The sequence below is a fragment of the Sphingopyxis sp. genome (assembly GCF_016463645.1).
Taxonomy (GTDB): Bacteria; Pseudomonadota; Alphaproteobacteria; order Sphingomonadales; family Sphingomonadaceae; genus Sphingopyxis.
In genome coordinates this window covers 1-47,447 of sequence record NZ_JAEMQX010000019.1, presented here as the reverse complement: position 1 = coordinate 47,447, position 47,447 = coordinate 1, and the positions used below count along the sequence as shown (strand labels likewise).

29 protein-coding genes are annotated in these 47,447 nt (G+C 64.7%); 14 read left to right on the top strand and 15 right to left on the bottom strand.

Going from position 1 to position 47,447, the window contains the following annotated elements:
* The 6 genes from JHC57_RS06720 to JHC57_RS06695 all read right to left on the bottom strand — a co-directional run.
* Positions 1-859, bottom strand: an 859-nt coding sequence (locus JHC57_RS06720) for a hypothetical protein (RefSeq protein WP_294029235.1), incomplete at its 3' end; no start/stop codon positions are given.
* A 50-nt stretch (positions 860-909) separates the two neighbouring features.
* Positions 910-1,668, bottom strand: coding sequence for a hypothetical protein (locus JHC57_RS06715; RefSeq protein ID WP_294029234.1), 759 nt, complete (start codon positions 1,666-1,668; stop codon positions 910-912).
* 9 nt (positions 1,669-1,677) lie between these two features.
* A complete protein-coding gene (locus JHC57_RS06710) occupies positions 1,678-2,100 on the bottom strand; it encodes a hypothetical protein (protein WP_294029233.1) in 423 nt (140 codons plus the stop codon).
* Positions 2,101-2,180: 80 nt separating this feature from the next.
* Positions 2,181-2,903, bottom strand: coding sequence for a hypothetical protein (locus tag JHC57_RS06705; protein ID WP_294029232.1), 723 nt, complete (start codon positions 2,901-2,903; stop codon positions 2,181-2,183).
* Positions 2,903-3,823: a hypothetical protein gene (locus JHC57_RS06700; RefSeq protein ID WP_294029231.1), complete on the bottom strand. Its 921-nt coding sequence runs from the start codon at positions 3,821-3,823 to the stop codon at positions 2,903-2,905. Before JHC57_RS06700 ends, JHC57_RS06705 begins: the two co-directional genes overlap by 1 nt.
* A 4-nt stretch (positions 3,824-3,827) precedes the next feature.
* Entirely contained in the window at positions 3,828-4,577 is a 750-nt protein-coding gene (locus JHC57_RS06695) for a hypothetical protein (protein WP_294029230.1), read from the bottom strand.
* 186 nt (positions 4,578-4,763) lie between these two features.
* Between JHC57_RS06695 and JHC57_RS06690 the strand changes: the two genes are divergently transcribed.
* Positions 4,764-7,484 carry a winged helix-turn-helix domain-containing protein gene (locus tag JHC57_RS06690; protein ID WP_294029229.1) on the top strand — a complete coding sequence of 907 codons (2,721 nt, stop codon included), beginning with the start codon at positions 4,764-4,766 and terminating at the stop codon, positions 7,482-7,484.
* Positions 7,485-7,523: 39 nt separating this feature from the next.
* Here the strand turns inward: JHC57_RS06690 and JHC57_RS06685 are convergent, their stop codons facing one another.
* The 6 genes from JHC57_RS06685 to JHC57_RS06660 all read right to left on the bottom strand — a co-directional run bounded on the left by JHC57_RS06685 (position 7,524) and on the right by JHC57_RS06660 (position 24,990).
* The gene (locus JHC57_RS06685) at positions 7,524-8,873 is read right to left on the bottom strand and encodes an alpha/beta hydrolase (RefSeq protein WP_294029228.1); all 1,350 of its coding nucleotides are present in this window, start codon (positions 8,871-8,873) and stop codon (positions 7,524-7,526) included.
* A 394-nt stretch (positions 8,874-9,267) separates the two neighbouring features.
* Positions 9,268-10,950, bottom strand: coding sequence for a hypothetical protein (locus JHC57_RS06680; protein ID WP_294029227.1), 1,683 nt, complete (start codon positions 10,948-10,950; stop codon positions 9,268-9,270).
* Positions 10,947-15,443 carry a hypothetical protein gene (locus tag JHC57_RS06675; protein WP_294029226.1) on the bottom strand — a complete coding sequence of 1,499 codons (4,497 nt, stop codon included), beginning with the start codon at positions 15,441-15,443 and terminating at the stop codon, positions 10,947-10,949. Before JHC57_RS06675 ends, JHC57_RS06680 begins: the two co-directional genes overlap by 4 nt.
* A 1-nt stretch (position 15,444) precedes the next feature.
* A complete protein-coding gene (locus JHC57_RS06670; RefSeq protein WP_294029225.1) occupies positions 15,445-18,672 on the bottom strand; it encodes a hypothetical protein in 3,228 nt (1,075 codons plus the stop codon).
* Positions 18,669-21,608, bottom strand: a complete 2,940-nt coding sequence (locus JHC57_RS06665; RefSeq protein WP_294029224.1) for a DUF6603 domain-containing protein — start codon at positions 21,606-21,608, stop codon at positions 18,669-18,671. The genes JHC57_RS06670 and JHC57_RS06665 overlap by 4 nt, the downstream gene beginning before the upstream one ends.
* Before the next feature lie 340 nt (positions 21,609-21,948).
* The gene (locus JHC57_RS06660; RefSeq protein WP_294029223.1) at positions 21,949-24,990 is read right to left on the bottom strand and encodes a TonB-dependent receptor; all 3,042 of its coding nucleotides are present in this window, start codon (positions 24,988-24,990) and stop codon (positions 21,949-21,951) included.
* A 177-nt stretch (positions 24,991-25,167) separates the two neighbouring features.
* Here JHC57_RS06660 and JHC57_RS06655 point away from each other — a divergent pair, with 177 nt between their 5' ends.
* From JHC57_RS06655 to JHC57_RS06615, 9 genes are all read left to right on the top strand, one after another.
* Positions 25,168-27,351 (top strand): chondroitinase-B domain-containing protein, encoded by a 2,184-nt coding sequence (locus JHC57_RS06655; protein ID WP_294029236.1) that lies wholly within the window; start codon positions 25,168-25,170, stop codon positions 27,349-27,351.
* Positions 27,348-29,510: a heparinase II/III family protein gene (locus tag JHC57_RS06650; protein ID WP_294029222.1), complete on the top strand. Its 2,163-nt coding sequence runs from the start codon at positions 27,348-27,350 to the stop codon at positions 29,508-29,510. Before JHC57_RS06655 ends, JHC57_RS06650 begins: the two co-directional genes overlap by 4 nt.
* A complete protein-coding gene (locus tag JHC57_RS06645) occupies positions 29,507-30,790 on the top strand; it encodes an MFS transporter (RefSeq protein ID WP_294029221.1) in 1,284 nt (427 codons plus the stop codon). The genes JHC57_RS06650 and JHC57_RS06645 overlap by 4 nt, the downstream gene beginning before the upstream one ends.
* A 13-nt stretch (positions 30,791-30,803) precedes the next feature.
* Positions 30,804-31,556, top strand: a complete 753-nt coding sequence (locus JHC57_RS06640; protein WP_294029220.1) for an SDR family oxidoreductase — start codon at positions 30,804-30,806, stop codon at positions 31,554-31,556.
* The gene (locus tag JHC57_RS06635; RefSeq protein ID WP_294029219.1) at positions 31,556-32,395 is read left to right on the top strand and encodes a rhamnogalacturonan acetylesterase; all 840 of its coding nucleotides are present in this window, start codon (positions 31,556-31,558) and stop codon (positions 32,393-32,395) included. Before JHC57_RS06640 ends, JHC57_RS06635 begins: the two co-directional genes overlap by 1 nt.
* Positions 32,396-32,508: 113 nt before the next feature.
* Entirely contained in the window at positions 32,509-35,379 is a 2,871-nt protein-coding gene (locus JHC57_RS06630; RefSeq protein ID WP_294029218.1) for a TonB-dependent receptor, read from the top strand.
* 82 nt (positions 35,380-35,461) lie between these two features.
* Positions 35,462-36,208: an FCD domain-containing protein gene (locus JHC57_RS06625; protein WP_294029217.1), complete on the top strand. Its 747-nt coding sequence runs from the start codon at positions 35,462-35,464 to the stop codon at positions 36,206-36,208.
* The gene (locus tag JHC57_RS06620) at positions 36,208-37,005 is read left to right on the top strand and encodes a 2-keto-4-pentenoate hydratase (protein ID WP_294029216.1); all 798 of its coding nucleotides are present in this window, start codon (positions 36,208-36,210) and stop codon (positions 37,003-37,005) included. The genes JHC57_RS06625 and JHC57_RS06620 overlap by 1 nt, the downstream gene beginning before the upstream one ends.
* Positions 37,002-38,021, top strand: coding sequence for a sugar kinase (locus JHC57_RS06615; protein ID WP_294029215.1), 1,020 nt, complete (start codon positions 37,002-37,004; stop codon positions 38,019-38,021). Before JHC57_RS06620 ends, JHC57_RS06615 begins: the two co-directional genes overlap by 4 nt.
* A 33-nt stretch (positions 38,022-38,054) precedes the next feature.
* Here JHC57_RS06615 and JHC57_RS06610 read toward each other — a convergent pair whose 3' ends face one another.
* A complete protein-coding gene (locus tag JHC57_RS06610; protein ID WP_294029214.1) occupies positions 38,055-38,810 on the bottom strand; it encodes an AraC family transcriptional regulator in 756 nt (251 codons plus the stop codon).
* A 278-nt stretch (positions 38,811-39,088) separates the two neighbouring features.
* Between JHC57_RS06610 and paoA the strand changes: the two genes are divergently transcribed.
* The 3 genes from paoA to paoC are packed head-to-tail and all read left to right on the top strand — an operon-like array spanning position 39,089 to position 42,886.
* The gene (gene paoA, locus JHC57_RS06605) at positions 39,089-39,730 is read left to right on the top strand and encodes an aldehyde dehydrogenase iron-sulfur subunit PaoA (RefSeq protein ID WP_294029213.1); all 642 of its coding nucleotides are present in this window, start codon (positions 39,089-39,091) and stop codon (positions 39,728-39,730) included.
* Entirely contained in the window at positions 39,727-40,677 is a 951-nt protein-coding gene (locus JHC57_RS06600) for a xanthine dehydrogenase family protein subunit M (RefSeq protein WP_294029212.1), read from the top strand. Before paoA ends, JHC57_RS06600 begins: the two co-directional genes overlap by 4 nt.
* Positions 40,678-40,681: 4 nt before the next feature.
* Positions 40,682-42,886, top strand: coding sequence for an aldehyde oxidoreductase molybdenum-binding subunit PaoC (gene paoC, locus JHC57_RS06595; RefSeq protein WP_294029211.1), 2,205 nt, complete (start codon positions 40,682-40,684; stop codon positions 42,884-42,886).
* Positions 42,887-42,902: 16 nt separating this feature from the next.
* Here the strand turns inward: paoC and JHC57_RS06590 are convergent, their stop codons facing one another.
* Positions 42,903-43,475, bottom strand: coding sequence for a nucleotidyltransferase family protein (locus JHC57_RS06590; RefSeq protein ID WP_294029210.1), 573 nt, complete (start codon positions 43,473-43,475; stop codon positions 42,903-42,905).
* Between the two features lie 27 nt (positions 43,476-43,502).
* On the opposite strand from JHC57_RS06590, the gene JHC57_RS06585 reads away from it, so the two are divergent.
* Positions 43,503-44,492, top strand: a complete 990-nt coding sequence (locus JHC57_RS06585) for an XdhC family protein (protein WP_294029209.1) — start codon at positions 43,503-43,505, stop codon at positions 44,490-44,492.
* Positions 44,493-44,811: 319 nt separating this feature from the next.
* Here the strand turns inward: JHC57_RS06585 and JHC57_RS06580 are convergent, their stop codons facing one another.
* The gene (locus JHC57_RS06580; RefSeq protein ID WP_294029208.1) at positions 44,812-47,145 is read right to left on the bottom strand and encodes an EAL domain-containing protein; all 2,334 of its coding nucleotides are present in this window, start codon (positions 47,143-47,145) and stop codon (positions 44,812-44,814) included.
* Between the last annotated feature and the right edge of the window lie 302 nt (positions 47,146-47,447).

The window sequence follows — 47,447 nt, the reverse complement described above, 5'->3', positions numbered from 1 at the left end:
AGGCTTCGCGGATGGTCTTGCTCGAACCGGCCAGCGATATGTGTTCCTTCCCCGCCACTCCGAAATCGACCGTGATGGCATTGCCATGGAACAGGGACTGAATGACAGCGGAGCTCGCAGGGCCTGTCCAGACATCGGTCTGCGCGACATGACCGAGCACCAGTTGCGGTTGTCCGCCATCATCGTTGCGGAAGGTCGCCGTCAATTGGCTCCCGCGTGCTTTGGCCGCGAGTTGGGTATAGAAGGTAGCGCTGCCATCCGCCTCGCACACGAGTCCGATCATTTTCGTCAAGCCGCTCCCTGAAAAGATTGCGGCTTTGCCCGAAGAGACCGGTTGTACCTCCCACGGTAATGCCGGTGCAGACGGGGCTGAAGGTGCGGCAGGCGCCGGGGTGGAAATTGCGAGGGTCGGTGCGAACTGACGGACCGCCTTCTGCATCTTCGGCGAGAGGGCAGCGAAATCGCATCGCGCGAGCGTGTCGTCGAGCACCTCGAAGCTTTCGCGCGACGGCGCACCCACCCGCCAGATGGCCCGGTCGCCCCCCAGAGACTTGATACGGAAATAGCCAAGGCCTCCGGCATCGGGAAAAGTCAGGTCGGTGAACCCATCCTTGAGGACCCTGGTCCTGACGATTCGTTCCATCTCGCCAAGCGGGCCCAGACTACCCCCTTCGCCATAATAATATATCTGGCCCCACCGCGTACCGTCATAGGCGTTGCCGCTGGTCGCAGTCCCGCACCCATCGGTAGAGAGAATCCAGAACCCCTTGGCGATCGGCATGGCGATTCCGGGTTGAGCTGCTGCTGAAGCACTGCCCGCCATCGCCGTAATGGCCAGAAAGAGGCCAGGTGAACGCATTTCATTCCCCTTCATTTTTTCGAAAGGACGAAAGCAAGCCGAAGGCGGCTCTAAAAGGCCGATCCCGTCCGGGCCAGTTCGGCAAGTTTCTGCTTCACATAGGCGGGTTCCGGCGAACGAATGACCGTGCCGTCAGCAAACAGGGCTGTGGGTTTCGATGCGCCGAACATGCCATTGAGAGTAACAAAATAGCGGCTGTCGTACCGGCATCCGCTTTTCGCCCGCGGTGGAAGGGTTCCAGTGGTAATTGCTTGCTTCCACGACGCGGAACGATCGGGGCTGCACCAGATGTCGGGAAGATAGCGTTTGTTCGCCGTCCCGATGGTGCTCGGGATGATCGCATAGCGTGTGCCGGCCGCACCGAGTGCCGCCTCCAGCTTCCTAGAATAAGGACAATCATAGGCTGAGAGTAGCAGCATGCGCAGCGGACCCGTGCCGCCTTGCTGGATCAGATCGCCGTATCGGATATCGCTGCGCCATCGCAGTATCAGGGCGCCCCATTCGGATGCGGAGAGCGCGGAGCCGTCTTCACCGCGCTGCGCCCCGAGCTTGCCGTTGTTGAAGCTGTATTCGCCGCCGCGGGTGACGAGGATCGGCGCGGTTTCACGCGGTGAATAGGGGATCGTGCGCTGGATTTCGTACAGGCCCGGGAACGGCGTTGCGGCGAACCGCTCGGCATACAGGCGCTTGAGCTCTTCTATGTCGGCCTGGATCGTCGCGGCGCTTTCCGGTGGCTGCGCGGCAACTGACGCAGAAATGAAGGAAGCGATGGGCAGGCAGGCGAGCGAGAGGGTTGCGATGATGCGCATATCGGGATCCTATTTGTACCGGAAGGCGGGAGGGCAGGCGGGATAGTGGCGCTTGCTGTTGCGCACAGGCTGAAATCCCGGGACGCACCGGTTCATGTCGGGCGAAATCGCGGCGTTGAATCGTCGGTCCGACTGAAATACCCAGAAGTTCAGGAAGCGATCCTTGGGCGGATTGAAGAAGATATAATTGCGAATTGTCTTGGCGTCGCCATAGCTTTGCCCCGGCTCCAAAACGATCCCGCCATTCTCGCCCACGCGCTGCGCGTAATCCGCGGTCTGGCTGTCGATCATGACGCTGACTTCGCGGCCGCATTTGTTGACCAGCCGGAAATAGACGAGTTGCCTCCCGGGGGTGCTGGTCGAGGGTTTGGCCAGCGTTTGATAGCTCCACTCGACGCACCCTTTCGCGCTGCCTCCGCTTTCGACGGTCATCGCCGTTCCCGCTTGCTGCGCCATTGCAGGGGAGGCAAGGTACGCCCCCAGCATAGCCAGCGCCATGATCGCTGCACGGCTCACGGCGTCACCGTGACGGTTTCGCGATCAATGCGGCTATATTCGGAGGGTTCGATATCGAACCCGACAATCTCGCCCTCGATCGTGCCGCCGTTGCCGCTGGGTCGCGAAGCGACGAGGCGGACACGGATGGCGAGGCCGAGATTGCCGAGCCAGCTGTCGGCCCCCAGCGCCGCAGCCTTGTCCGCGGTCATCTTCCAAACGCGAGCCTTGCCCGCGTTACGAAATTTGAGCGCGATCTGCATCGATCCGTCGCGGAACGGAAAAAAAGCTTCGGGCGCGAATGCGCCGAGCGGGATGCCCCCGAGCGACGCGTCGAAAGCCTGCGGATCGGCCCGCGTACGCAGCGTTACGCAGCGGATGTCCTTCACCGCATTCCATTGGGCATCGACTTGGGCATTGGCGCGTTTCCAAGCCTCCTCGGCGCCCAGCGAGCGGTCGATTCCGGCCAAGGCTTCGTCCGCCCATTTCTCGCGTGGCGGGGCGAGCCCGGCCATCGCATAATAAACGATGGCCCAATCGCGGTCGACGAGACTGTCGGTGTAGCTGTCGCATTTCGCGGGTGGCGGAGCGGCGGGCGGTGCCGCCGCCTGCGTCGGTGAGGTAGCGGTTTCGACCGCGGCGTTCGCGACATTGCCGTCCGCTGCCTGCTGGTCGCTGCAGCCCGTGAGTGAAAGCGCGAGTGATACGCTCAACGCGACGTGCCAGTTGGCGCGGGCCATCAGAATTTTCCTCCCTCGTTGGCACCGGCACCCGCCGCCTGCGCCGCGCGATAGGCGTCGCGTTCTGCAGGGAAGCGATTGACTTCATAATCATAGTAGCGGGCGGCATCGATCATTGCGACGCGGACGGCCTGCGCAAGCTGAGGATTTCCATAGGCGGGCTCGATCTGCGCCACGATGGTCAGGCCGCAGTCGGAGCGCCAGTTCATCTGGGTGCCGTAGATTGAAATTCCCGCGCTACACTCGCGAAGCTTGTCGCGGTCGAATTCCGGAAGTGGCTTGCCCTCGGGGCCGAGAAGCCAGAAGAACTGGCCGCGGTCGCCGACCATGGCGGGCTTGCCATATTTCTTCTCGAGCGCGGCCTGCTGCGAAGCGATGGTCGGCTCGCCATCCTTGGCGAAGGGTTGCACCAACCAGAGTGCATAGAGCTTCTCCTGCCCGGGCATGCCGTCGGCATAGAGGCTCCATTCCGCATCGACCTGATCGAGCCGATTTCGCGGATTATAGTTGAGGACGTCTGTCGAACCCCACCGGGCCTGATGGCGCCCGGTCGCAACCCTGGCGAAGCTCCGGATCTTGAGGCCAGCCTCGTCACGTGACAATCGGGGGCCGTCGCCTTCGAGCAGGATGCTGTCGGCTTCTTCGCCCTCGGGACACTGGACAAAACGGATCGCAGTGTCGAGCGGGACGCCGAGGCGAAGCCCTCTCAGATCGTCGACGGGGGCGCCTTCGGGCCGGGGTGGCATCGCGATGCCGCGGCAGTCGACTTCGACCTTCTTGCCAAAATAGGTCATCGCGCCCGACGGGCCTTCACCTGCTGCAAGGTCACGGGTCTCGGAGGGCTTGTCTTCCGCCGTTCCACTGCAGCCGACGAGCATGAGAAGGGCTGCGCCGGCCAATGATGTCGCGCCATATTTCATCGTCTCAATCCTTCGCGAGCGGGTTACGGATTTTGCCTAGACCGGCGGCGATCAGCGCGGCGCCGGTCAGGAAAAGCAGCCAGGTGCCGATCCCGAGACCGATGCCTGAGGCCATCCGTTCACGGGCGAAATCGGGCACCATCGACAGGATGGCAGAGCGGAGCATGATCACGAGTAGGGCGGCGAGGATTGACGCCGCGCCGGTCGCCAGCATGGGCAGGCGCTCGGCTCTGCCCGACCAAGCCGACCATATCAGCCAGAGCGCCCCAAACGGCGCGGCGAAGCGGAGGAAGAGCAGGGTCTGGAGCGTGTCGAAGCCCGATTTGCCGCCGCCCAGCATCTCCTGCGCCGCCGCGACCCGACCAAGGTCGTCCATCGCATTGCCCAACCCGATCAGCGTCGCGCTCTGGACCGGTGAGGCGAGAGCGGGAAGGAAGCAGGCGAGAAGGAGGACTAGGGCGAGAGGAACCGCGAGAGATGAGGTGAACAGGGAAGCAATCCGGGTGCCCTGCTCCGATTCCGCAAGACCGCCAAGGTCGGCCCCGATCGCCCCAAGCGCCGCGAGCGCGGTCCCGGTTACCGGATAGATCTCACGCGCTGCGCCGCCTTCGCTTTCGAAATCCACCGTCATGCCTAGCGCAGGGGTTTTTTCGCCACGCCAGTCGATCCGTTCGAACCTGTGACGCGTGCCGTCTTCGGCGGTTATGGCACCGCTGCCGGCGGTTTCGTCGAACCCCAGAATCTTGCCCTTCATATGCCTACTCCCCCCGGAAGACCGGCTACGACATGTGGGTGACATCCCGACAGACCGCGCCCGTTTTCCATAAAGCGGAGGCGCCGCTAATGCCGTGCCTCCCGAGCCAAAGGGCTATTCCCGAGCTTCCTCAAAGTCTTGAACCTGCTCTAAAGAATTTCTAAAGCTGGCAGGCAGGGGGGTAAAATGACGCAATCTGGCTCGTCTCGCCGCCGGCGGAGGCTCTGGAAATTCTCGGGCGCGGAGTTCGACGAGGCCAGCTGGGCGCTGCGCGTCGAGGGACAGGCGGTGACGCTTGAGGGTAAGCCGCTCGAGGTTCTCCACGAACTGCTGTTGCGCGCGGGCGAGGTCGTCACCAAGGACGAAATTCTCGACGCGGTGTGGCCTGGCGTGACGGTCGTCGAAGGGTCGCTGCCGACCGCCATCTCCAAATTGCGCAAGGCCCTCGGCTCCAGGCGAGAGCAGATCATCGAGACAATCCCGCGCGTCGGCTACAAGATTGCCAGTCCGGTCGCGATCGAGAGTATCGAAGCCCCGCTCGCCCCGCGGTTCGCATTCCACGCGGGCGATACGGTGCCGGGGCGCAAGCAGTGGCAACTCGTGGAACCCCTTGGCGACAGCGGTGCCGAGGATGTGTGGCTGGCCCGCCACGACAAGACCGGCGAAGAGCGGGTCTTCAAATTCGCCGACGCGCCGGACCGGCTGCGAGGACTCAAGCGCGAGGCGGCGCTGACGCGTCTTCTCTTCGCGGGCCTTGGCAAAGCCGCTCCGCTTCCGCCTCTCCTCGAATGGAATTTCGAGGCTTCGCCCTTCTTTCTCGAATATGGCTATGGCGGCCGCGATCTGACCGCATGGGGGGCAGGGCATGGCGGGCTTGCTCGGGTCCCGCTGGAGAAGCGCCTCGCGGTGGCTGCGATGATCGCGCGGGCGGTGGCGCGCATGCATGATCTTGGCGTTCTTCACAAGGATCTGAAGCCCGCCAACATCCTTCTTGCCACCGAGGACGGAACCGACACGGTCCGGCTCGCCGACTTCGGCAGCGGCCGTCTGCTCGACGATACTGTGCTCGCAAACTTCCAGATCACTGACCCGGGATCGCTCGATCCGGACCTCGCGCGCGACGAACCGCGATCGGGCACGCTCGCATATCGCGCGCCTGAACTGGTCGGCGACGCTGTGCCGACGGTGAAGAGCGACATCTACGCGCTCGGCATGATCCTCTACCAGCTGGCGGTCGGAGATTTTTCCGCTTCGCTGGCGCCGGGCTGGGAAAGCCGCATCGCCGATCGGGTCCTGCGCGGCGACATATTGACGGCGGCTGAAGGCGATCCCGCGGCGAGGCTTGCCAGTGCGAGTCTGCTCGCCGAACGGCTGGAGACGCTGGAAAGGCGCCGGGACGAGGCCCGGGACGAAGCCGAGCGTGCGGTTGCCCGGGAAGCAGCCAGACGGGAAGAGGAAAGGCGATCGGCGAGGCGCCCTTGGATCCGGCTGGCCTTTGCAAGCCTGCTGGCGGGGTTTGTCGCCTCGACCCTGTTCGGGCTCTATGCATGGCATCAGCGCAGCTTGGCCTTTGCCGCGCGCGATCAGGCCGAAACCAGTTACGCCTTTATCGCCGAAGAGGTGCTTTCGAGTCCCGATCCGGCCAAGTCGGGCGCCGAGGAAACGGTGCTTGACGCGGTGAAGAGGGCGAGTGCGAGCATCGATACGCGGTACGTCAAATCGCCCGCGACCGCGGCCCGGCTTCATCTCGCGGTCGCGCGGGCCTTTCATCAACGCAGCGACTTCGACACCGCACGCGCCGAATATGCGCGGGCGACCATGTTGTTCGAGAAGGCTGGCGAGGCCGACAGCGAGGATGCCGTTCTCGGGCGCCTTGGCAGCGTCCATCTCGATGCCACCTCTGGCCAGCCCGAACGCCTCGAGGCGGCCGGTGCCGCGCTTGCAAGGGAAATCGCCAGGCTCGGCGAGCGGACGAAGGAGGGGCGGATCGGCTTTGCCCTCGCGCAGTCGGAAGGCGCCTATGCCTATATGGCCGATATCGAACGGGCCGAGCAGGCATTTCGCCGTGCCGTCGCGATCGCTTCGGCACCGGACTCGCGTGTTCAGCCCACACAATTGCTGAAGGCCCGCTCGTCGCTGCTGTTGACGATGCTGCGGCTCGGGCAGATCGAGAAAGCCGAGCCGATGGCGCGCGCGATCGTCGCCGATTCAACGCGCATAAGGGGGGCGTCGAGTCCCGATACACTGGTGACCCGACAACATTGGGTCAATGCACTGTCGATGCTCGGGGAGCACGAGCGCAGCCTCCGCGAAAGCGGTCCGCTTCTTGCCGCAATGCAAAAGCGTTTCGGCCGCGACCACCGCTTTACCCTCGCTCTTCATTCGGCGCGGTTCGAAAGTCTAGCGGCGCTTGGCCGATACGACGAAGCGGCCTCGGAGGCGAAGAGGGTCTGGGACGGGGCGGCAATGCAAGCTGGCCCCCTCTCGCATCAGGCGATCGTAGGACAGAATGATTATGCGTCGGCGCTTTGCCAGACTGCGCGCCGACGCGAGGCGCTAGGGGTCCTCGAAGACGCCGCGGCAAAGAGCATAAGCGCATTCGGCAGCGATTATGCGCTGACCCATACGGTTCGATACTATCTCGGGGAATGTTTGCTCGCCAATCGCCGCTTCGCGGATGCCGATGCGGTATACTCCTCCATAGATTCGACCAAGGTCGCCGAACTTACCGGTCGGCCGACCTTTGCGGCGACGCTCACGGCAGCGCGTGCGGAGGCGGTACTCGGGCTGGGTGACCGTCAGAAAGGCCAGATGCTACTGAGCGCCGCCAGCAAGTTGGCCGACGGTTCGAACGATCCGGAACTGCGGCAACGGTTGGAGCGGCTCCGGAAATCGCCGACCGGCTGAGCTTCACGATCCCGGCGCTACTGCCGACGCTATCGGCCGCTACTTCGTGCCTATCGCGCGCGAGATCCTCGCATCACCATAGCTTGGTCCTACGTCGCCGGCTTTGATGAAATCGCGCATCATCGCGAAATATCCGCTTGCATAGCGCGTCGACACACGGCTGCCGTCGTCGGCGGTTTCGAACAGGGTGATGCCATGTTCGGCCGCTGGATAGATCGCGAGGGTGAAGGGTTTGCCAGTGTCGATCAGCATGCCGAGCCGGCGGCTCGTCTCCTTTGCGGGAGCCTGATAGTCGCGGCCGCCCAGAATCCACAGCTGCGGCGTCTTGTTCGCGGTCAGGGTCGGCATCGGATCGTAGCGGAAGGGCGTCCCCCAGTCATATTTCGGCGCCTCCGCACGCATCGCGGCTTCATCATGCGGCAGCAGCAGCCAAGTAATATGTCCGTGAACATCCTTGTACCAGCTCTCGCCGCGATATTTGGCGCGCACCGCGTCGAATCCGGCGTAGCCATTCTTGAAATTGCTGGCGAAGATTTCGCCCGCGGCGCGCGCAATCTCCTGCGCCTTCGCGACGATTTCGGGTGGATAGCCCTTGTCGGTCAGTTCCATCTCCATCTGCTGGAGGTCCTCGTCGAGGATACTGACCGCGAGACCGAAGCTCACGATCACGAAGTCGGCGGGCGCGCGATTGGCGGCTAGCGGTGCAACCCAGCCGCCTTGGCTGGCCCCCTGATAACCGATGCGCGCAACGCGTTTCCCTGCAAGTTTGCGAGCGGTCATCATCGCGGCGGTCGCATCGTCGGCGAGCAGGTCGAAATCCTGCGTATATGTGCCGCCGGAGGTGCCGGTGCCACGCTTGTCATAAACGAAAACGCCGATCCCGACTGCGGGGAACAGTCGCTGCAGGAAGTTGAAGCGCAGCGCCGCATCGCGCTCGGCGCCATGGACCAACACGACGACGGGCACCTTGTTCTTGCCCTTCGGCATCACGAGCCGCCCCTTGAGCGGCACGCCGTCACGGCCCGTGAAATCGCTATCGGTGACGTCGAACGACAGGCGCTGGCCTTTCGACCCTTCAAAGCGGATATGATCTTCGCCGCATGCGCCGAAATCGACCGTGATCTCGTCGGGACGGCCGGTCCAGCCATAAAGGCTCTGCCATTGGCCATCCCCGTCCCGCTTGAGTTCGCCGGCCGCGCCGTCGAAGCTGCGCCAGCGCAGCCGGTCCCCCTCAAACGGCGCAATATCTATGGTGCGACCGTCGTCCAGCTTATAGCTGCCTACATGGCATTCGATATTGTCTGCGGCATACGCTGGATCGGTTGCTGCGACGAGGGCGAGCAAGGTCGCGAACGGGCCGAGCACAGATGAAAGGCGAGAGTTCGGCATAGCGGTTCCTGTCCTTTTGCTTCGGTCGGTGCGCGACCGACAGAATGTGTATTAATATAGTAACACACTATGGATTGGCAAGGCCGGACATTGCGGTTCGCATCTTGGCGCAAGATTGCGAAAGACGCCTGGATCATCCTGAGGGAAAGCGTCGCGAGGCTGCGCGGCAACGGCGCGCCCGCTAACAACGCAGATCCGGGAATCCCTTTTGTTTTCAGCGCTCGGCCCAACCATTGCCAGTCGGGTGGCATTTGTGTTGGCGCGCTGCGCGACCTCGACAGCCGGCGGGATCACTCGGATGCGCCGCCAAGGGCCGAGCGGCCTTTGTGCTTCGGTCCCATCAGCCCGACCGCTATCGGCCGATTTCGACAAAGGAAATCCGCGGGGATATGCCTCAAGCGTGTGCGTCATCAAATTTCAGGCCGCTCGATCCCTCGCCGAAACCGCTCTCGATCCGTCTCGCGATCCAGCGAATACGGTTTCCCTTCGCATCGCGTGTCAGGCTTGGCACACGCATCACTTTCAAACCGGCGCGCGGCAATTCCTCGTCCATCAGGTCAAACGGGGTTGCGGCGAGAATGCGTCCTTTTGCCTGCTCCGTACCCGTCATCGTTCCTTTGCGCAGCTTGAAGCCCCCGCGGCCGGTGGTGGGGACGGGGACGAGCGGAATCCAGTTGTCGGGTACGCCGGTCATCAGCCGGTAAGTCAGATCGGCAACTTCGGTTCCCTCTGCCCGTTCGGGTCCGGTCAGCGCGCGGCTCATGCGAAGGCGCGGATCGCCGCCCGCGTCGGGCACGACGCGCTCGACTGCCCACCCCATATTAGCCATCTCGTCGCGCAGGAAATTGACCTGTTCCACCGGACGTCCTTCGTGGACGTCGAGCGAGGCCGGCGGAACAAGCAAGCCGTCGAGGGCGTCGTCGCCGCGGCTATTGCGAAACAGGCGGAAGCGTGTGTCGCCCGCGCCATCGGCGCTGCGTGTCAGGGACTCGGTCTCGCCAAAGCTGTCGCGAAGCGTCACTGAACCGAGCTCGGTGAATGCACCTGCGGGTATGTCGAGCGGTGTGAGAAACCAGTCGCACCCATAGACCATCGCGAATTCGATCAGGCACAGCCGCGCGAGATCGTTGGGCTGGACTTCCATCGCGCCGAAATTCGCTGCGCTGTCCTCGAACTGCCACAGGCGATCGGCAGGCATGCCGCTGTAGCGAAGCGGGCTGGCGAACGAGGTGAGGTCGATCTCCTCATCGCTTTCCGCGGCTTCGCCGGGCAGCGCGATGGGCGTCCCGCTCGCGTCGAAACTGTACCAGTCGATTGCGCCTCCTTCGTGCATCGGTGCTTCGAAACTGGCCTGTGCGTCGCCCGATCCGGCGCGGATCGCGAAGCGATATTCAAGATGCTGGGGCAGCCAGCTTTCCGACGTCGCAAGCGGCGATATCTGGGTGCGATACCAGTCAAGCCAAGCGGCGGCGGCATCACGTACGGCGGCCGGCGCGCCGCCGAGCCAAGGTGTATCGTTCGCCTCGATCGCAGCGGCGATCGCTTCGCCGTCGGGGTTGCGCGCGGCGATGAGACGCGTTGCGGCGCCGATTTCGGTTGCGGGAAGGGTGAAGGGATAGGTCGCGCGCAGCACGGGGCCAATATCGAGTCCGACCTCGGCAAGCATTGCGACTAACAGGCCTGCAGCCTCCGCGCGTGCGCGAAGAGCAGGAGCGGCTTCGCGCGGCTCGCGCTCGACCGCTTGGTCGAGCAATGCGCCCGGAGCGAGCGGTACGGCCGAACCGGCGCCCGAGGGTTTCCACGCCGACACGCGTTTTGCTCTCGCCTTGACCTGGACGGTCAGCGGTGTTCCGGCATCTTCGCCCGAAAATTCAGCGAATTGCCACTGGCGTCCGAGCATCCATAGCGGATCGTGGACCGCCATTTCGAGCCCGGGGGCAGGATCGCCGCTGATCGACTGCGGTTCGAGCCGCGTCAGCGCGGGCGGCACCAGATAGATGCCGATGTTTATTCCCTCGCGCGCGACCTCGGCGAGGTTCCCGATCAGCGGAATATGCTTGGTGTCGACGATGCTCATACCGTCTGCCTTCCCAGATAGGGCATAACGCTGATCGCGGTGGTATCGGTGAGGAGCTCTTTGTAATCGAGTATCTTTTCACCCTGAAGCGACCAGCTTTGCGTGTAGATTGCCGGCAGGATCTGTGCTGCGACCGCCGTATGTTCGAGCCGCACGGTACGAAGCTTCGCGAGTTCGATCGTATCGTCGAGCACCGCCTCGATTCGTGCACTGCTCCACGGCTTCTTATCGGGCGGCACCGGCAGCAGCAGCGCCTGCGGCGGTCGGGCGGACGCGGCGCGGGCATGCATCGCGATCCCGCTGACGTGTCGCGGCGGCTTTTCCTGATCCTCGGGATTGAGCCGGAACGGCGGCTGGGGCAGGCGTTCGGTGAATTGATCGACCACCAGGGCGACGGTGGGCTTGCCAGGGCCGTAGTCGGGCACGGCGTCGATCAGCCAGCTTGTGACGGCGCCGTCGGGCGGTGTCGCCAGCGGTTCTGCAATCCAGCTTTCAGGCATATTTTCGCCGAGCGCGGCGATTTGCGCGATGCGCGGCGGGAGAGCGGTGCCGAGCGCCTCGGCCAACAGCAACACCTCATTATAGCGCGACACGCCATCGCGTACCGAGCCCATGTCCGCAAGCCACCGGCGCACGGCGGTTGCGGTCGCGCCGGCGGGAGGCGTTTTGAGCGCGCTATCCCATGCTTCGGGTCCAGCGGCGGCGGGGTCGAGCGGCGCGAGGATCCAGAAGCCGTCTCCGAAAATGGCGTGCCCGGCTTCGATCAGCGTTTCGCGCGTCGTATCGCCCGAAAGGATGGTCGCCGCGCGTTCGTGCCGCTGTCGCCCGGCCGCCAGCGCAAGTGCGGCGACATCGGCGCGCTGGCCTCCCATCGGCGGTGCGACGCCATAGCCGTGGAGCGCGGTCAGCGCCCGCTCGCGCGCATCATCGTCGTCGATCGCCTCCGTCAGTGTGTCGATCGCTGCCCCGAAACCGGCAAGCGCCGTTTGCGCACGCGCTGCCGTGGCAGCCAGCGTCGCGGTGCCGGTCGCACGCAGATTTTCGACCACGAGCGCGATATCCTCTCCCGCGGCGGGAGTGGCGGTTGCTAAAAGCTGGCGCATCGCGGCGGCCAGTATTACCGCTTCGCCAAGCGCGATCGACCCGCCGGGCCAAGCCGGATCGGCGGTCTCGGCAAGAACCGTCTCGGCAGTGAGACCCAATGCCGTGCGCAGCGCGTTGTGCAGGCTGATCGGTTCGGGTGCGCCATAGACGAGATCGAGCGCGCAAAGCCCCGCATCCGCCAGCGTGCGCCGGTCATTGCCGTCGTCATGCACGATAATCCGCGCGGGATCGCCGAGGCGCGCTGCTGCCCACCCCTCGATTTCGGGCGACGCCTTGGCGCGCGGACGCTGATCGTTCCACGGCGTGCCGCCGCCGACGATCAGCAACTTGTAAGTGACGATAGCGCCGCCCGCAGGGGTCAGCGCAACGTCGGGGATCGGCACGGGCGAGTCCCCCGTCGCGGCAGCGTCTATCGCCGCCGACGCCCGCTCGCTGTTGCCTTTGACGAGTTGATGAACCGATTCGGCGAGCAGCAGATCTGCCACCGCGTCGAGCGCGGCCGCCGCGTCAGTGATATATTTGTCGAGACGTTTGAGTTCGGGTTCGGTCGGCGCCGCCCAAGTCGTGACATAGGGGTTGTTCTCGGGCTTGCGGCGGATGGCTGCGATCACGCCGTCGCGACCATTTTTCCACATTTCGGTCAAGCGGATGCCATCGACGACGTTGCTCGGGGCCAGCGCCTCCTGCGCGCCCGTCTCCGGCTCGTCGCGATCGGTCAGGCGGCTCTGGACCAGCGGCGCCACGACACGCAGCGAAAAGATGAAGGCGTCGAGCTTGCCCTCGTGCATTGCACGTTCGATCCGATAGCCGATCAGCGCGGCGAGGCTCTGCCCCTGGCGAATGCCCTCGATCAGGTCCATCGCATCGCGGACGCGCGCACTCGTCAGGTCGATGGCGAAGGCTTGGCGTTCATGGGCGCGATAGGCGCCGCGAAGGACGCCGGCGGTGGCCGCGTGCGGAACGCTTGGCGCGTGGATATATCCTTCGCTTTCCCGTGGGCCGGCCGGCGCGATGCCTTCGGCCCAGCCATAGGCGCCGATCAGCGTCGCGCCCGGTTTGGCGGCGCGCCGCGTACGCCGGCGGCGCTCAACGAGCGCGGTGATCCATGCATCGAGACGATGCGATGCGACATCGAGCGTTTCGCCGACAAGAATCTTGCGCTCGTCTTCGCCGATCGTCTCGTCCGCCAGCACCGCGAGCGCCTCGCGCATGTCGTCGAGTTCGGCGCGTGCATTCGACCACGCATAGATGGCGAGATCGGCGAAGATCTTTCGCGTCTTTTCGGAAGTCGCGGTGATCGCCATCTCGGCATAGGTCATTCGCGCCGCTTCGATTGGCTGATAAGCGTTGATGCTTGCCGCGGGATCGATGAACGCTGCGAAGCGGTCAGCCTGTGCTTCATAAACAATCGGCTGGGGCGCCTCGACCTGTTCGGCGGCGCGAATGAAGGCGGTGCGGACGCGGGTATCAGCCGACGTCGCGGCGACCAGATCGGCAAGCCGTCCGCGTCCGCCCTCCGCCGCCACCTTTTCGTTGATCTGCTCCCAGCCCAGCAGGACGAGCGCCTGGAATACGCTCTTGGGCGCGCCGGGCGACCCGCCATCAAGGATCGCCCGGCAAAAAGCGGCGTCGTCCGCCAGCGCGAAGGGCAGGCGCACCGGGCGCGCTTCTTCTTCGAGCGACACGGGCATATTGGTGTAGCTCGCACTATTGAGCGCCTGCCACGCGAGACCGCCGATCAGCAATTCGGCTTCTGCGTCGGTGTCGACCGCGCCCGAGACTTCCTCGTACAGCATGCATGTCGGCCGTGTCACCGCGCCGCGTGCGTCGACGGCGCGGCTGACCGGGCCTGCGCCGAGAAGTTCGATCAGCGTCTCCGATATCCGGGTCTCGCCGTTGACGATATGCGGCACATTGCGCAGCGCGGCACGCCATTCGGTCCGCACGCGCCGCAGGAGATCGATCATCTGCCCTTCGAAGCCCGTTCCCGACCAGTCGGCATCGGTCGCCGCGACGGGGAGCAGACCGTAAGGCTGGTCGCCGACGCGAATCGCGGGTAGCGGGCCGCGACCATAGACGGCGTCGCGGTGGAGTCTGCGCGCGTCGGCTTTCTGCATATCACTGAGCTGCGGGCCGCCCATTCCGTCGCATTTGTCGAGGAAATTGCCCCATGTTGCCCGCCACAGTGCAATATTCATCGCGCGGGCGCGCCAGGTTTCGGGGTGAGCAGCTTCGGGTACGCTCGCGAGCAGCGCGGCATCGATGCCGAGCGCGTCGGCGGCGACCGCTGCATTGGCGGTGGGGTCGACCATCGGGGGCTCGACGCCGGGTGCGGTGGCGGCCCGTTTCGCGCTCCAGGCGCTGCGCCCCTCTTCGCGATTGTTGGTCGGCGTGCCCTGCGGCAGGAAACCGACCCCGCGCGCGAGGTCGTGCGATTCGAGCAATGCGCCGAGTTCGGACGCGCCTTTCGGCCCGTCGATGCTGCGACGGATGCCATAGACGAGCAGGCTTTCGACGCGTCCGCCCGGCTCGGGAAGCTTGACCGTCACCGCCATGCCCGCTTCGACCGCATCGTCGAAACGAACTATCCATTCGGCACCGGGCGCGACTGGAACGCCATCGACCTTGAGGAGTGATTCTTCGGGACCTTCGAATATCCCCATCGGAAGCGGCGATTTGACCGCCTTGCCATGCGCGCGCGCCGTGCCGCCCTTTTGACGTGCGACGACGACGAACTGGTCGGGCAGCAATCGCGCGGCGATCGTCAGCGGATCGCTCGGCGCGGCGTCAGGGAAAACGGGCTCGCCGGCGCCGAGGTCGGTGAAATTGGCAGGGCGGAGTGCATGGGCGATCCACGCTGCCCGTGCTGCGCCGATCGCGCCGACGAGCGTCGTCCATGCTTGTTCCTGCGCCGCTTCGTTCGCCGACCAGATGCTGCGCCAATAGATTTCGCCCGCTTGGCGTTCCTTTGCCGCAATGTTGCGATTGAGCCGGTCGATATGGATGGTGTCGGGATAAATGCGGACGCGCAAATGCTTCCGGTCGGCGGAGTAGCGCGTCTCGATCCGCAGCGGCAGCAGTATCAGCGGGGTTTCGGATTCGACCGCGCACGGATCGATGAAGCGGCCGAGGTCGGGTAGTTCGAATTCACGGTCGAGCCGGCCGAGATCGTCGTGCAGGTCGCGATGCTTGCCCGCCGCCGCCTCGCGCTGCCGCCCGAGCCGTTTTTCGGCCGCGAGGTCGCCCGCGCTCCGAGCAGCGGCCATCGCTTCGTCGATCTCGCGCATCGTTTGCGCTGCAGCGTCGATTTTGGCGCCGGTCTTTGCGCGTGCGGTTTCATAGCTCGCGCGCTTTTGGCGAATCTGACCGAGGGTGGGTTCGCGTGCCATTTCAGTTGCCTCCGATGAGGGTGCGAGCGTAGAACATCGCGCGCGCCGGGCTTTGCAGCAGTGCGTGCGCCACGGCTGCGCTGTCCTTGGCCCAAGGAAAAACGTCACCTTCGCTGGGCTTGATATTGAAACCGGGGCTGGTGCCGACGAAACCGCCGGCCGCCGTCCCGAAAGTGTTCCAGCCGATCTCGTCGCGGACCACCGATCCGTTGCCGACCGGGCGCGCCTGGCCGTTGCTGTCGAGCCCGAACCGCGGAGCGGTGGGATGTTCGCCGATCATGAACCACCAATGCGTGCCGCTTGCGGTCAGCTCGTCGATCGTGAGGTCGAAGCCCACGCACAGCGTGTCGGGCTGGATCAGCGCGTGGAACAGGGGCGCGCCCTTTTCTCCGGGAGTCGGTGGAGCTTCGAACGCAACCGTGGCCGGATCGCTGCCGCTGCCCCTGACCGCGAGGAACATCGCATCGGGATAGCGGCGGATGAGCTCGGCCTTGATCACAAGGACCGCGCGGCCCTTGATTTCGCCATTAGTAGCCAGTGCCCCCCCGATGTGACTGCCGAGCTTGCCGGCGCCGAAACGATGAATGTCGCGAACCACCTCGTCCTTGCGCGCGTCCCAGAACCGGCGGAAATAGGTGCCGCGCTGGTCGGTGGGATAGTCGCGCCACAACAGCTCGCGCCCCATCTCGTCGGACAGGCCGACGAGGAACGCCTCGGTGAAGCGGGGGTTGGTTTCGAGCACGGTCACGAAGTCCGATGTGCTCAGCGCGCCAAGGCCGGGGACCAGCCAGTCCATGTCGTAATCGGCAAGCGCTTCGTACATCGGCCGCGGAAACTCCGGGGCGGCCATGATCGGCTCGATACGCAGATCGTCGAACCACCGGCTGTCGAGCCAGTCGGGGAGCTTGGAGCCGAGGCGCGCGCGGGCATATGTCGTCGCGGTCCGTGCCGGGGCGAGGCCGGCGAGCAGTGCCTTATGGTCCAGTTCGAGCTTCGGCAGGGCATTCTGATGCGGAATTTCGAAGGTGCCAATACCGGCAACCAGTGTGCCGAGATGCACCGCGACCTCGCTACGTTTCACGATGCCGAGCGTGCCCAGCGTTTTTGTCAGCCCCTTGGACGCTTCGGTCTGGAAACGCTGGACCGACATGGCTGCGCCGCGGCGGCTGGTGCTCGCGCGGCCGACCATCTGCGTGCGTCGCCGGGCGGGCGGCATTCCGATCACGCGCCCGCCGACGCGCAGCGGCTCGATCGTCTGGCCGAGCGTGCGGTCAAGCTTGTCGAGGCGTGTCAGCGCCGACGCGGCGAAGCTCACGCCCTCGGTCTCTGCGATCGCGACGAGCATTCCGGTAAGTGCTTCGACCTTTTCGGTCTTGCGCGTCGTGCCGATAGCACCCTCGATCTGCCGCGCAATCTGGCTCGTCGCGCGTTCCTTCAGATCGATGTTTCCCTCGCGAACCGACCATTGCGAGACGGGGCGCGCCATCTTGGTGGCGGTCGTCGTCGTCGCCTTCATCCGGCGATCGAGCAGTGCGGGGGTGACCGCGTCGGCCGCCACGCCGAGGCGAGCGGCGATGATGTCGGGGATCACATCGATCGCCTGTTCGCGGACCTTGCGAATACCACTCAGTTCGGCACGCGGAATCTGGAAGTTGCGATACGTCTCTCCGGGGCGGACGAGCTGTTCCATCGCGGCGAAACCCGCAGTCGTCGCGCGCAGGTGCATCGCGGCGGTACGCCGGAACGCGCCGCTCATGACCGCGGGCGCGACCTGACTTTCACGGACGCGCGCATAGACGGTCCAGTTGTCGTCGACCCGCAGCTTGCCATGCACAGGGCGCAGCGTCTGGGTGAGCGTACCGGGTTTCAGCCGGTCGAAGATGCGTTCGTGCAGCCGTTCGGCGACATAGCGGCCGAGCTGGATTTGCCCGAGGACGCCGTTCAGGCGGCGGATTTCTCCTACCTGTGCCCAAGCTGCCTGAACCAGCTTTTCCTGGTCCATCTGCACCACGCGCGTGCCGATTCCGGCAACGATGCGGTCGAGGGGTGAGGTGTTGAGCCCGACGAACCAGTCGTTATCGAAATTCGCGGCGGGCATGTTTTCGGGAAGCGAGGCGAGCCCGCGCTGGAACCGCGCATAGAGCCGGGGATCAACCCGCGGCAGATCGGCGTTCGACGGGCCGGGAGACACGGCGCCACGCAAGATTTTGCGCCGCTCCGCACTCCACGCCGTCTCGTCGGCACCATCCGGTGCCTCGGCCGGAGAAACAAGCGCGGTGCGCAGCGTCAGGACATTCCCCTTGGTTCCCGTCGGCGCCGCCGGCGCGCCGAGCGCAGCCGATGTATCGATCCGCCGCCGCCCGATCGTATAGGGGGCGGGAACGCCTTTGAGCCTCTCGACGAGGGTTTCGAAATCCTTCGCACTGCCGCTGGTGAAGGTCCAACTGTCATAGATCGGCAAACGGACCTCGCCCGTTTCGCCGCGACGCCATGCGGGGGCGAGCGTGCCCTCGCCCGGTCGGGCAAGTCCGGCCTGCACGCCGCAATCGAACGTCGGCACGACTGCCGCGAGATAGGCGATGCCCGGTTCGAGCCGTCGCGGGCAAAGCAGCCGCGACAGATTTTGCGCGCCATGCACGTCGGACAGGCGGGTCGGGGTGTCGATCCCCGTGCCGCCCTTCACCTGTGCATGCGCCCACGCCCAGCTTTCCTCGACCGACGGAAGTTCGGTGCCGTCGACGACAAGGACAGGTGGCAGTCCGGGTTCATTGCCGACGATCCGCGCAGCATCTTCGCGAACGACCACGAGCGCGATCCACGGCTGCAGCAGGGCGCCGTCCACGCCGTGCGGGGTAAAGAGCCAAGGCAGTTCGGGGCGGTCAAATTCGACATGCGCGATGCGGGTGGTTTCGACATCGTCCGACCCCGGAGCGGGGAAGCGCCGGATGATCTGGCTGCGGTCGATCCCGATGACATCGCCCGGGCCGTAAAGCGTCAGCGGGCGCGGGGCCTCGATCGCATCGGCGCCCTCCGCATGTACTTCGACGGTCAGCAGGCTTTTGGCGCGATTGCCATCCAGTTCGCCGCTGAGCCCGGCCGACAGGCCAAGGCGAACCCATGGCATGAAGCCAAAACGATCGAGGACGACATTCTCGGGCTCGAAGGGCTCGAACGGCACGAGCGCCGCGTCGAGCCGGAAATTGGCGAAAGATTTCAGCGTGCCGTTCATGATGTCAGCCCCATTCCGACGAGTTGGACACGCGCGCCCGAAGCGATCATCACTTTCGCCTCGCGCGCGGCGGCGGTCGTGGTGATCATCTCCGCCGTGCCTACGGTTGCGAGCGTGTCGAGGTCGCGGATGGTCTTGAGCCCCGGGTCCAGTACCGTCACTGGTTCGACGTGCGGCGGGAGGTACGGGTTGCCGCGTTTCCTCACCGCGAGTGCGGGAGCCCCCGAATTCAATATATGAGCTGCCGCGGGGCTGAGCTGAATCGCGAGGTCACGGCGAAGACCGCCCTGATGCGGGAAGATCGTTTCCCACTGATAGGCGACGTCGACCTCGTCCCCGGCGCGCGGCCCATAGCTCGCCGCGATGCGGACTCCGGCGGGGAATTGTTCAAAATCGGGGCGTGCCACCTTGTCGTCGTCGCTGAGATTGAGGAACTGGCCCGGCGGGAACAACTCGGTCAATTCGGACGCGGCAGCCGCGGGCAGGCCATCGATCTTCGGTTCCGCCAGATGTATCCGGCGCACGCTGGTCCGGCAGGCGCCGATCCGGTCGATCTCGGTTTCGAGCGGCACGGCCTGCTGGATCAGATCGACGGTCGCCATCGGGTGGATCAACGGCGGCGCTTCGGGGTCGACGCGCAACCGTGCATATTGATCCGCGCCGGCGGGCATATTCGCGCGCCACCCGCTGTCGCCGCCGAGCGCGGTCGCAACGGCGTCCTGCGCATCGACGATCGGCGGCAGTTCGGTATTTTTCTCGCCCCATGTGACCGGGCCGACGGGAAGCTCGGCTTCCCACCAGAGGAATTCGACCCCGGCGTAGCCTTCGAGGCGCCATGGGTGGACCCCCTCGATGCTGCCGCGGAATGTCACCGATGCGACGCTGTGCCCGAACGCCTTGAGCGAGACCGACGCCCTGATCGCATAAGCGAAGTGGAGCTTGGGCGCCCATTGGAAGAGCGCGTTGACTTCGATGCTACCTTCGCCCGAAACCGGACCGATCTTGGCTTTGAGATACGCCGCGCCACCCCATTGCACCGAATTGGTCGTGAAAGCGCTGTATCCCGACACGTTGAGGGTCACGCCCTTGATTGGCGGATCGAGTTTGATGCTGATCCGTTTCATCTCGCCCAGCATCGGCGGGCCTTGGTAACCCGGATAGAAGCCGCCGGCCGAGAAGGCGACGCCAGCATCGGCTGCCCAGCCGATATAGATGCCGAGCGACCCGCTGACGGGAATTTTGGCGAGGCTCGAATTGCGCAGTTCAATTCGAGTGACAAAGGCGTCCGCGGTGATCGGGCTCGCAATGTCGGCGTTGAGATCGATCAGCTTGAACTTGTTTTTCTCGTCGAGCTTGGGCGGCACGGACAGCGAGACGCTGCCGATCAGAGTGATCGGCGATTCGCCCGGGATCGAAATCATCGCCCCCAGCTTGGCGCGGATCAGCCCGCTCTGGCTCCCCCAGCCGAGTTCGGCGATCGGTCCGATCACGAAGGCGCCATCGCGATAGGGGAATACGGTTTCAAGCTGCTGCAGGATTGTCGGCGCGGCGCCGATCGGATCGTCTGGAAACAGGAGGTTGGACACGACCCCGTCGGCGAGCGCCGCCATCAGGGCATTGGGATCGAGTGTACGGTCGATCGCCAAAAGCCCGCCAAGTCCGTTGAGCGTGAAACCGAAGCTCAGTTCGATCACGGGGACGAAACGCAGCCCGATCACGATGACGAAGGACGAAGGATCGACCGTGAACAGCCCGACCGCCGTTGCCGAGACCGGCCCGATCTTCAGTTCGAGAGCGCCGCCATAATCATTTTGTTCCTCGCGGTGGCGGAGATAGCCGCCGCCCTTCACGATACCCGCGTCAACCTTGATGCCCATTCCGTCCGGTGGACGCGGGACGACTTCGAGCGCGTCGCCGGTCGCGTCGCTCCAGCGCAGCGAGACACCGAGACCCTCGGCGACGATAGCGAGCACCGTTCCGCGCTTGCCGGCCACGGTGGCGGTCACGTCGATCCGGCCATTGCCCTCGGCCTGTTCGGGGCGCGCGATCGTCAGATCGCGAAGCTCGGTGTTGCCTCCGCCGACGCGGATAGGAAGCAGCATCCGTCGGTCCTTCCCCTCGCCGAACGTCAGGCCGTCGCGTGTGTCGAGGGTGATGAACACCCCTTCACTCTTGGCCGCATCGCCCGGCAGGGGGTGTTCGAGCAACCCTTTCGAAGTCAGCTCGGCGGTGACGGTCGTCTTGATCCGGAATCCGAGCAGCGCGTCGCCCGAAAAATCAAAAAAAGTCTGAAGCTCGCTCTTTTCGAGCTTGATGGCGCCGAGGTCGCCGCCGGGAAGCTCGGTGAGCGATGCGGTGATCGTTGACTTGTCATGGTCCCAGCTCAGCTTTTCACCGAGCTTGCGCACGCCGTCGTCGAGCCCGAACAATTCGCGGCAGAGTTCGTCGAAATCCTCGGTCATGCCTTGCTGCGCGAGCAGGAAGGGACGTGCCCATGGTGCGGTGATACCACGGATATCCTTGCGAACGATTTCGCGCCGGCCGGGGTCGGTCTCCTTCGCCGCCGCTGCGTCGGCGAGCGTCTTGATTGCCTTGTCGAGCGCCGTCATAGCGGCGGCGAGGCTGGTAATCGCGCGGGCCAGCCCCTCCCAACTGAAAGGAGCGGCCAGCTCGGCTCCCATCTTGCTGACTTCGGTGGCAAAGATCGACAGGTGGGGCTTGACCGCATCGATCAGCGCGGCGCCGTTCGCCGCGGCCGTTTCGACATCCTCTTTTACCTTTTTGAGCGCTGCCTTGGAGTTCGCATCGCGTGCGCCATCATGCAGCGATCCGACCAGCGCCTTGGTATCCGCCGCAGTCGTCCCGACGATCGATACCGCTGTCGAATGGATGAAAGCCGAGCAGCCATGGAGAAGAGATTCCCAGACGTCAGCCATCAGCTTTCTCCGATCTTCTGAAGATGCCGGAGGCCTACGGGTCGAACCGGGGCAGCTCTTGGACGAAAGCGCCAAGAGGGACGGGCTGTTGCGAAATCAGGTTTAAAGGAGGTTTCGGGCGTTCATCGAGGCGGCATCTGTTTCAACCAGATACAGCATCTGCGAGCCGCGCCGTGCAAATGCGGCACCGCCGGGGACCACAAACGTCAAGCCCCGCAGCACGAAGCAGCGGGGCTTTTCTCGAGTCCGATCCCGATATCGGGGCTTGCAAGGGCTCATCATTCTGTTCGGCAACGACGAAGGCGACAGATGGAACGGCCCGCCGCCGTGGCCGGCTTTCCTAGAATTTGACGCTGAGCCCCGCGGTGACCCGGCGATCGGTAAGGCCCTGGAAGCAGAGCAGTGCCTTGTTGTTCACGCAATACTGGTTCTGGTCGCCGCGCAGCAGGTTGATGCCTTCGACGCCGACGTTGATATTTTCGGTGATATCATAGTTGATGCTGGCGTTGAGCTGGCCGCGGGCACCGTTGATCAGCGGCAGGCCGAAGAAGAAGGGATCGTTCGACACATAGCTCGAACGCCATGTGTAGCGCAGGCGCGCGTTCAGACCGTATTTGTCGTAGAACAGCGTCGTATTATAGGCATATTTCGACAGGTTGGTCAGCGATATCAGGTCCTGCGAGCCCGGGTGGCCGAGCTGGGTGAACACCGTCCGCGGCCCGTCGGCGGCGCGATACTCGCGCGCCGAACCACCGGCCTTCTGGTACGTGAAATTCCCGATGAAGCCGAAACCGGAGGCGAAGCCGAGCACATCCTCCCACGCCGAGAGGTCGTGCTGGAAGGCGACTTCGATACCCGTCTGCGTCGTCGTGCCCGGCACATTGAAGGTGGAGCTGCGCGGGACGCAGATGCCGACACCCTGGATCGGGTTGTTGATGTTGCGGTTGGCGATCGGGTTGTAGATGCCGCCGCCCGGGCAGGACGGATCGATCGAGATATTGAGATTGCCGTTCGCATCAAGGTTCGGCGCCGGATCTTCCTGCCGCTGCGCGAACAGGTTCGTGCGGCTTTTGTGGAAGAAGCCGATACTGATCAGGCTCGACGGTGCGAAATAATATTCGCCCGACAGGTCGAACGACCAGACCGCTTCGGGGACTAGGTCGGGATTGCCGACCGCGACCGGCGTGTTCGCGCCGGTGCCGAAGGAGAAGGAGGTCGACAGCGTGTCGAAGTTCGGCCGGCGGATGTCGCGGGCGATCCCCGCACGTACAAGAAATTTGTCGGCGGGTTCGAGGACAAGGTTGAAGCGCGGGAGCAGGAAGTTGTACGAACTCTTCGCAACCGTCTGCCCCGTGACCGAACCATTGGCGATATTGTTGCCCGTCGACGAGAGTTTGGTGTGCAGCCAGCGGAAACCAGCGTTGCCGCGCACCGGCATTCCCGCGATTTCGCCCTCCATATTGGCCTGGAAATAGGCCGCGTTCGTTGTTTCCCTGATTTTGAAGAAACCCGCGAAGGATTCGGTCGGGGTCGCGAGCGACGCGACTGCCGGGCCCTGCGTCCGGTTGGCATTGCTTTCGGCGATCGCGGCGTTGAGCGATTCGAGCACCTTGGCCGGGTCGCGGAAAGCCAACCCGCCATCGATCAGCAGGAAGTCAGGGAAATACAGCCGGCGTCCATCGGCCGCGTTGAAGTTGCCGGGGCCGGGTATCAAGATGTCCGAGAAAAGATCGCCCGATGGCCGGTTCCATGCGGTCGTCGTGTTGGTCAGGCTGACGTTGTTCGAAAATTCGTTGTTTTCGGCCGAGGTCCGGTTCCAGCGATAGCCGAAGTCGATCGAGGTCACGAACGGATTGAGGTCGGTCGTGTCGTAGGAGAAATCGAGGCGCGCCGCCCGCTCCTGATTGTCGGTCGAGTTGGCGCCCTGCGTCACCTGCTGCAGCTGGTAGTTGGCTGGGTCGAGCAGTTGCGCGGTCGTCGGCGCAAAGGGGCTCGCTTGATCGATGCCGAATTGCAGCGTACCGCCCCGCAGATCGAATTCGATCGGCACGCCATTGTCGATGCTGCGTCCGATTACCGGCTGCGGCCCGTTGGGGTTGATGAAATCAAGCGTCGTCGAGAAGTTCGGAAAGTCGGATTTCGAAGTCGACAGCGAGATTTCGGCGCGCATGTGCAGTTTATCCGTTACCTGCCAGTCGGTGCCCAGATCGAACACACGACTCTTGGTGACACGTGCGCCGGTGTCGCTCGATGTGCGGAGGTTCGGGTCGATCACGCTGCCCGTCGTGCCGCCGATCCCGATCGTGCCGGCGAGCGCGGCCTGAACACTGCCGAGGTCGATCGGGCCGTTCGGGCCGTCGAGCGTACCGAAATCGACCGTTTCGAAATCGGTATTATTCATCGCGTCGACGACCGAAGGTGTCGCGGTGCCCGAAATCTGGACGCGGTGGCTCTGCTGGCCGCGGCGCTGATTGTTCAGCGTCGCGTCGAAATAGAATTTGAGATCGTCGTTGGGTTTCCACTCGAGCGCGGCGGTACCGTTATACGTCTCATATTCGTAATTTTCGAGCCCCTGCTGGAGGAACTGGATACGCAGGAAGGGGAAGGCCTCGGCGCTCGGACCCGATCCGGGAAGGACCAGCGCGTCGCGGTCGACGCGCGGCTTGAACGACGCGACGTCCTGCTGCGCATAGCTGCCGCTCACGACGATGCCGATCTCGCCGATGCCGGTGTTCCAATTGTTGCCGAGCGTCGCCGACACACGCGGCAGCGTCGATTTCGACAGATCGCTGTTTTCCATCTGTACCCGCGCGGCGATCAGCGGGTCGCGAAGTTCGAGCGGGCGGATCGTGCGCAGGTTGATCGTACCGCCGACCGAGCCTTCGATCGTCTGCGCGGTCGGAACCTTGGTGACTTCGACCGAAGCGATCAGTGCTGCGGGAAGGTCTTCGAAGCTGATGCCCGAGCGCCCCGCACCCGATCCGATCGTCGACACGCCGTTGATTTCGGTGCGGTTGGCATCGGTGCCGCGGATCTGCACAGCATTGCCGACGCCGGCCTGGCGGGTGATCTGAACCCCTGTGACATTTTCGAGCACTTCGGCGAGATTCTGGTCGGGCAGCTTGCCGATATCCTCGGCCTGGATGACCTCGACGATATTGTCGGAGGTGCGCTTTTCGCCCAGCGCGTTGGCGAGGGAGCTGCGGATGCCGGTGACGACGATCGCGTCATCGCCCGCCTCTTCGGCCGCAGTCGTATCCTGCGTTGCCGTTTCCTGCGCGAGGGCAGGAACGGCCAGCAGCGCCATCGCCGTCGTGCCCAACAGCGCTGCCGCAAAATTGAAGTTGCCGCGCGAACCGCGCACGAGGCTGCCCCGAATCATCCCACTCTCCCTCATTGGCTTTGTTTGGAGAGAGGCTCGCTTTGTCAGACCAATATGTCAACCTATATTCTATACCGAAAACCGGTTGATATTGTCCTACCTCTTGTATAGTCCAATGGCCAAGAATCACAAAAAGGGTGAGGCGCGGTGCAGATAAGGGCGATTCTAACACTAGTGATGCTGGCCTCGACCGCGCATCCGGCGCTGGCGCGCGACCTGCTTGTGACCGATCAGGCGCAATATAAGGCCGCGGTGAAAAAGGCGCAGCCGGGCGACACGATCATCCTCGCCGACGGCGAATGGCGCGATTTCCAGATCGTCTTCACCGGCAACGGCACCGCCACCAAACCGATCGCGCTGACCGCGCAAACCAGGGGCAAGGTGCTGCTCACCGGCCAGTCGAACCTGCGCATCGGCGGAAAGCATCTTCTCGTTTCGGGTCTCGTCTTCAAAAATGGCGCGAGCCCGACAGGCGAGGTCATCAGCTTTCGCCGCGATTCGAAAACGCTCGCTTCCGACAGCCGCGTCACCGAGGCCGTCATCGACGGTTTCAGCAAGGCCGACCGCCGCGCCGAGGATATCTGGGTTGCGCTCTACGGCACCGGTAACCGCGTCGATCATTCGCATTTCGAGGGCAAGACCAACGCGGGCGTGACGCTCGCGGTGATCCGCCGCGCGGGCGACCCGCTCGATAATCGCCACCGCATCGATCACAATTATTTCGGCCCGCGTCCGCCGCTTGGCTCGAACGGCGGCGAGACGATCCGCATCGGCACCAGCGAGGAATCGCTGTCCGACAGCCACACGGTCGTCGAACGCAACATCTTCGACCGCACGAGCGGCGAGGTTGAGATCGTCTCGGTCAAGTCGGGCGGCAATATCATCCGCGAAAATCTGGTGCTCGAAGCGCAGGGCGCCTTCGTGCTCCGCCACGGCAACGGCAACCTCGTCGAGCGCAACATCTTCTTCGGCAAGGGCGTGCCCGACACCGGCGGCGTGCGTATCATCAACCGCGACCAGATCGTGCGCGACAATTATTTCGAAGGGCTCGCGGGCAGCTCGTTCAAGAGCGCGATCACCGTGATGAACGGCGTGCCGAATTCGGTGATCAACCGCTATCATCAGGTCGCGAATGCGCGGATCGAGGGCAACAGCCTCATCGACGTCGCGCGCATCACGCTCGCGGCGGGCGCCGACGCCGAACGCTCGGCGCCACCCGTGGACAGCCGGTTCGATCGCAATCTGATCGTCGGCGCGAAGGGCGAGGACCCGTTCCGCGCCGAAGGCGAGATCAGCGGCATCGCCTTCGCGGGCAATGTCGAGGCGAAGGTCGCAAAACCGCTTCTCGGCGCGGGCGTCGAGCAGCGCGAGGTCAAGCTTGAACGCGCCGCCAACGGCCTCCTCTATCCCACCGACCCCGCGCTCGCCGCCGTCGGCGCGCCGCGCGACCTCAAACCCGTCACGCGCGAAGAGGTCGGCGCCAACTGGTATCGCGGCGATGCTCCGGAGGCGGCGTTCGGCGCCGGCGTCACACGGCCAATCGCGGCGAATGCTTCGCTGTCAGAGGCTGTCGCCGATGCGAAGGCCGGCGACACGCTGGCGCTCGCCACCGGCACCTATGACATCGCCGCGCCGCTGACGGTGCGCCACCGGCTGATCATCGCGGGCGCGAAAGATGCGAAGCCCGTGCTGCGCGTCGCGTCGAGCCTCGCACGGATCGAGGGCGGCGGCGGGCTGCGGCTCGAAAATCTGTCGGTGGACGCAAGCGCATCGCCCGGCGACGGCGCGCTGATCGCGGTCGCTCCGGGCGTCGCGCCCAATTACAGCATCGCGCTCAAGGGCCTGTCGGTGCGCGGTCCGGGCAAGGGCCGTCTCGACGGCATCGCGATGGCGCCGGGCACCTTCGCCGACGATGTCACGATCACCAACAGCGATTTTTCCGCAATGGGCGTCGTCGTCGCCGCGACCGGCGAGCAGGAGCCGAAGGGCTGGTATCCGATGGAGCGGCTGACGATCAGCGGCAGCCGCTTCGCCGGCGTCGCGATGGTCGCCGACCTGTTGCGCAAGGGCACCGACGAAAGCACGTTCGGCCCCTGGTTCGCGATGACCGGCTCGAGCGTCGCCAATAGCGGTGCGGACGGCGCGTCGCTGCGCATATCGGGCGCCCAGCATACCGAAATCGCGCAGAACAGCTTCGCCAAATCGGACGGCATCGTCGTCATCCATTCGGTCGGCGCGCCCGAAACGCGCATCGCGTCGAACGCCTTCGCCGCGACCCCCGCGCCGCGCATCGAGGAACTCGCATGGAAAGGCCCGCCGCGCGGGCAGGTCACCGGCAATATCGTCGAGGCGCACCCGTGACCCGCACGCTTGCGCTCCTGCTCGCCGCCGCGACGCTGCCGGTCATCCCGGCCGCGGCGCAGGCCCCGCCCGCCGCTTCGGCGCAGGCCTTCGCGCCTCTCTTCGCCGCCGAAATCGAGCGCGCGCGGCGCGACGTCGATGCGTCGATCAAGGCTGGCATCAACGTGCCCGTCCCCAAGGATCCCGGCGGCGGCTTCACCCACGAACAGCACAAGCGCAATTACCGCATCATCTTCGAAGGCGGCCAGCTCTTCCGCCTGACCGGCGAAGCGCGCTACCGCGACCATGTCCGCGACCTTTTGCTGGCCTATGCCGATCTCTATCCGGGGCTCGGGCCGCACCCCGCAAAGGCCAACCAGAACGCGGGTCGCCTGTTCTGGCAGAGCCTCAACGACAGCGTTTTCCTCGTCAACGCGTTGCAGGGCTATGCCGAAATCCGCGATGCGCTCTCCGCTGCCGACCGCAAGCGGATCGACGACAATGTGATCCGCCCGATGGCGCGCTTCCTGTCCGACGAGTCGCCCGAGGTGATCAACCGCATCCACAATCACGCGACCTGGGCGGCGGCGGGCGTCGGCCTGTCGGGCTATCTGCTCGGCGACCGCGACCTCGTCGACAAGGCGCTGCTCGGGCTCGACAAGAGCGGCAAGGCGGGCTTCCTGCGCCAGCTCGATCTGCTCTTTTCGCCCGACGGCTATTATGCCGAAGGGCCCTATTATCAACGTTATGCGCTGCAACCTTTCGTCGTCTTCGCGGCCGCGATCGCGGCGAACGATCCCGACCGAAAGATTTTCGAATATCGGGGCGGCATCGTGCTCAAGGCGATCCGCACCGCGATCGACCTGACCCACGACGGCACTTTCCTGCCGATCAACGACGCGATGCCCGACAAGAGCCTGCGCACCGAGGAACTCTATCACGCCGTCGCCATCGCCTATGGCGCGACCAAGGACCCGGCCTTCCTGTCGATCGCCAACTGGCAGGGGCGCACTGTGCTGACCCCGGCAGGGCAGGCGATGGCCGCCGATCTCGCGGCGGGCAAGGCGAAGCCCTGGCCGTTCGGCTCGCGGCTGCTGTCCGACGGCCCCGACGGCAAGGGCGGCGCGCTCGTGCTGCTGCGCACCAACACCGATCCCTCGGGCCCGCTGCTCGTCGCCAAGAACACCGTGCAGGGCATGGGGCACGGCCATTTCGACCGGCTCGGCTGGCTCTACTATGACGAGACCGGCGCGGTCGTGACCGACTATGGCGCCGCACGCTTCCTCAATGTCGAGGCGAAGCGCGGCGGGCGCTACCTCCCCGAAAACGACAGTTGGGCGAGCGCGACGATCGCGCACAACACGCTTGTCGTCGATGAGCAAAGCCACTTCGCAGGCGACTGGAAAGCAGGCGAAAAACAGGGAACGCGCCAGCTTGCCGCATCGCTCGAAGGGCCGACCCGCTATACGATCGCCGAGATCGACAGCGCCTACAAGGGCGTCGCAATCCGCCGCGCTTTGCTGCTGATCACGGTCGACGGCCTCGCCAATCCTCTGACGCTCGATATCCTCCACGGAACTGGCAGCGGCAGGCATGTCTATGACCTGCCGCTGCATTTTTCGGGGCATATCATCGACAGCGACGTCGCGTTCGACCGCAATCTCGCCGAGCGCCCTGTGCTGGGGAAGGCGAACGGCTACCAGCATCTGTGGGTCGACGGGATCGGGACCAAGGCCGGCAAGGCGCGGCTGACGTGGATGCAGGGCAGCCGCTTCTATAGCTACCATATGTTGCCGCCCGCGGGCGCGCGCTTCATCCTCGCCGAAAGCGGCGCGAACGATCCCGAGTTCAACCTGCGCCGCGAGCCCGCGCTGATCCAGCGCGTCGACGGCGCCGCGGACGCGACCTTCGTCAGCCTGCTCGAACCGCATGGTGCCTATGACGCCGCGGCCGAAACCGTCGTTGCGAGCAGCGCGCGCGTCGCGGCGCTCGAGCATCGCAAGGAAAAGGGCGCCGATCTCGTCCTCGTCACCCTCGTCGACGGCCGCCGCATCGCCATCGCCGTCGCAGAGGATACGGCCGCCGATGCGAAGCACAGCCTCGCCATCGACGGCCAAACCCTCGCCTGGACCGGCCCCGTCGGCCGCCTCGATCTCGCCAGAACCGGAGCGAAGAAATGAGCAATATCAAGGGTCGCTTCCGCTGGTGCGTCATCGGATTGATCGCGCTCGCCACCGTCATCAATTATATCGACCGCAACGCGCTCGCCGTCATGTGGCCCGAGGTGTCGAAGGAAATCGGCGCTTCGAAGGAAGATTATGCGCTGCTGGTGACGATCTTCATGATCTTCTACGCCTTCGGCCAGTCGCTCTTCGGGCGCATCTTCGACGCGATCGGCACACGGATGGGCTTTACCCTCTCGATCGTCGTCTGGTCGCTGTCGATCGCGGCGCACGCGCTGGTGCGCTCGATGCCGCTGCTCGTCTTCCTGCGCGCGACGCTCGGGATCAGCGAGGCGGGCAACTGGCCCGGCGCGGCCAAGGCGAACGCGCTCTGGTTCCCCTCGCGCGAACGCGCGCTGGCGCAGGGCATCTTCAACGCCGGCGCCTCCTTGGGCGGCATCATCTCGGCGCCGCTGATTGCCTTGCTCTTCGTCCAGTTCGGCTGGCACGGCACCTTCCTCCTCATCGGCGTGCTCGGCTTCATCTGGCTCGTGCCCTGGCTCTGGTTCTACAAGGCCGACCCCGACAAGCATCCGGGGATCAGCGAGGAAGAACGCGCCTATATCCTGACCGGCCGCACCGAGGCGGGACAGGGCGACGACCGCCGCGTGCCCCTGGGCGAACTGCTCCGCTATCGCCAAAGCTGGGGCGTCATCCTGTCGCGCTTCTTCCTCGATCCCGTCTGGTGGCTCTTCGTGTCGTGGCTGCCGATCTATCTCGCCGAAACCTTCGGCTTCGACGTCAAGCAGATCGGCCTCTTCGCTTGGGTGCCCTTTGTCGGCGCGATGCTCGGCAGCCTGTTCGGCGGCTGGTTCGCGGGACGGATCATCACCGGCGGCGGCAGCGTCCACAAGGCGCGCACGCTCAGCATCGCGATCGGCTGTGCGATCATGCTGCCCGCGCTGCTCTTCACCATCGGCGCGAGCGATCCGCTGACCGCGGTGCTGCTCATCGCGTGCATCCTCTTCGGCTTCCAGATGGCGATCGGCAACATCCAGACGCTGCCGAGCGACTATTTCGGCGGCGGCGCGGTCGGCAGCCTCGCGGGGATCAGCGGCACCGCCGCGGTCGCGGGCACGCTGATCACCACCTGGCTCGTCCCCATACTCACCAAGACGAGCTACGCGCCGATCTTCGCGCTCTCGGCGGCGATCGTCCCGATTTCATTCCTGTGTTTCTGGCTGGTCGGCGGTCGCGTTGAACCGGTCGCCACCCAACCCACCCACGATCAAGAATAAGGAAATGCACCACATGACTCTCCAGGGCAAAACCGCGCTCGTCACCGGCGGCGGCCGCGACATCGGCCGCTCGGTCTCGATCGCGCTCGCGCGCGCCGGCGTCCGCGTCGCGATCAACTACAACAGCGGCCGCGAAGCCGCCGAGGACACGCTGAAGACGATCAAGGACGCGGGCGGCGACGCCTTCCTCGTTCAGGCCGACGTCACCGACAGCAACGCCGTCCGCGCGATGCTCGACGAGGTCGGCGTCGCGTTCAGCGGCCGGCTCGACATCCTCGTCAACCTCGCGGGCGGCATGGTCGCGCGCAAGACGCTGAGCGAGATGGACGAGGAGTTCTTCGACCATGTCATGACGCTCAACCTCAAATCGGCCTTCCTCGTCCTCCAGGCGTCGCAGCCCTTCCTCGGCGAAGGTTCGGCGGTGGTGAACGTCTCGTCGCTCGCCGGCCGCGACGGCGGCGGCCCCGGCGCTTCGGTCTATGCGACCGCGAAGGGCGCGCTGATGACCTATACCCGCTCGATGGCCAAGGAACTCGGGCCGCAGGGCATCCGCGTCAATGCGGTCTGCCCCGGCCTGATCGGCACCAGCTTCCACGACATTTTCTCGAAACCCGAAGGGCGCGCCGCGACCGCCGGCAACACCCCGCTGCGCCGCGAAGGTCACCCCGACGAGGTCGCTGACACGATCGTCTATCTCGCTTCGCCGGCGGCGAGCTTCCTCGCGGGCGTCTGTCTGGACATCAACGGCGGACTGGGCTTCTCCTGATGCGCCGGCTCGTCGCCATGACCGTCTGCGCGCTGCTCGCAAGCGGGGCGCAGGCCCAGACCCGCGAGCGGACTGATGCGCCGCCGCTCGAGCCGTACAAGATCATCCTTGTCGGCGATTCGACAATGGCGCCGCACAGCGGCTGGGGCGGGGCGTTCTGCGCGCATCACGTCAAGTCGTCGGTCGCGTGCCTCAATGCGGGGCGCGGCGGGCGCAGCACGCGAAGCTATCGGCAGGAGGGTGGCTGGGACATCGCGCTCGCCGAAGCGAAGGTGCCCGGATATCGCGGTACTTGGGTGCTGATCCAGTTCGCGCATAACGACCAGTCATCGAAGTCCGAACGCTGGACCGACGAGACGACCGAATTTCCCGCCAATCTCCGTCGCTTCGTCGAGGAGGTGAGGGCCGCGGGTGCGACGCCCGTCCTCGTTACCCCGCTGACACGCCGCGAGTTCAGAGGCGGCAAGCTCCGGAACACGCTCGTGAGCTGGTCAGACGGGGTGCGCGGTGTTGCGAAGGCGATGGACGTGCCGCTGGTCGATTTGAACGCACTCAGTGCCGCGCAGGCACAGGAAATGGGCGCCGAGATGTCGACCAAGCTCGCGCAGGTTCCGCCAACCGACGAGGAACTCGCAGCGGCAAAGGCGGGCACGACGCTGACCGCGCGTCCGGCGCCGCCCGAACCCGCGCCGATCGCGGGCGACGGCGCACGCGGACAGGTGACACGCAAGTTCGATTATACGCATCTCGGCGACGTTGGTGCCGAGGTTACCGCCAAGCTGGTGACGCAGGCGCTTGCGCGCGCCGTACCGGGGCTTCGGAGTCAGCTCGTGCGCTGACAAAAAGTGTATGGCAAATTGGTTAGTCCAATTTGCCATACACCATTGTTGACAAATTGGCTGCCATGTTCGACATGTTGGTCAGAACAGAATCAGTTTCAGGGAGAGACGACGTGAATTCTCGCAATCCGATCCGCGCGCGCAACTTGCGCGCCGCGCTGCTGGCTGGTGCCGGTTCGACGCTGCTGGTCGCGGCCGGGCCCGCCATGGCGCAGGATGCGCCTGCGCCACAGGCCGAGAATGAGGAGGATGCGATCGTCGTCACCGGCATCCGGGAGACGATCCAGAATTCGATCAACACGAAGCGCGAGGAAACAGCGATCGTCGACGCGCTGTCGGCCGATGACATCGGCGACCTGCCCGCGCTCTCGGTCGGGCAGGCAATCCAGACGATCACCGGCGCGACGACCCACCGCGAAAAGGGCGATGCCTCCGAAATCGCACTGCGGGGGCTCGGCCCCTTCCTCTCGAACGCGACCTTCAACGGCCGCGACGCGACGAACGGCAGCGGCGACCGCTCGGTGAACTTCAATCAGTTCCCGTCCGAACTCGTCAACAATATCAAGATCTACAAAACGCAGCAGGCGGACCTCGTCGAAGGCGGCGTCGCGGGCACGATCGAGATCGGGACGCTACGTCCGCTCGACTTCGGCAAGCGCCGCCTGCAGGGCGAGGTCAAGGCGCAATATAATCCCTATGGCGACCGCATCGTCGGATCGGGCGGCATCGGTTGGCGCGGGACGCTGAGCTACGTCGACCAGTTCGCGAATGACACGATCGGCATCGCGGTCGGCGTCCAGCGCAACGACACCAACAATCCCGAGGAAACCTACGCCGCCTCGACAACCTGGACCGCGTGCCAGGCCTCGCCCGTCGTCGCGAACAACAATTGCAACGAATATACGCGCGATGAATATGGACAGAACCTGCCCTTCTATCTCGTCCCCAACGCCTATACCTTCCGCCAGATCAGCGAGACCGACAAGCGCGACGCGATCTTCGGTTCGGTCCAGTGGCGGCCGTCGGACCAGTTCAACATCAATCTCGACGTCCAATATTCGGACCGCACCTTCGTCGAGAGCCGCCGCGATCTGAATATCTCCGAAGCGCGACGCAGTCTGACCGACGTCGTCTACGACGAAAATGGCATCATCCAGAGCCTGCGCGGGCAGAGCGCGCTCGAATCGAACGGATCCGAACTGTCGCGCTCGGAGGAATATCTGGGCGGCGGCCTCTCTGTCGAATGGCAGCCGAACGACCGCCTGACACTGACCGTCGATGGCAGCTATTCACGCACCATCCGCGTCGAGGACGAACGCAACGTCCGCCTGCGCACGGATCAGCGAGACCTCAATGGCAACCTCAACTTCTTCGCCGGTCCCCAGAACAATAACATCCGTGTTCCCTATACTTACGAGATCACGCCGGGCAGCTTCGTACCCACGATCACGATCGATCCGCGCTTCGACCTCAACAATCACGATCTCTTCTGGGACGACGCACGCTTCCGCCGCGACCAGAGCCGCCGGCGCAACGAGATCGTCGCCGGCCGCTTCGACGCGGGCTACGAGATGGATGGTTTCCTCAGCAAGCTATCGGCTGGCGTTCGTTGGTCGGAAATGACCTACCGCGACTATGACGTGCGCAACGAGGACTTCGACCTGACCTCCGATATCGACGAAGAGCGCCGGATCAACAATCTGTGTCGTAACCGGGCTTTCCCGCAGACCGGGTTCCTGTCGGCCGCCGACGGCAACACGATCAACAGCTGGGCGACCTTCGACGTCGACTGCCTGTTCCGCGAATATACAGGGAGCGAGGACCCGGGCGCGCTCAACGACAAGCGCTCGCCGGCAAACCGCAACGTCACCGAACGCACGCTCGCGGGCTATATCATGGCCGATTACGACGCCGACCTCGGCAACATGCCGGTCCGTGGCAACATCGGCGTGCGCGTCGTCAAGACCGACGTCACCTCGAACGGCCTGCGCAGCGACCTCGTCATCATCGACAATGGCGACGGCACCATCCGTCTCGACACCACCGACGATTTCGAAACGGTGACGATCAAGAGCAGCAGCACGCGCATCTTGCCCAGCGTCAACGCGATCTTCGAGGTGGCGCCGGATACGCTGCTGCGCGTCGCGGGTTATCGCGCCATGTCGCGCCCCGCACCCAGCGCGCTTGGCGCCGGACGCACCTTCACGATCGACGGCGACGACTTCACCTCGGTCGAGGAAGCGATCGGCAATGTTCGCGCCAACGGCAGCCCGAGGCTGAAACCGCTGATGTCGTGGAACGCCGACGTTGCGATCGAATGGTATCCCAACAAAGACAGCCTCCTGTCGGCGACGCTCTATTACAAACAGTTCAGCGGCGGATTCCAGCCGGTTGTGTTCGACGAGGAGTTCGTCATCGACGGACAGGCGGTGACCGTGCCCGTCATCCAGACGCGGAACAGCCCCGACAAGTCGCGCATCTATGGCCTCGAACTGACCGCGGCGACACGTTTCAGCTTCCTGCCGAAACCGCTCGACGGGTTGGGCGCAAAGGTCAGCTACAACTACGCCGATTCCAATTTCAAGAATCAGGACGTCAACCTCGGCGATCAATATGATCCCGAAACCGATACGGTGTCGTCCGGCATCATCCCCGCCGCGGGTCTCTCGGGCTATTCGAAGCATGTGCTGTCGGCGCAGGCCTATTACGAGCTTGGCCCGGTGTCGCTGCAAGCGATCTACAACTACCGCTCGAAATATTATCAGGACTTCGTTGGCGGCAACAGCCAGCTGCGTTATGTCGGCCCCAGCGAAACCGTCGATTTCCGCGCTTCGCTCGACCTGATGAAAGGCGTGTCGCTCCGCTTCGAAGCGCTCAACATCTTCAACGAACCGAAGGCTACCTATATGCCGGTCTATGGCAGTAGCCGGCAGTATCATTATTATGGTGCGAAATATTTCGTCGGTATCCGGGCGCGAATCTAGAATTAACTTCGGTCATGGGCTTCAAACTTGTCCTACCGGATTGTATGGACTTCCTGACACCTGTGTGGGGAGAAGACTGACCATGGCCGAACGCCGCCTTTTCGAAGACGTCGCCGACACGATCCGGCGGCTGATTCTCGACGGAACCTTTCCGCCGGGAACCCGGCTGCCGGGCGAGCGCGAACTGTCCGAGCGGTTCGAGGTGAGCCGGGTGACGATCCGCGAAGCCGAGATCGCGTTGCAGGCCACGGGCTGGATCCACATTCGTACCGGGGCAGGTGCCTATGTCGAGGCTATCCTGCCCGGCGACAATGCGGTGCTGCCCAAGGTCAGCGCCTTCGAACTCACCGAAGCGCGTTCGCTGTTCGAGGCCGAAGCCGCGGCGCTCGCCGCGCCAACGATTTCGACCGAAACGCTGGAGAAACTCGACGCGTTGCTCGACGCGATGGCCGACGACGGCAAGAGCGAGGAAGAGATCAGTGCGATCGACCGCGAGTTCCACATGGCGATCGCCGCGGCGTCGAGCAACAAGGCGATCATCCATGTCATCGAAAGCCTGTGGCGGATGCGCATGGAATTGCCCGAGGTGCGGAGCAGCCATTCTCTCGTCTGCCGCAAGGACGGCGCCGCCCGTCAAGCCGAGCATGCCGACGTCGTCGCGGCGCTGCGCAAGCGTGATGCGACCGGCGCGCGGCTTGCGATGCGACGCCACTTCAACCGTCTGCTCGAATCGATGCTCGACGAGACAGAAGAACGCGCGATGGTCGAACTGCGCCGCCAGTCGGCCGAAAGCCGCGAGCGCTATCTGCTGAGCGCAAAACTGGCCTGATGTCCGATGCATCATCTTCCCCGGCCGCGCCGGATACGGTTGCGGCGCTGCTCGACGCGCGCCTGTCGGGGCGCGCACTGGCGGTCTTTCCGGCGCCCGTTCCCACGACGCTCGCCGAGGCTTATGCGGTACAGCAGCGCCTGACCGCAGCGCTCGGCGCGCCGGTCCTCGGGTGGAAGGTCGGGCGAATCCCGTCGGCGCTGATCGAAACACTCGGCGCCGAGCGGATTGCGGGGCCCGTGCTGCGGGTCGGCGAACTCGACGGCGGAGTGCGGGGTGAGGCGCCCGTTTTCGCGGGCGGCGCCGGTGCGATCGAGGCCGACGTGATGTTGCGCCTTGGGGCGGTCCCCGACGGTCCGGCCGGTGGCGAAGATCGCGCCGCCTGGATCGACGAAATTCGCGCGGGCTTCGAAGTTGCGAGCTCGCCGGCGCCCGACGTCCACGACCATGCGCCTTATGGCATTATCGCCGATATCGGCATCAATAACGGCCTGCTCCTCGGGCCGAAGCTGCGAATCGAGGGTTTCACGACGCTGGAGGTCGAAACGCAAATCGACGGCCTGACGGTTGGGGCGGGGCGCCCGGTCGACGTACTCGATGGTCCGTGGGGATCGCTCGATTTCCTCGTCGATCTTCATCGGCGCGGCGTCATCGAACTCAAGGCAGGGCAGTGGATCTCGGCGGGTGCGATCACCGGCGTTCATCCGATCGCCATCGGTCAGACGGCGACAGCCCGCTTCGGCACCGACGTCGATATCGCCTGCATAGCCGTCGCGGAAACCGGATTTCGGTCATGACTCCGGCCACGAGGACCATTGCCTGTTTCGGCGAGATCGTCATGCGCGTCTCGGTTCCACAGGGCGAGCTGCCGCTGCAATCGGCACGCTTCGACGCGTATGTCGGCGGCGCCGAAGCGAATGTTGCCGTTGCGCTCGCCGCACTGGGCCGCGATGCGGCGATGATCAGTGCGATTCCCGAAGGTCCGATCGGCGACGGTGTGCTCGGCGAACTTCGCCATCATGGCGTCGATGTTGCATCGGTGCTCCGTCCAGCAGGTCGCATGGGGTTCTATTATCACCTTCCCGGCGGGCCGATGCGGCAGGCCGAAGTCGTGTATGACCGCGCCGGGTCCGCCTTTGCCGAGACGGCGCCGGGCGACTGGAACTGGGACCAACTGCTGAACGGTGCCGGCTGGCTGCACGTTTCGGGCGTGACGCCCGCGCTCGGACCGAAAAGCGCCGATGCAGCGCTCGAAGCCGTCGTGCGCGCACGCGCGGCCGGCATCGGCGTGTCGTTCGACGGCAATTGGCGCGGCCGCCTCTGGGAACGCTGGCAACCCGATCCGGCGGCAATATTGAAACCGATCGTTGCACAGGCAACGCTGCTGTTCGGCAATCATCGCGACGCCGGGCTGCTGCTCGGTCGGGAGTTTTCGGGCGACGGTGAGGATCGCCGACGCGAAGCAGCGCTGGCGCTGCTCGACGCGTTTCCCTCGCTCGAATATGTCGCCTCGACCGCGCGCGAACTCATCGGGACCGATGCGCACCGGCTGACGGCGCGCATCGATACGCGCGATGCCTGCGGGGTGACCGACGCAGCCGTCATTGCGCCGGTGATCGACCGTGTCGGCACCGGCGATGCCTTTGCGGCTGGTGTGCTCGACGGATTATGGTCGGGGAAAGGTCTTGCCGCCGCCGCCGGGCACGGCCTTGCGCTCGCTGCGCTCAAACATGGCGTTCGCGGCGACTTCGCGCCCTTTTCGCGCACGGTGCTCGAAGGGGCCTCGCACATCGCGCAGGACATTTCGCGCTAACGTTTGGCTTTGGCAGTGAGTGCGCTTCGCGATTCAGACCGCAGCCTTAAGATCGCGCATCTTCGTTGGTGCCATGCCGAAACGGCGCGCAAAAGCGCGCGTGAAACTGGCGTTGCTCATATAACCGCAGTTATAGCCGATGCTCGATATCGGCAGATCGCTCTGTGCGAGAAGCTGGCGCGCGCGCTGCAGCCGCCGTTCGCTCACCGCCTCCGCGACGCTGCATTGATAAAGTTCGCGAAAGCCGCGCGTCAGCTTGGCCTTGCTGAGGCCGCAGCGCCGCGCGACGCTGCCGACGGTCAGCTTCTCCTGCCAGCGCTCGTTGACCAGTTGATGCGCCGCGGCGACGCGCGTGATGTCGCGCTCGGTGAGCGACGTCGTGCCCGCCACCTCCACCATCCGCCCGGCGGTGAGCGCCGATAAGGTCTGGCAGAGCAGCTCTTGGCTCCGCGCCGCGCGCAGCATGTCGTCGGCTTCGCCATCGCCGTCGACCGCGACCACGGCGCGGCCGATGCCGCGAAGGTCTGCGGGCAGGTACCAGCGCCCATCGGCCTTGGGCCGGTATGCGAACAGTCGATCGCATGCGGCGCGGCTGATCGCCAGCACGACCAGATGATCGTCGGCGGGGCCATCCAGATCGCCGGGAAACATCATCGAAACGGCGGGTTCGCCGATATCGCCGAAGCCGAGAATAAGGGCATCGGTCGGCAGGAACGCGGGGTCGCAAGGGCCGCGGCCGACGAAGCTCGTGAACTCCGGAGAAATGCGAATGGATAGCTTGCCCGTCATCCTGTCGTCCCAGCGATTCGCGGTAGCAGTGGCGCCAGACTGCCGTTTCCGCAAGATTCTTTAACAGTGCCCTGTGCGCCAAACTCTTTGCCGATCGTCGCGATTCTTTTCTTGCTGCTGATCTTGTTCCGCCGCGTACCTCTATGATACCGTTCTCATGCGAATCCGAAATTTTCTGTGCCGACGCGGAGGCCATAAGATCTGCGCGGTATCGACTGCCTGACCTGCCTCGTGGGCCCTTGCCCATTGGCAAACAGATACAGAAACGGAGGAATGCGATGCAGACTCCCGAAGACCATGAGCTGTCTCGGCGCGGCGTGCTGGTGGGCGGCGCGGCCTCGGTCGCGGCGGTGACGCTGGTCCCGACCGCGACGCCCGCGGGCGCGGCGTCCGCGCCGGCGGTTCCCCCGACAGCCGAGGTGGCTTTCAAAGTCAACGGCACCGCGCACAGTCTCGAACTCGACACACGGGTGTCGCTCCTCGACGCGCTGCGCGAGCATCTGCACCTGACGGGCACCAAGAAGGGCTGCGATCATGGCCAGTGCGGCGCCTGCACCGTCATCGTCGATGGGCGGCGTATCAACAGTTGCCTGGCCCTTGCGGTGATGCACGACGGCGACGAGATTACCACGATAGAAGGCCTCGGTACCCCCGACAGGATGCATGCGATGCAGGAGGCATTCGTCGTCCACGACGGCTATCAATGCGGTTATTGCACGCCGGGCCAGATCTGCTCGGCGGTCGCGGTGCTGGACGAGATCAAGGCCGGCATTCCGAGCCATGTCACCGCCGACCTGACCTTAGCACCCGCAGTCACCAATATGGAGATACGCGAGCGGATGAGCGGCAATATCTGCCGCTGCGGCGCCTATCCCAACATCGTCGCGGCGATCAGCGACGTGGCGGGGGTGAAGGCATGAAAAGCTTCACTTACGAGCGCGTCGATACGCCCGCCGCCGCCACCGCCGCCTTCGCGCGCACCAAAGGTTCGCGCTATATCGCTGGCGGCACCAACCTGCTCGACCTGATGAAGCTCGAGATCGAGACGCCCGCGCATCTGATCGACATCAGCCGCCTCGCGCTCGACAGGATTGAACCGACGTCCGGGGGCGGGCTGCGCATCGGAGCGATGGTACGCAACACTGACCTTGCGTCCGACGAACGCATCCGCCGCGATTACGGCCTCGTTTCGCGCGCGCTCGTCGCGGGCGCCTCGGGCCAGCTCCGCAACAAGGCGACGATGGGGGGCAATATCCTTCAGCGCACGCGCTGCCCCTATTTCTATGATACGAACCAGCCGTGCAACAAACGCCAGCCGGGCAGCGGCTGCGCGGCGATCGGCGGCTTCAACCGCATTCTGGCCGTGATCGGCGCCAGTGATGCATGCATCGCGACGCAACCGAGCGATGTCGGCGTGGCTCTGCGCGCGCTCGACGCCAGCGTCGAAACCGTCAATGTGACAGGCAAGACGCGGGTCATTCCCTATGCCGATTTCTACCGCGCGCCTGGCGAGACCCCGCATATCGAGACGGCGCTGGTCCCGGGCGAACTGATCACCGCGGTGACCTTGCCGAGGCCGGTCGGCGGCACGCATGTCTATCACAAGGTGCGCGACCGCGCCTCTTATGCCTTCGCGCTGATCTCGGTCGGGCTGGTTGTGCAAAGGGACGGCACGGGACGCGTCGCCTTGGGCGGAGTCGCCTACAAGCCGTGGCGCGTCGAGGCGGCCGAGGCAGACCTGCCGCGCGGCGCAAAGGCGGTCACCGCAAAGTTGCTCGCGGGGGCGAAGACGACTCACGAAAATGCCTACAAGCTGCCACTGGTCGAGCGCACGCTCGCCGGCGTGCTGGCGCAAGCGAAAGGCTGAGCCGATGAAATTCGACACGCCTGCTACCACCAATCCGATCGACCAGCTGAAGGTGGTCGGCAAACCGACGAACCGCATCGAAGGACCGCTCAAGACCACCGGAACCGCGCCCTATGCCTATGAGCATCAGGATTTCGCGGCGACGCAGGCCTATGGCTACGTCGTCGGATCGGCGATTGCCAAGGGCAAGATCGCGTCGATGAACCTCGACGAGGCAAAGGCCGCGCCCGGCGTGCTCGCGATCGTCACCGCCGCCAATGCCGGAAAGCTCGGCAAGGGCGACTTCAACAATGCGACGCTCCTTGGGGGCCCCGGCATCGAGCATTATCATCAGGCGGTCGCGCTCGTCGTCGCCGGAAGCTTCGAACAGGCGCGCGCCGCTGCCTCGCTCGTCCGCGTCGAATATACTCGCGACAAAGGCGCCTATGACCTTTCCGCGACCGTCGGTACCGCTGGCAAGGCGCCGGTGCTTTACGGCAATCAGCCCGATACGGCCGTCGGCGACTTCGCCTCCGCCTTCGCCGCCGCGCCGGTACAGCTCGACGCGCGCTATTCGACGCCTGACCATGCGCACGCGATGATGGAGCCGCACGCGTCGATCGCGTCGTGGGAGGGTGACAAGTTGACCGTCTGGACCTCGAACCAGATGATCGCCTGGTCGGCAGGCGACGTCGCCAAGACGCTCGGCCTGCCCAAGGAGAATGTCCGCCTGCTCTCGCCCTATGTCGGCGGAGGTTTCGGCGGCAAACTCTATGTCCGCGCCGACGCGATCCTCGCGGCGCTGGGCGCGAAGGCGACGAAGCGCCCGGTCAAGGTCGCGCTGCAGCGGCCGCTGATGATGAACAACACGCCGCACCGCCCGGCAACGATTCAGCGCATCCGGCTGGGCGCGACGCCCGACGGCAAGCTGACTGCGATCGGCCACGAAAGCTGGTCGGGCGACCTCAATGCCGCCAAGCCCGAAGGCGCCGTTGCGCAGACGCGCCTCCTCTATGCGGGTGCCAACCGCATGACGGCGATGCGCATCGCCGCACTCGATCTGGCCGAAGGCAACGACATGCGCGCGCCCGGCGAGGCGCCGGGTATGATGGCGCTTGAGGTTGCGATGGACGAGATGGCGGAAAAGCTCGGCCTCGATCCGGTGCAGTTCCGAATCCTGAACGACACGCAGGTCGATCCCGAAGCGCCGAGCCGGCCCTTCACCCAGCGCCAGCTCAACAAATGCCTGCAGATGGGTGCCGAGAAATTCGGTTGGAGCAAACGCGGCAAGCCGGCAAGCACGCGCGACGGCAAATGGCTCGTCGGCATGGGCGTCGCGGCGGCGTTCCGCAACAATCTCAACGCCAATTCGGCGGCGCGTGTGCGGCTTTCCAGTGCGGGGATCGTCACGGTCGAAACCGACATGACCGATATCGGCACCGGCAGCTACACGATCATTGCGCAGACCGCGGCCGAAATGATGGGCGTACCGCTCGACAACGTCGTGGTAAAGCTGGGCGATTCCTCTTTCCCCGTCTCCTCGGGCTCGGGGGGACAATGGGGCGCAAATAGCTCGACTGCAGGTGTCTATGCCGCCTGCGTCAAGCTTCGCGAGGCGGCGGCGCAGAAACTCGGACTAAATCCTGCCGATGCAGTCTTCGCCGATGGCAAAGTCAAGGTCGGGCGCCGCAGCTTCGCGCTCGGCGACGCGGCGAAGGACGGCGAACTTGTCGCCGAGGACAGGATCGAATTCGGCAAGCTCGCCGAAGAGAAGCAGCAATCGACATTCGGCGCGCATTTCGTCGAGGTCGGCGTCGACAGCGCGACGGGTGAAGTCCGCATTCGCCGGATGCTCGCGGTGTGCGCAGCGGGGCGCATCCTCAACCCGAAGGCCGCACGCAGCCAGGTCATCGGCGGAATGACGATGGGAGCGGGCGCGGCATTGATGGAGGAGCTCGCGGTCGACAAGCGGTTCGGCTTCTTCGTCAACCATGACCTCGCCGGATATGAGGTGCCGGTTCACGCCGATATCCCCTATCAGGAGGTGATCTTCCTCGACGAGACCGACCCCAACACCTCGCCGATGAAGGCGAAGGGCGTCGGGGAACTCGGCATCTGTGGCGTCGCGGCGGCGGTGGCGAACGCAGTTTATAATGCAACGGGCGCACGCGTGCGGAGCTATCCGATCACCCTCGACAAGTTCATCGACAAATTGCCGGAGATGACGTGATCGCGATGCGCTGCGATCAGGGGACGGGCAGATCGTCCGGCCGGTCGATATCTGCGAGTTCGCGCGCCCCGGCGGAGACAAGCGCCGCGTCGGCAAGCAGGGCACGGGCGCCTTGGTCGCCTTTGCGCGCCTGCAGCGCGTCGAACAGTGAGTGCGCGAACAGCGCGGGCGGCATCGGCGTGCCGTTGCGCGTCGATGCCACGACTGGCGCAGTCTCGGCGTCGAAGCGTGCGAGTAGCGCTTCCACATGGGCGGTCGTCACGAAAGGCATGTCGGCAAGGCAGACCAGCGCCGCTTCGGCCTTGTCGGCCGCGGCAATGCCGCTTGCCAGCGACTGCGACAGCCCCCGTTCGGGATGCGGGTTCGTGACGATTTCATACCCGAGAGCTGCCAGCCGCGCCGCAAGCGGGTGGTCGGCACTTTCGCAAACGGCAATATGCTGTCCAGGCGCGAGTTCGACGATCCGCCGCGCTGCGTGGAGTCCCAGCGGCTCACCGTCGAGCGGCACCATCAGCTTGTCATCGCTTCCGAACCGTTCGGATCGGCCCGCGGCAAGCAAAATGGCGGCGATGTTCCGGGCGTCGATCATGGCCGCCGATTTCAGGACAAATCGTACATGATTGCAACCACGCCGGCCGACATATTGCGCTTTGTTCTGGCCCGGAACGAGGAAGGGCAGAGGGCGGTGCTGGTCACCCTGACCGCGATCGACGGATCGTCTCCGCGCGCGATCGGCGCCCAGATGGCCGTAGCCGATGACGGTCGATATGCCGGGTCTTTTTCTGGAGGATGCATCGAGGCGGCGGTCGTGGCCGAAGCGATAGGAACGCTTGCCGACGGGCAGGCAAGGCTTGTGCGTTTCGGGGCCGGCTCGCCCTATCTGGACATACGCTTGCCTTGCGGTGGCGGCATTGATCTTTTGTTCAATCCGCACCCCGCTCCGCGTGCGATCGCCGATGCCTTGGCCGGGCACGGTCGCCGCGAGATGGCCGTCCTGCGGCTGGGAGACGGCGGTGTTCGGTCGGGCACCACAAGCGACACCAGCAGCCGGACCGGCTGGCACGACGACGGCTTCACCCTTTGCTATCCGCCGAGGCTCCGGATCGTTGCGATGGGGCAGGGCGAAGAGCTTTTGGCGCTGGCGAGGCTGGCCGCCGCCTTCGGCGCTGACGTCAGCGCGCTTTCACCCGACGATCGGGCCTTGGCTGAGCTGGGCGCGGCGGGTTTCGACACGATCCGGCTGACCACCCGGACGATGTTGCCGCCCGTCGCGACCGATGGCTGGACCGCGATCCTGTCGGTCTTTCACGATCGTGATTGGGAGGAGGAACTGTTGCCACGCGTGCTGGATCTTCCGGCCTTTTACGTCGGGGCGATCGGGAGCCGGCGAACGCAGGAACTCCGCCGCGACACATTGCGTCAGGCGGGTGTCCCGGAAGGGATGCGGCGAAAGCTTCGTACCTCGGTCGGCCTGATCCCGGCGACGCGCGACCCGGCGACGCTTGCGCTTTCGGCGCTGTCGGAGATCGTGCAGGAATATAACCGGATCGGCGAGGGGTTGGCGGATGAAGATCGCGAATCCCGTGCTTCGGCCGCGGTCGCCTAGTCGCCGCTGCGCTGGCGTAGCGCCTGATAACGGGGGTCGAGGTTGATCGCGCGCTGTTCGTCGAGGTCGGCGCGCCGCGTGTCACCCCGTTTTCACAGAATCAGGCTGCGGTTGTAATAGGCGCGCGCCGATTGCGGCGCGTGTCGAACCGCGCGGTCGAGATCGGCTATCGCCCGTTCGTCGTCGCCTTGGCGATAGGCCCGCACCGGCCAGATTGATCCCCCATATAGCGCCATCGGACGGCTTGTGCCTCATCCGCCCGGCGAATTCTATCGCCTAGTTCGGGCTTGGCCAGTAATCCTTCGCCTTCGGTCGCGCATCATTGTTCGGCAAGGCGGGTAGGGGCTTCGCCTGCAAACGGATCGCCGGCGGGGCGGCCGAAATAATAGCCTTGCGCCTGCGGACACCCTTCGTCGAGCAGCATTTGCCGCTGCTCCTCGGTTTCGACGCCCTCGGCGACGATCGGCATGTTGAAGCTCCGGCCGAGGCCGACGATCGCACGCACGATCGATCGCGCCGCCTCATCGTCCGGGATCGACGCGACGAAGCTCTTGTCGATCTTGATCTTGTCGAACGGAAAGGCCTTGAGGTTGCTCAGCGACGAATAGCCTGTCCCGAAATCGTCCATTGCTATACGTACACCGAGCGCGCGGATTTCATGCAGCGCCTTCAGCGCGTTGTGCCGGTTGCGCAGGAAAGCGGTTTCGGTGATCTCTAGCTCGAGCCGGTGCGCATCGAGCCCCGATTGCGACAGTGCGTCGCGCACGATCGCGGGCAGGTTCGGTACCTGAAACTGGATTGTCGACACATTGACGGCGACCGAAACATTCTTGGGCCACTCCGCGGCCGCCTTGCACGCCTCGCGCAATACCCATTCACCGATCGGTACGATCGCACCAATTTCCTCGGCGACCGGAATGAAGTCGTCGGGCGCGATCTCGCCGCGATGGGGATGATTCCAGCGGAGCAGTGCTTCATAACCGATCACCGAGGCAAAGGCCGTCGCGACGAGCGGCTGATACACGACATGGAGCTGATCGCGCGCGATCGCATGGCGAAGGTCGTGTTCGAGCGCGCGGCGCTCCTGCGCCAGCTCGTCCATCTCCTGATCGAAGAAAGCGGCATGGCCCCGATCGTTGTTCTTGGCGCGATAGAGGGCGGTGTCGGCGTTGCGCTGCAGCGTTTCGGCATCGGCGCCGTCCTGCGGGAACAGGGCGACGCCGATGCTGACCCCGACCGCCATCGGATCGCGCGCGACGTCCATTTCGATCGCCAGCGTCTCAAGGATACGCGCGGTCAGCCGCCGGGCGTCTTCGGGTTCCGAAATCGTCGTCTGGATGATCAGAAATTCGTCGCCGCCAACGCGGGCGACGATATCGTCGGCGCGCACCGCCGCGCGCAATATGTCGGAGATACGGCGCAGGATTTCGTCGCCGGCGCCATGGCCGAAAACATCGTTGACCGCCTTGAATCTGTCGAGGTCGAGCGCCAGCAGCGCGAACGGCTTTTTCGCGTCGATCGCCGCATCGAATGCGCGAGCGAAATGAGTGCGGTTCGACAGGTCGGTCAGTGCGTCGTGCGACGCCAGATGCTCGATCGCCCGCTGTGCGCGTTTGCGGTCGGACAGGTCGCGGATCGCGAGGACTTGGCAGCTGCGGCCGCGATATTCGATCGTCTGGGTCGCGATTTCCAGAATATGATCTTCGTCGCTGCTATGGCGGACGTGCGCTTCGACCGAATAACCGTCGGGCGGGTCGAACGCGCCGCCATCGGAGGCCACGAACCAGTCCGCCGGCGTGCTGCCGACGATCGCACCGCTGCTGACGCCGAGCAGCGAGCAAAGCCGCGCATTCACCTCGACGATGCACCCGTCATGGGTGATCGCGAGCGCCTCGAGCGTAGCGTCGGCAAGGCCGTTCGCATCGGTAAGCCAGCGGTCGACGAGCGCGCCGGTGAGTGCGAGCGCCACCAGCAGGAGATTGGCGAGGACGATCGCGGGAACGAGCCATCCGTGACTTGCCGTTCCGGAGAAGGCCTCGCCGCGCGTCGGGTCGGGGACAAGCGTGGTGGCCGACATGGCGGTAAAATGCAGGGCGATGATCGCGAGCACCGCAAAGGTGGCGGGGATGGCGATCCGCTTCCAGCCGGGCATCTTCGCAAAGGATAGAAAGGCGGCAAAGAAGCACAATCCCGAAAGCGCCAGCGAGACGGCGATCGGGGCGAGGTCATAGGTGACGCGGGCCGGGGCGATGATCGACGCCATGCCCGTGAAGTGCATCGCCGCGACTCCGGTCGCGGCGATGGTGCCGGCGATCGCGCTACGCCGCATATCGGGCGCCTTGCCGAGCAGACGGAAGCTGCACCAGAAAAAGCCGATTGCGATGGTAACCGACAATATGGTCAGCCCGATGTCGAACTGGATCGGCATCGATCCGCGATACGCCAGCATCGCGACGAAATGTGTCGCCCAAACACCGATCCCCTCGGCAATCGCGGCGATGACCAGCCAGTGTCGGCGCCGGACCTCGACGCAGTGCGTCGACCGGCTCAAAACGGTAAACAGGCAGATATTGCCGAGGATACAGACAAGCGCGGCAAGCAGCACAAATCGCAGGTCGTGCTGATAGACCATGCATTCGAGGACACGGAACATAAAGCTCTCCCCTTGGTCCCCACCGGCCTTTTGCCCTGCAATCCTAAATATTGCCTTAGCCTGACGAGGTCGGGGGTAGCAATCTCCGCTCGCAGCGTCGCCAGCCTTGCCCGACCCGTTTTTGTGCGATATACTTAGTATTCTAAGTAAGGTGAGATGGGCGATGAAGATGCGAGGCGCGAACCGAAGGCCGATGCGGGATAGGGCCGACAGACGGATGCGGCGGAAGGTATGACCTCTCTTCTTCCTGTTTTTTTGGCGCGTGTATTGGGTGTTGGCGAGTTGTCTGGTCTGGTTCGCTT

Bases quoted from the DNA above. Each gene is read 5' to 3' on its own strand.
- JHC57_RS06715 (WP_294029234.1), bottom strand. From the start codon at position 1,668: ATGCGCATCATCGCAACCCTCTCGCTCGCCTGCCTGCCCATCGCTTCC.
- JHC57_RS06710 (WP_294029233.1), bottom strand. From the start codon at position 2,100: ATGACCGTCGAAAGCGGAGGCAGCGCGAAAGGGTGCGTCGAGTGGAGC.
- JHC57_RS06705 (WP_294029232.1), bottom strand. From the start codon at position 2,903: ATGGCCCGCGCCAACTGGCACGTCGCGTTGAGCGTATCACTCGCGCTT.
- JHC57_RS06700 (WP_294029231.1), bottom strand. From the start codon at position 3,823: ATGAAATATGGCGCGACATCATTGGCCGGCGCAGCCCTTCTCATGCTC.
- JHC57_RS06695 (WP_294029230.1), bottom strand. From the start codon at position 4,577: ATGAAGGGCAAGATTCTGGGGTTCGACGAAACCGCCGGCAGCGGTGCC.
- JHC57_RS06690 (WP_294029229.1), top strand. From the start codon at position 4,764: ATGACGCAATCTGGCTCGTCTCGCCGCCGGCGGAGGCTCTGGAAATTC.
- JHC57_RS06685 (WP_294029228.1), bottom strand. From the start codon at position 8,873: ATGCCGAACTCTCGCCTTTCATCTGTGCTCGGCCCGTTCGCGACCTTG.
- JHC57_RS06680 (WP_294029227.1), bottom strand. From the start codon at position 10,950: ATGAGCATCGTCGACACCAAGCATATTCCGCTGATCGGGAACCTCGCC.
- JHC57_RS06675 (WP_294029226.1), bottom strand. From the start codon at position 15,443: ATGGCACGCGAACCCACCCTCGGTCAGATTCGCCAAAAGCGCGCGAGC.
- JHC57_RS06670 (WP_294029225.1), bottom strand. From the start codon at position 18,672: ATGAACGGCACGCTGAAATCTTTCGCCAATTTCCGGCTCGACGCGGCG.
- JHC57_RS06665 (WP_294029224.1), bottom strand. From the start codon at position 21,608: ATGGCTGACGTCTGGGAATCTCTTCTCCATGGCTGCTCGGCTTTCATC.
- JHC57_RS06660 (WP_294029223.1), bottom strand. From the start codon at position 24,990: ATGATTCGGGGCAGCCTCGTGCGCGGTTCGCGCGGCAACTTCAATTTT.
- JHC57_RS06655 (WP_294029236.1), top strand. From the start codon at position 25,168: ATGCTGGCCTCGACCGCGCATCCGGCGCTGGCGCGCGACCTGCTTGTG.
- JHC57_RS06645 (WP_294029221.1), top strand. From the start codon at position 29,507: ATGAGCAATATCAAGGGTCGCTTCCGCTGGTGCGTCATCGGATTGATC.
- JHC57_RS06640 (WP_294029220.1), top strand. From the start codon at position 30,804: ATGACTCTCCAGGGCAAAACCGCGCTCGTCACCGGCGGCGGCCGCGAC.
- JHC57_RS06635 (WP_294029219.1), top strand. From the start codon at position 31,556: ATGCGCCGGCTCGTCGCCATGACCGTCTGCGCGCTGCTCGCAAGCGGG.
- JHC57_RS06625 (WP_294029217.1), top strand. From the start codon at position 35,462: ATGGCCGAACGCCGCCTTTTCGAAGACGTCGCCGACACGATCCGGCGG.
- JHC57_RS06620 (WP_294029216.1), top strand. From the start codon at position 36,208: ATGTCCGATGCATCATCTTCCCCGGCCGCGCCGGATACGGTTGCGGCG.
- JHC57_RS06615 (WP_294029215.1), top strand. From the start codon at position 37,002: ATGACTCCGGCCACGAGGACCATTGCCTGTTTCGGCGAGATCGTCATG.
- JHC57_RS06610 (WP_294029214.1), bottom strand. From the start codon at position 38,810: ATGACGGGCAAGCTATCCATTCGCATTTCTCCGGAGTTCACGAGCTTC.
- paoA (WP_294029213.1), top strand. From the start codon at position 39,089: ATGCAGACTCCCGAAGACCATGAGCTGTCTCGGCGCGGCGTGCTGGTG.
- JHC57_RS06600 (WP_294029212.1), top strand. From the start codon at position 39,727: ATGAAAAGCTTCACTTACGAGCGCGTCGATACGCCCGCCGCCGCCACC.
- paoC (WP_294029211.1), top strand. From the start codon at position 40,682: ATGAAATTCGACACGCCTGCTACCACCAATCCGATCGACCAGCTGAAG.
- JHC57_RS06590 (WP_294029210.1), bottom strand. From the start codon at position 43,475: ATGATCGACGCCCGGAACATCGCCGCCATTTTGCTTGCCGCGGGCCGA.
- JHC57_RS06585 (WP_294029209.1), top strand. From the start codon at position 43,503: ATGATTGCAACCACGCCGGCCGACATATTGCGCTTTGTTCTGGCCCGG.
- JHC57_RS06580 (WP_294029208.1), bottom strand. From the start codon at position 47,145: ATGTTCCGTGTCCTCGAATGCATGGTCTATCAGCACGACCTGCGATTT.